At 59.7% G+C, this 42883-nt stretch carries 31 protein-coding genes and 4 pseudogenes; 20 read left to right on the top strand and 15 right to left on the bottom strand.

Features of this window, described 5'->3' with window-relative positions; genetic code table 11:
* Positions 1–104 precede the first annotated feature (104 nt).
* The 3 genes and pseudogenes from ILT44_RS21585 (at position 105) to ILT44_RS31510 (ending at position 2491) form a co-directional block, all read left to right on the top strand.
* Complete coding sequence (locus ILT44_RS21585) at positions 105–1340, top strand: NAD(P)/FAD-dependent oxidoreductase (RefSeq protein ID WP_204241684.1); 1236 nt, start codon at positions 105–107, stop codon at positions 1338–1340.
* 294 nt (positions 1341–1634) lie between these two features.
* Positions 1635–1972: pseudogene (locus ILT44_RS21580) on the top strand (DDE-type integrase/transposase/recombinase); the annotation flags it as partial.
* 393 nt (positions 1973–2365) lie between these two features.
* The gene (locus ILT44_RS31510) at positions 2366–2491 is read left to right on the top strand and encodes a hypothetical protein (RefSeq protein ID WP_255549799.1); all 126 of its coding nucleotides are present in this window, start codon (positions 2366–2368) and stop codon (positions 2489–2491) included.
* A gap of 421 nt (positions 2492–2912) precedes the next feature.
* Here ILT44_RS31510 and ILT44_RS21575 read toward each other — a convergent pair whose 3' ends face one another.
* The 8 genes from ILT44_RS21575 to ILT44_RS21540 form a co-directional block, all read right to left on the bottom strand.
* Positions 2913–3617 (bottom strand): FadR/GntR family transcriptional regulator, encoded by a 705-nt coding sequence (locus ILT44_RS21575; RefSeq protein WP_204241682.1) that lies wholly within the window; start codon positions 3615–3617, stop codon positions 2913–2915.
* A gap of 17 nt (positions 3618–3634) precedes the next feature.
* Positions 3635–5191: a xylulokinase gene (locus ILT44_RS21570; RefSeq protein ID WP_204241681.1), complete on the bottom strand. Its 1557-nt coding sequence runs from the start codon at positions 5189–5191 to the stop codon at positions 3635–3637.
* Positions 5184–6224, bottom strand: coding sequence for a zinc-dependent dehydrogenase (locus ILT44_RS21565; protein ID WP_204241680.1), 1041 nt, complete (start codon positions 6222–6224; stop codon positions 5184–5186). Before ILT44_RS21565 ends, ILT44_RS21570 begins: the two co-directional genes overlap by 8 nt.
* Entirely contained in the window at positions 6221–7045 is an 825-nt protein-coding gene (locus tag ILT44_RS21560; RefSeq protein ID WP_255549798.1) for a class I fructose-bisphosphate aldolase, read from the bottom strand. The genes ILT44_RS21565 and ILT44_RS21560 overlap by 4 nt, the downstream gene beginning before the upstream one ends.
* A 108-nt stretch (positions 7046–7153) precedes the next feature.
* The gene (locus tag ILT44_RS21555; RefSeq protein ID WP_204241678.1) at positions 7154–8134 is read right to left on the bottom strand and encodes a D-2-hydroxyacid dehydrogenase; all 981 of its coding nucleotides are present in this window, start codon (positions 8132–8134) and stop codon (positions 7154–7156) included.
* 148 nt (positions 8135–8282) lie between these two features.
* Positions 8283–9563, bottom strand: a complete 1281-nt coding sequence (locus ILT44_RS21550) for a TRAP transporter large permease (protein ID WP_204241677.1) — start codon at positions 9561–9563, stop codon at positions 8283–8285.
* On the bottom strand, positions 9560–10117 hold the full coding sequence (locus tag ILT44_RS21545; protein ID WP_204241676.1) for a TRAP transporter small permease: 558 nt from the start codon (positions 10115–10117) through the stop codon (positions 9560–9562). The genes ILT44_RS21550 and ILT44_RS21545 overlap by 4 nt, the downstream gene beginning before the upstream one ends.
* Positions 10118–10184: 67 nt before the next feature.
* Positions 10185–11183: a DctP family TRAP transporter solute-binding subunit gene (locus tag ILT44_RS21540; RefSeq protein ID WP_204241675.1), complete on the bottom strand. Its 999-nt coding sequence runs from the start codon at positions 11181–11183 to the stop codon at positions 10185–10187.
* 316 nt (positions 11184–11499) lie between these two features.
* On the opposite strand from ILT44_RS21540, the gene pgi reads away from it, so the two are divergent.
* The 3 genes and pseudogenes from pgi to ILT44_RS31055 all read left to right on the top strand — a co-directional run.
* The gene (gene pgi / locus ILT44_RS21535) at positions 11500–13164 is read left to right on the top strand and encodes a glucose-6-phosphate isomerase (RefSeq protein WP_204241674.1); all 1665 of its coding nucleotides are present in this window, start codon (positions 11500–11502) and stop codon (positions 13162–13164) included.
* A gap of 130 nt (positions 13165–13294) precedes the next feature.
* Complete coding sequence (locus ILT44_RS21530) at positions 13295–14545, top strand: glycerate kinase type-2 family protein (protein WP_204241673.1); 1251 nt, start codon at positions 13295–13297, stop codon at positions 14543–14545.
* Positions 14546–14776: 231 nt separating this feature from the next.
* A pseudogene (locus tag ILT44_RS31055) lies at positions 14777–15261 on the top strand (IS6 family transposase); the annotation flags it as partial.
* A gap of 54 nt (positions 15262–15315) precedes the next feature.
* Here the strand turns inward: ILT44_RS31055 and ILT44_RS21520 are convergent.
* Complete coding sequence (locus tag ILT44_RS21520; protein ID WP_204241671.1) at positions 15316–16032, bottom strand: IS6 family transposase; 717 nt, start codon at positions 16030–16032, stop codon at positions 15316–15318.
* Positions 16033–16308: 276 nt separating this feature from the next.
* On the opposite strand from ILT44_RS21520, the pseudogene ILT44_RS21515 reads away from it, so the two are divergent.
* Positions 16309–16500: pseudogene (locus tag ILT44_RS21515) on the top strand (IS110 family transposase); the annotation flags it as partial.
* A 344-nt stretch (positions 16501–16844) separates the two neighbouring features.
* Here ILT44_RS21515 and ILT44_RS21510 read toward each other — a convergent pair.
* On the bottom strand, positions 16845–17837 hold the full coding sequence (locus ILT44_RS21510; protein ID WP_255549797.1) for a LysR family transcriptional regulator: 993 nt from the start codon (positions 17835–17837) through the stop codon (positions 16845–16847).
* 68 nt (positions 17838–17905) lie between these two features.
* Here ILT44_RS21510 and ILT44_RS21505 point away from each other — a divergent pair, with 68 nt between their 5' ends.
* Both ILT44_RS21505 and ILT44_RS21500 read left to right on the top strand, forming a co-directional pair.
* Complete coding sequence (locus ILT44_RS21505; protein ID WP_204241669.1) at positions 17906–18223, top strand: nuclear transport factor 2 family protein; 318 nt, start codon at positions 17906–17908, stop codon at positions 18221–18223.
* On the top strand, positions 18220–19008 hold the full coding sequence (locus ILT44_RS21500; RefSeq protein ID WP_204241668.1) for an SDR family oxidoreductase: 789 nt from the start codon (positions 18220–18222) through the stop codon (positions 19006–19008). The genes ILT44_RS21505 and ILT44_RS21500 overlap by 4 nt, the downstream gene beginning before the upstream one ends.
* Before the next feature lie 434 nt (positions 19009–19442).
* Here ILT44_RS21500 and pbpC read toward each other — a convergent pair whose 3' ends face one another.
* Both pbpC and ILT44_RS21490 read right to left on the bottom strand, forming a co-directional pair.
* Positions 19443–21545: a penicillin-binding protein 1C gene (gene pbpC / locus ILT44_RS21495; protein ID WP_204241667.1), complete on the bottom strand. Its 2103-nt coding sequence runs from the start codon at positions 21543–21545 to the stop codon at positions 19443–19445.
* Positions 21542–26782 (bottom strand): alpha-2-macroglobulin, encoded by a 5241-nt coding sequence (locus ILT44_RS21490; protein WP_204241666.1) that lies wholly within the window; start codon positions 26780–26782, stop codon positions 21542–21544. Before ILT44_RS21490 ends, pbpC begins: the two co-directional genes overlap by 4 nt.
* Positions 26783–26903: 121 nt before the next feature.
* Here ILT44_RS21490 and ILT44_RS21485 point away from each other — a divergent pair, with 121 nt between their 5' ends.
* The 3 genes from ILT44_RS21485 (at position 26904) to ILT44_RS21475 (ending at position 30037) form a co-directional block, all read left to right on the top strand.
* Complete coding sequence (locus tag ILT44_RS21485; protein ID WP_204241665.1) at positions 26904–28304, top strand: peptidoglycan-binding protein; 1401 nt, start codon at positions 26904–26906, stop codon at positions 28302–28304.
* 246 nt (positions 28305–28550) lie between these two features.
* Complete coding sequence (locus ILT44_RS21480) at positions 28551–29327, top strand: IS5 family transposase (protein ID WP_204241664.1); 777 nt, start codon at positions 28551–28553, stop codon at positions 29325–29327.
* Positions 29324–30037 (top strand): IS6 family transposase, encoded by a 714-nt coding sequence (locus tag ILT44_RS21475; RefSeq protein WP_204241663.1) that lies wholly within the window; start codon positions 29324–29326, stop codon positions 30035–30037. Before ILT44_RS21480 ends, ILT44_RS21475 begins: the two co-directional genes overlap by 4 nt.
* A 57-nt stretch (positions 30038–30094) precedes the next feature.
* Here the strand turns inward: ILT44_RS21475 and ILT44_RS31050 are convergent.
* Positions 30095–30373, bottom strand: a pseudogene (locus tag ILT44_RS31050) (transposase); the annotation flags it as partial.
* Between the two features lie 772 nt (positions 30374–31145).
* Between ILT44_RS31050 and ILT44_RS21465 the strand changes: the two are divergent.
* The 4 genes from ILT44_RS21465 (at position 31146) to ILT44_RS21450 (ending at position 36351) form a co-directional block, all read left to right on the top strand.
* The gene (locus ILT44_RS21465) at positions 31146–31541 is read left to right on the top strand and encodes a hypothetical protein (RefSeq protein WP_204241661.1); all 396 of its coding nucleotides are present in this window, start codon (positions 31146–31148) and stop codon (positions 31539–31541) included.
* 214 nt (positions 31542–31755) lie between these two features.
* The gene (locus tag ILT44_RS21460; protein WP_204241660.1) at positions 31756–31941 is read left to right on the top strand and encodes a hypothetical protein; all 186 of its coding nucleotides are present in this window, start codon (positions 31756–31758) and stop codon (positions 31939–31941) included.
* 955 nt (positions 31942–32896) lie between these two features.
* Complete coding sequence (locus ILT44_RS21455; protein ID WP_204241659.1) at positions 32897–35905, top strand: glycosyl hydrolase family 28-related protein; 3009 nt, start codon at positions 32897–32899, stop codon at positions 35903–35905.
* Positions 35906–35997: 92 nt separating this feature from the next.
* Complete coding sequence (locus tag ILT44_RS21450; protein WP_204241658.1) at positions 35998–36351, top strand: hypothetical protein; 354 nt, start codon at positions 35998–36000, stop codon at positions 36349–36351.
* Between the two features lie 879 nt (positions 36352–37230).
* On the opposite strand, the gene ILT44_RS21445 is transcribed toward ILT44_RS21450, so the two are convergent.
* Positions 37231–37509 carry a DUF6894 family protein gene (locus tag ILT44_RS21445; protein ID WP_204241657.1) on the bottom strand — a complete coding sequence of 93 codons (279 nt, stop codon included), beginning with the start codon at positions 37507–37509 and terminating at the stop codon, positions 37231–37233.
* A 406-nt stretch (positions 37510–37915) separates the two neighbouring features.
* Between ILT44_RS21445 and ILT44_RS21440 the strand changes: the two genes are divergently transcribed.
* Positions 37916–38053, top strand: coding sequence for a hypothetical protein (locus ILT44_RS21440; protein WP_204241656.1), 138 nt, complete (start codon positions 37916–37918; stop codon positions 38051–38053).
* A gap of 53 nt (positions 38054–38106) precedes the next feature.
* Here ILT44_RS21440 and ILT44_RS21435 read toward each other — a convergent pair whose 3' ends face one another.
* Positions 38107–38577, bottom strand: a complete 471-nt coding sequence (locus tag ILT44_RS21435) for a cupin domain-containing protein (protein WP_204241655.1) — start codon at positions 38575–38577, stop codon at positions 38107–38109.
* Positions 38578–39123: 546 nt separating this feature from the next.
* Between ILT44_RS21435 and ILT44_RS21430 the strand changes: the two genes are divergently transcribed.
* From ILT44_RS21430 to ILT44_RS21420, 3 genes are all read left to right on the top strand, one after another.
* Positions 39124–39855, top strand: coding sequence for a Crp/Fnr family transcriptional regulator (locus ILT44_RS21430; protein WP_204241654.1), 732 nt, complete (start codon positions 39124–39126; stop codon positions 39853–39855).
* A gap of 478 nt (positions 39856–40333) precedes the next feature.
* Positions 40334–40612, top strand: a complete 279-nt coding sequence (locus tag ILT44_RS21425; protein WP_204241653.1) for a hypothetical protein — start codon at positions 40334–40336, stop codon at positions 40610–40612.
* Positions 40613–41230: 618 nt separating this feature from the next.
* Positions 41231–41965, top strand: a complete 735-nt coding sequence (locus ILT44_RS21420; protein ID WP_204241652.1) for an outer membrane protein — start codon at positions 41231–41233, stop codon at positions 41963–41965.
* Positions 41966–42883 lie beyond the last annotated feature (918 nt).

Below are 42883 nucleotides of genomic sequence, written 5' to 3'. Positions count from 1 at the left end.
TGACCGGTTTCAACACCATCTTCATCGACGACCGGGATCCTTTCGCCAATGGCTTCCAGGTCGTCGACCAGAGCCGCCGGGCCTAAGCCTGTTCGAGGACAAACATGCGGGTTGCGATCATCGGGGCAGGCATCGTAGGGCTTGCCACTGCTCATGCCATACTGGACCGGGGGCATGACGTCGTTCTGGTGGAACCGGGCGGCAAGCAGGGACGTCCGACGGACGGCAATGCCGGCTGGATCGCCCACACCGACATCATGCCGCTCGCTTCTCCGAAGGCTTGGCGCAACCTCCCGCGCTGGCTCATGGATCCGCTCGGGCCGCTGACCATCCGGCCGGGATACCTGCCGCATCTGACGCCATGGCTGGCGCGCTTTCTGCTCGCTTCGTCGCCGTCCCGCATCAAGGCGAGCATCGGCGCGATCCGGTCCATCAATGCGGAGGCTCTACCCGCCTGGAAGAGCCTTCTGTCATCGCTCAACCTGAATGATCATCTCAGGGAGCACGGCATCCTCTCCGTCTGGCGGCATGAAAGCGCCTTTCGGCAATCCCAGGATATCGTGGAGCATCAGCGCAACTTCGGAATCAGTGCGGAGGTCTTGAACCCTGCGGCACTTGCCAAACTCGAGCCGGCGTTGCGCAATGTCGAAGCCGCAGTTCTTTATCCTGAGGCGTGCCATGTCTCCGATCCTGCCGTGCTCGCCGCCGACCTCCTGCGGCTGGCGCTGGAACGAGGGGCCGTTCACGTGGCGGCGCAGGCTTTGAGGATCGAACCGAGGGACCATGCCATCCACATTCATACGGATGGTGAAACACCGGAAGTGGCCGCCGATCAGGTGGTAGTCTCCGCCGGCATCTGGTCGCGTTCCTTGGCAGCTCAATTGGGCGACCGGATCCCCCTCGATACGGAAAGAGGGTACAACGCAACCTATCCGAAGGGGACATTTGGGATCGGACGACCGATCATGTTCGAGGGCGAGGGTTTCGTGACCAGCCCTCTGGATACGGGCGACAGGGTCGGCGGCGCGGTCGAATTCGCAGGGCTTGATGCTCCACCCAATCACGGCCGGACAGACGCCATGGTTCAGCGACTGTCGCGTTTCCTGCCTCATCTCCAATCCGAGACGCCGGCAAAACGGTGGATGGGCTTCCGCCCCTCGATCCCTGATTCCCTGCCGGTCATCGGGCCAGCCGGAAAGGACCGGCGCGTGATCTATGCCTTCGGTCATGGGCATTTCGGCCTGACCCAAGCTGCGATCACATCACGGCTCGTCGCTGATTTGGTTGAACGGAAGTCCGTCGGCATAGACTTGAAGCCGTTCGCAACGCAGCGCTTCTGAGATCACTGGATGAGCGGTAAGGAACCTGTTGACAGGAAGTGGAAATGCGCACCCTGAAACCTGTTGAGGTTGGAGCAAGAACCGCTCTCAAACGATAGGGATGATGACTCCCGCTTCCGACGGTGCGATGTTGAGCACTGTGTGGATGGCTCCCGCAACTGATTGTCTCCCAGTCTTAAAGTTTGACACATGCCGGGAAATCGTGAGTCGAATCGGCAAAAAGCCTAACCCTCCGTTCGGCACACCTTCGGGTTGCATGAACGGTCCAGACTTCGACGGATACGTCGCAAATGGCGGCACGGCCGGCCTGAGCGGATCGTGATCGACGGCAGCCAAACGAACCGGGAGGCAATCTTGTCCTGTGACACGGCAGACCGGCTCCAGGACCGGTCGAGACGCACACTGAAGCCGATCCGCGTCCGGCAGAGCCGCTATTTGAACAATCGAATTGAGCAGGACCATCGCGCTATCAAAAGGCGTGTCCGACCCATGCTCGGCTTCAAGGCGATGGACAGTGCTCGTGCAGTATTGAGCGGAATCGAAATGGTCCACATGATGCGAAGGGACAGGCGAAATACGCCCGCAATCCACATCTCTCGCTCGCGGAGCAGTTCGAACAGCTCGCCGCATGACGCAGTGCGACGTTCGTTTCCTTCCCTCAACTTCAGCTAGGATTTGCGACAGAGCCGATCTGCTGCAGGTTTTGATACCACGCCTCAACAATGGCACGACCTTCGTTGCTATGGCCGCCGTACAGCACGATCTCGCACCAAGCGAGAAAACGCTGCCTGATGTTAAGCACATCTCCCGCGAGGGCTCGCTCTGGATGGTCACCATGCAGTCCAAAAGTCAATAAAGACATCATATAACACATGCGCCCAGGAAAGGAGCATTGGCGCAAATTTAGATTGATATGCCTACAGTGCATAGGTCACGTGTGCTGACCTATCTACCGCGCAGCAGCATAAGGATTATCTATTCATCACAGGAGGCTTATTGAACGCCTCTATAGAGGGATAAGAATTATGCTCGTAACAGCAATCCTCCGCCTCGTGATGCGCGTCGTTAATGCAACTGCCTATGCGAACCAGCTCAGGGCCGAACGTGTTCTGAATGCGCATCTCGCACGCGCTGGCAACAACCTCGACTGAGAACACCGGTAAGCCATAAAGGCAAGATTCTTCAGTCTCTGCGAAGCAATTCACAGCCCTGCCCGTGACGGCGGGTTGCGGCTATCAGCGACAACTAAGCTACATTCCTGTTACCGGGAAAACCGGACACGAAATCGTTCCAAGCGCGAAGAGCCGCCTCGTCCGCTTCTGCTGCCGTCCCGCACGGTTCTGACAAAGGGCCCTGTGGTGCGACTTCGCTCTCGCAACTGAGGCAGAGAAAATGCGCCTCGTACTGCCCATATAATTCAAGGCAGTTTATTCCTAATTCGGTGCCCCTGCACATTGGGCATGGCTTAGGCTCAGTCATTGTCGTTCCACTCTACCGTTGACTCGTAATTTGCAGACTACGAAAACACTAATCTGCGAGCATATGAGTGCCGCGCGTGCCCTTCCAGAGCTCTCACTCGCTGATGTTGAGGATCGAAATCTTCGATTCTTCCCGACGCCACAACCAGTAACACTCCTGAATAGCCTCACGAGCGAGCTCCGGCTCGCGATCCCTTAGGGCTTGCACGAGTGCGCGGTACGCTTCGACGTTTCGCTCGAACGCACCGCGGACCATGGAGATGATCCTGACCTTGTTCGCAATCACAGACCGGATGACAGAAGAGAGACCATCGATGACGATGACGATCACAGGGTTGCGGCACGCCCTGGCGAGGCTGGCGTGAAGCTCGAACTGGAGCTCAACCACATCCTCTAAGGAGTCTGATGCGGCAATCTGGTCGATGAGGTCATCAAGCGCCTCAAGATCGGCAGTGCTGGCCTGGATCGCGGCGGCACCTGCCATCTCTCGGCCAATCATCTCCATGGCGTTCTGGATCTGATCAATCGAGATGAACCCAAGCTTCAGAGCAACGCCGAAATAGAACTGCAGGAACCGCGAGTTCGGGAGCGCCAGATAGGTTCCGCTGCCTTGGACACGCTGGAGCAGGCCGAGCGTCTCCAGAACGGTCAGCCGATCCCGCAGAGTCGGGCGCTGGATGCCGAGTTGATCGGCCAGCTCACGCTCAGTGGGAAGCTTAATCCGTCCGCTGCTGTCGGGCCTCAGCTCCATTGCGATGTCGATGACGCGCGCAAGGATATCGTCTTCACCGTCGGTCATATAAAACCGTAGTTCCTTTACCCAGTGGCTCGCACCCCTAGCCGGGGCCGCGCCTCCTCATCTGCGTACGGGCCAGAACTACGATCTGCAAGCGCGTGCATCAAGTCGCGCAGTTGCGGGTAAGCGGCATCGAAGATCTTGAACATGCGGTCATAGGTCTCGATGGTTCGCTGGGACCCAGGCCGAATCGCGGTGGCGTTGGCTGAAATCAGTGGAAGTTCGCTGTCGTCGCTGCCCGTGAACAGCCCTGCCGCTATAGCACCGAGCAAGCCGGCTCCCAGCGCCGCAGCGTCGGGCATGTCGGACATGATATAGTCGAGCTTTAGGACGTCCGCCTTCATCTGCCCCCAGAACTTGTTCCGCGCTCCGCCGCCCACACTGAGCATGCGCTCCGGGCGCTTGCCCCACTTGGCGGAACCCCGCTCCAGAATCTGCCGAAGGCCGAAGGTCGTGCCCTCAAAGACGGCGCGGACCATATCCTGTCGGCTGTGTCGGAGGAGAAGCCCGAGCCAGCTGCCGCTCGCCTCTGCGTCCCAGACGGGGCTCCGCTCGCCGGCAAGGTAGGGCAGGAACAAGAGACCGTTGGCTCCTGGAACCGACTCCTGCGCCAGGCGCTCCAACTCGGCAAGAGTCTTGAGCTCCGGCCAGACCTTGTTGTTGAGCCAACCGAACGCACCGCCCAGCGTCGACATCGCCCCATGGGCGAGCCAGCGGCCGGGCACAATATGATGGCGATGCAGGAATGACGGCTCGAAGTCCGGACGGTCGAGGCAGAAGGTAATGACCCCGGACGTGCCGACGGATTCGAAAACCTCGCCGCTGTCCATCAGGCTAACTGCGAACGAGGCCGCTGCCGTGTCGGCAGCGCCGAGCGCCACAGGGGTGCCGGCGGGAATTTGCGTCAAGGAGGAAGCTTCATCCGTGACCCGACCGATCATATCGGTACAGCCGCTGATTTCCGGCAGGATCGCCGCATCGAGCCCCCATCTGGCTAAGAGGTCGCGGCTCCAGGATGGTTTGGGATCAACAATGCGCATCAGACCCGAATAAGAGGCTTGTGTCGGCTCAATGCCATCCCACCCGCTGAGGCGGCGAGCCAGAAACCCGTTGAGCATAGTGACCCGCCGCACTTTTGCCCAAGCGGCGGGCTCGTTCTCGCGGATCCACGCCAAATTGGCTGCCCAGCAGGTTGACGTGCTGGCCCGGTTGCCGGTCTGCTGCACATCTGCCTCAGCATCGGCCCCGACCACATCTTCGAGACGCGCCTGAGCCCGGCCATCGAGGTAAAGGATGCCCGGCCGTATTGCCTGACCCTCCTCGTCGAGAAGGATGGTCGTCGGGCAAGTTGTGGCAAGCCCAATCGAGACGATCGTGGGGACGCGGGCGGCAACCTCCCGAATAGCATCGGCGGTGGCCGCCCAATAGCGGTCGAGGTCGATTTCGGCCCAGAGCGGATAAGGTGTGACCACAGGAACCGTCCGGTGCGCCTTCGCAACCAAGCGGCCTTCACGCGTGAAAGCGCAAACCTTGATACCGCTCGTTCCAGCGTCGACCCCGAGGAAGGCTTCAGTCATTGCGAATCGCCACCTTCAGTGCCCGTCCGCTCTCCGCTTCCTTGAGCGCCTCGACAGCATCCGCCAGTCCGAAGCGATGGGTTACGAGCGAGTTGGCATCGATGAGCCCACCTGCGAGCAGGTTGAGAGCTGTCTCGTAGTCCTGGCGGCGCAGCGCGCTCGCCCCGGTCACGACGATCTCGTTGTAGTGCACGAGATTGACGTCGAATGTCGCCATGTCACCTGCCGAGAAGCCTGCAAACAGATTGACGCGGCCACCCTTGCGCACGAGCTTCAGCGCCTCGTTGGCAAGCGCCGGAACGCCGATGGCCAAGATTGCCACGTCCGCGCCGAGCCCGTCAGTCACGCCACGGATCACCCCCGCCAGATCTTCCTTGGTCGGATCACAGGCGATGTCGACGCCGCGCTCGAGGGCAGCCTCGCGGCGCATCTGGTTGGGCTCGCTCACGATGACCAGTCGTGCCCCGGCCCGGCGCGCGAGCGCCGCATGCATGAGACCGATCGGCCCTGCCCCGAGGATAACCACGACGTCACCGAGTTCAACGCCGACATTGCGCAGGCCGTTGATGCAGCACGCCAGCGGTTCCGCCAAAGCCGCCGCTTCGAACGGCATGCCCTGCGGAATACGGACGGCATTACCTGATTCCAACGCGAGCGCAGGCACCTTCAGGTACTCGGCATAAGCCCCATCGAACTCGTATCCGATGGCCTGACGATTCTGGCAGACATTCTCCCGGCCCGTTTTGCAATAAGCGCATTTGCGGCAGGGAATGACAGGATTAACCGATACCGGGTCACCGCAGGAGAACTCCGAGACGCCCGCCCCTACTTCAACCACCTCGCCCGCGAACTCGTGGCCGAGAACGGACGGGAAGCGGACGCCCTTGGTTTTGCGGCCACGCAGGATGCGGATATCTGTCCCGCACACAGTCGCGGCCCTCACCTTCAGGATCAGCTCACCGGGCCCGGCGGACGGAGTTGCGACATCCTGCAAGACGACGTCGTCGGGAGCGCGAAGAACTGCTGCCTTCATTTCTGGAGATCCTTCTCTTCTTCAAGGGCGCGCTCGTAAACTTTGAGAGCTCCTTCGACGCTGGCATCATCGTGCATCAAAGCGGACAAGGATTTGATAACGGCGGAGGTATGCGGGTGAGACCACACGAAGCGGCCATAGGTAACGCCGCGCATACCGACATCGAGCGCCTGGCGGGTCATGCGCAAATAGTCCTCCAGAGTCTCGCCCATCTCGCCACCAGCCAGAGCCACGATGGACGGGCAGGCATCCACCACCGAGCGGAAGCTCTCGGCTGAACCGGACCACATGGTCTTGATGATGTCGACTCCGAGTTCTGCACCAGCCCGGACCGCATAGGCCAGCACCTCAGCGTCGTGCTGGTCCTTGATCAGAGAGCCCTTCGGATAGATGTGGGCGACAAGCGGCATGCCGGCCGAAGCTGCTTCCTTGGAGATCTTGCCAAGGAATGTCAGCTGCTGGGCCTGGTCGGGGCCGCCGACGATGCAGCCTACCGAAATCGCGTCAGCGCCAAAGCGCACCGCTTCCTCCACGTCCGCAACGGGCGTGTCGTACGTCGGATGGTACTGCACAGAATAGGCACTAGCCTTCAAGATGATCGAGGCCTGGCCGGCATAAGGTGCGAACACCTTCTCGGCGATGCCCTTGTGCATGGTGATACCGTCAGGTTTGCCGGCTACAACCTTGCGCATAACAGAGCGAATATCCACAAGTCCGGGCATCATCCCGCGGGTGATCGGATGGTCAACCGTGATGGCGAGCATGCGGCCAGACTTGGGATTCACGATCCGATTCAGACGAACTTCTTTCCCGAGAAACATAGAGGCTCCTTGATGCAGGTCGGATGTTGCCGACGAAACTGGGATTTCATTTGGTTATACCAATTAAGGCTCATACGCAAGTATGAATATCAATTGGTTATACCAATTTTACCGTACAAGGTTCCTGGGTTTACCAGCCCGAAACAGCTCGATGTTCTCAAACAGCTGGTCCGTGAGCCCCTGGACAGCCTCGCTGCTCGCCCAAGCCACGTGCGGCGTAAGGATGAAGTCAGGCCGATCCAGCAGGCGCATGAATGGGTGATTTGAGGCGGGCGGCTCCGCCGTAACCACATCAAAGGCGGCGCCGGAGATTTGTCCGGCTGTGAGCGCATCCGCCAGTGCAGCCTCGTCCACCAGCCCTCCGCGGGCCGTGTTGATGAGCAGGGGCCGACGCTCCATGAGGAGGAACTCCGGAGCGGCGATCATGTTGCGGGTCGATGGCATCAGCGGAGAGTGCAGCGTAATGATGTCGCTCTGTCGCAGCACATCCTCGAAAGGGGTGTAGAGCGGACCCATGCCGGTTGAGTCCTTGTAGGCGGAGAACAGCACTCGCATGCCGAACCCGCGGGCGATGTCGGCGACGGCCTGTCCAAGCACGCCATCACCGATGATGCCGAGGGTCGAGCCGGCGAGATCGCGGATTGGATGGTCGAAGAAGCAGAACTGACCCGCCTCCTGCCATCGACCTCGGCGAACAGCATTCGCATAGGCTAGGATGCTGCGCCTTAGGGTGAGGATCAGCGCGAAAGTGTGTTCGGGCACAGTGTTCACCGCATAATTGCGGATGTTGCACACGGAGATGCCGCGCTCCTGGCAGGCTGCGACGTCGACGACGTCGTACCCGGTGGCTGCAACAGCGACGAGCTTGAGGTTGCGTGCCTGCGCGATAGCATCGCCTCTTACCGGTGCCTTGTTGGTGATGACGATATCGGCATCGGCAATGCGCGTGCCTACATCGCCCGGAGCGGTCTTGCCATAGGTGATAAGTTCATGGGGGAAGGACAGCGTCCGCAGCTGCGTTTCTGGAGAGAGCGTATCTCGATCAAGGAACACAATGCGGGCCGGCACACCAGATAAGGCTTCAGTCATGCGACATCACTTTCTGCGAGTCGTTTGTGGCGATCCATGCGCGGTATGTGAGGTCTGACTTGCCTCGATGAGCCTGGTCTTCACCATCGCCGGGAAGTGCAAAGGGCCGGATGCTGATGGTCCTCTGCCACTTCTTGATTTTTTGTTGTCAATAGAGCCCGAGAAGCCTGATCGGCCCCAGGGTCAGGATTGGGAACAGGACCAGCGCCAGGATGGCGCCAGTTAGGATCAGCACCGGCACCATGGATCCGCGGATGACGTCCTCGATCGACATCTTGGCAACCTGCGCCACCGCGTAGAGGCACACGCCGACGGGCGGCGTGACCAATCCTAAGGTGAGCGTTACCACCGTGACGATCAGGAAGTGCATCGGATCGATACCCATCTTCAAAGCCGGCGGCAGCAGAACCGGTATTAGGATGAACATAGCCGCAATTGCATCCATGAACATCCCGACCACGATGAGGAACAGGAAGATCAGGAACAGCGCCATGGTCGGCCCCGTGCTGATGCTGGCCAGGAATTCGGCAACCTGAACCGGCAGCCCGTCAAAGGCAAATACCCAAGCGGCGAGCTTTGCGGTTGCGGCAATAAACAGAATCGTGCCAGACGCGCGGGCCGTCTCCACCAGAATGCTGACGATCTCCGACGGTGGGATGCTGCGGTACACGATGACCGAGAGGAACATCGTGTAGACGACCGCGATTGCGGCGGCCTCTGTTGGCGTGAAGAATCCGTTGACGATACCGCCGAGCAAGATGACTGGCGTTAGCATCGGCAGGATTGCCCGGAGCCCTGTGGTCACTACTAGCCGGAAGTTGAATGGCGTCGGCGGATTGTAGCCGTGATGGACCGCGTAGAAGTGGTTGAACACCATGAACACAAAGGCAATGAAGAGACCGGGGATCAACCCAGCTACCAGCAAAGTGCCGATCGATACATTGGCGATGGATCCGGCGATCACCACCAGGATCGACGGCGGGATGATGGACGACAACGTCGAGGTGACGAGCGTCATGCCAACCGCATAGCCTTTAGGGAAGCCATGCCGCTCCATCGCCTTGATCTCAATGGCGCCCACAGATGCGATATCGGCGACGGACGATCCCGAGATGCCACCGAAGATCACTGACGAGACCACGTTCACGTGGCCTAATCCACCCGGCATCCAGCCAACCATCGCCTCGGCGAAATCGAAGATACGTTCGGCCACCCGCCCGCGCTCCATAAAGTGGCCAACAAGAATGAAAAGCGGCACAGCCACGAGCAGGAAGGAGTTCATCGCCGAGAACATGCTCTGCGAGAGGAGATCGATGGGCGTCGAGGTGAACATCATGATGGCCGCAACGCTGGCAAGACCAAGCGCAACTGCCAACGGCACGCCGAGAGCCGACAGCCCTAGAAAGAGAAGAAGAAGCGCAATGCTCATGGCGTATGACCTTTCGAAACGAAAATGTCAGGCTCGTCCAGGTCTACCTGAGGCAGGACCCCAACCTCCGGCAGCGCGATGAGATCGCGGCTCGTCTTCAGCGATTCAAAGATCGCGAGAACAGCCAGCAGGGCAGAGATCGGAATGATGAGACCAATCACCCACATGGGGATCGGGAGCGTCGCTGTCTCCTCATTCATCATGATCTGCTGGTTGACGAGGCTGAGCCCGGTCCATCCCATCAGAACGAAGAAGAGAACTGAAGAGCCGACATAGATTGGCACCGCCAGCCGCCGAAACAGGCTCGGCACCGCAGCAATGAAAACGACCACCCGCGCACTCTCAACGGTGCGGAAGCCCGCCGCCAGTCCAAGGAAAACCATCCAGACGAAGAGATAGCGGGTGGCTTCCTCGGACCAGGAAACAGGCATGCCGATCAGACGGGTCACAACCTGCATGAGCACCACGATAAGAATGCCGGCAGCAGCTGCCCCAGCCGCGAAATCAACTGTGAGCTTGACGAACCTGCCAAGAAGAGACGGTTTATGAGACATGAGGCGTCAACTCCCGAGTGAATGCTGGCCGCTCATGCGACCAGCGCTCTTAAGAGGATGTCGATCTTTACTGCTTGCTGACGGCCGCAATGGTGCGGTCGAAGAAGGCCTGATCCTTGACCAACTGCGCGAAGGTGGGGAACAGCTCCTTGGCGACGGCCGCGAAGGCCTTTTGCTGCTCTGGGGTCAGACGCTCGACCTTCATCCCCTTCTCGGTCAGTGCGGCGATCGACTTGCCCTCGTCTGCGGTGTCGTTTTCCACCTTCCAAGTCTCGGCCTCAACAGCTGCCTGCTTGATGGCGGCCTTCTGATCCTCGGGCAAAGCCTTGTACTTGGCGGGATTGATACCGAGCACCCAGCCGTCTGCCATGTGATTGGTGATAGTGGCGTGGGACTGCACTTCATAGAACTTAGCCGTGACAGGGATGTTGATTGGGTTTTCCTGGCCATCGATGACCTTCAGCTGCAGGGCATTGTAAACCTCTGCAAACGCCATCGGGGTCGGAGCAGCGCCCATCTTCTTGAAGAACTCGACCCAGAGCGGGTTGTTGGGCACGCGAAACTTCAGGCCGGCCAAGTCCTGCGGGCCCGTGATCGGCTTGCGGGAATTGGTCATCTGGCGGAACGGACGCGGCCACAGGCCGAGACCTTGAATACCGATCTTATTAAGGTCAGCGATCAGCTCCTGCCCCAGCGGTCCGGACAGGTATGTGCGGAGCTGGGCCGTATCGGTGAAGAGGTACGGAACTGAAATCGCCGTGAACTTCGGGTTGAAGTTGGCATAGAGCGACGTCGAGAGCAGCAGCATGTCGAGCGAGCCACCTGAAAGCTGCTTCACTGCAGCTGAGGGATCACCGCCATACAGCTGGCCATTTGGGAACACCTTGATTGTGACCTTGCCGCCTGTCTTCTGCGACACCAGCTCGGCAAACTTGTTGGCCGCCAGAGTGATCTCAGAATTATCCGGATCAGGCGTTGAGAGCGTAAAATTGGTCTGAGCACTCGCTGCAGTCGCAGCAATCATTACAGCGGCTGTGGCCAAACCACGAATCATCGACTTCAGCATTCTTGTCTCCTCCATGAAATCGTTACAATGTTCTTATTGGTTATACCAAAAAGTTAGCCGAATGCGCAGCGGATGGCAAGCGTTGTCTAGATTGGCATAACCAATTATTACTCACGACCGTGACCGGGGAAAATGTTCTGACCTCCTCTTGCTAAGCGTGGCAGGACCTGGCGGCGTCGGGGCAAGTCCAGCAGATCTGAGGTGGCGGCTAAGAGCTTAGCTTATAAGAAAGGGCGTAAAGTTGCGCTTGCCCGGTCCTATTTGGAGAGCGAAGCTGGATTACCCGAGCATTTTTCATGGACAGGGCTCCGACGCGATGAAGACAATCACGGACTTCCCAGCTTGGCACGCGCTTCAGGCGCATTCCGATGGCATTCGTAACCTTCATTTGCGCGATCTGTTTGCCCAGGACCCACAGCGTTTCAATCGCTTCTCGCTCCGCATTGAGGATCTCCTGCTCGACTACTCTAAGCACCGGATCACAACTGAGACCATGACGCTTCTGCTCGACTTGGCCAGGGTCGCGGATGTGGAGGGATGGCGCGACAGGATGTTCGCGGGGGAGAAGATCAACAGCACTGAGAATCGAGCCGTGCTGCACGTCGCGTTGCGCAACCGCGCAGAACGACCGATCCTTGTCGATGGCACTGACGTCATGCCGGAGATCGCGGCTGTGCTGGAAAAGATGCGGCTGTTCTCAGAGCTGGTCAGGAGCGGCGCCTGGCGCGGGGCGACGGGCGAGGCCATCACAGATGTGGTCAATATCGGCATCGGCGGCTCGGACCTTGGCCCTGTCATGGCTTGCGAGGCGCTGAAGCCGTACCAGCGATCGGACCTGAGGCCGCATTTCGTGTCCAATGTCGACGCAGCCCATCTCTCCCACACCCTCGCTCGTCTCGATCCTGCGCGCACGCTGTTCATCGTGGCATCGAAGACCTTCACGACGCAGGAAACAATGACGAACGCTGCCAGCGCGCGATCCTGGCTGACCAACGCCTTGGGTGAGGACGCGGTGGCGAAACACTTCGTCGCCGTCTCGACCAACGCTGCCGAGGTGGCGCGGTTTGGCATCGATACCGCGAATATGTTCGAATTTTGGGACTGGGTTGGCGGACGCTACAGCCTCTGGTCTGCTGTCGGTCTGCCAATCGTGCTGGCCGTCGGGTTTGAGCGCTTCACCGAAATGCTTGAAGGCGCCCATGAAATGGACGAGCATTTCCGTGGCGCTCCCCTTGAGCAGAACATGCCCGTGATCATGGGCCTACTTGGCGTCTGGTACCGCAATTTCTTGGGCGCATCGACCCTCGCCCTACTGCCTTACGACCAGCACCTCGTTCGATTCGCCGCTTATTTCCAGCAAGGCGACATGGAGAGCAATGGCAAGTCCGTGCGCCGAGACGGCACGCGGGTGGACTATGATACGGGCCCGATCATCTGGGGTGAGCCGGGCACAAATGGTCAACACGCATTCTTTCAGCTTCTCCACCAAGGCACGGAGCTGGTACCGGCCGACTTTCTCGCGGCCGCCGAGAGCCAGACGCCCTTGGCAGATCATCATGAAAAGCTGCTCGCGAACTTCCTGGCGCAGACTGAGGCCCTCGCGTTTGGCAAGACGGCAGATGAAGTCCGAGCCGAGCTTCAGAAACGAGGCCTGACGGGTGAGGCCTTGGATGCCCTCGTGCCGCATAGGATGTTCGATGGGAACCGGCCTACGACCTCAATCCTCTACCGCAAGCTGACGCCACGCCGTCTCGGCTCCCTGATTGCCCTCTACGAGCACAAGATCTTCGCTCAGGGCATCATCTGGGGCATCAACAGCTATGATCAGTGGGGCGTCGAACTCGGCAAGGAATTGGCATCAAGGATCCTGCCGGAGCTCCAAAGCCAGGAGACAGTGACAGGGCATGACACCTCGACGAGCGGCCTGATCAACCACATCCAGTATCTTCGCAGGCCTACGCAGCAGGTTCCAATCTGCTAGGCCCGAATGCCGTCAACGCACTACCAACCGTCCATGCTTTCACTAGCATCCCAATCTGCAGGCTCAGAGAAGGCAGATCAGTCAGCCCGCATTTACCTTCCCACAAACAAACTCTGGCACGAGGTCAGTAATGCCAAACGATGCTGAAATTCTGCGAGCCCTGTTCGATGCGGCGCTGAACGCAGCTCTCCCAGAGGGAAAGTTCGATGGTAGGCTGCCGCCGAAACCACAGGGACGAACTATCGTCCTAGGCGCAGGAAAGGCCTCTGCGCGCATGGCAACAGCTTTTGAGGAAGCTTGGACACGCGCGGGCGGAACCTGGGAAGGACTCGTGGTCACGCGCTATGGCCATGCGGCGCCGACTCGCTTTGTCGAGATCGTCGAAGCCTCCCATCCTGTTCCGGATGAGGCAGGGCTGAACGCGGCGCGCCGAATCCTGGCTCTCGCACAGCAGGCTGGCCCGGATGATCTCGTGGTCTGTCTGATGTCCGGCGGGGCCTCGGCACTCCTGTCGTTGCCGGCTGACGGGGTGACGCTGGCCGACAAACAAAATCTCAATCATGCCTTGCTGAAATCCGGCGCACCCATCGGAGAAATGAACCTGGTGCGCAAGTCGCTCTCCGCAATCAAGGGCGGGCGGCTCGCGGCAGCGGCCGGCAAGACGCAGCTCGTCACCTACTTGATTTCGGACGTTCCGGGCGACGATCCCGGCAGCATTGGCTCCGGTCCGACGATCCCTGAGCGTGTCGATCCAGACGTCGTTCTCAATATCCTGCGCAAGTACGGCATCGACGTGCCTGAACATGTCCACCAAGCCATCAAGACCAACACGATCGACGGAGCCCCTGCGGGCGGCGCGCTGCATATGCTCGCGACCCCGAAGATGGCGCTCGATACTGCTGCAGCAAGAGCGCGTGAATTCGGTCTTCTGCCCCTAATCCTCGGGGACGCCATCGAAGGTGAAGCGCGGGAGGTAGGGCGCGTCATGGCTGGAATCGCTCAGTCGGCTCGCAGACATGGATACCCAGTCAGAGCTCCCTGCGTACTGCTGTCGGGTGGCGAGACCACTGTCACCGTACAAGGACAAGGCCGGGGCGGGCGGAATGCGGAATTCCTACTGTCCCTCTCCCTGGCGCTAAAGGGCGAGGCTACCGTTTCCGCCATCGCCTGCGACACGGATGGAATCGACGGCTCGGAAGACAACGCGGGAGCGTGGTTCGATCCGATGCTGCATGAGCTCGCGCGGGGAAAGGGCATGGATCTTGCTGCTTATCTGGCGAGTAACGACGCCTATACTGCCTTTGCGGAACTGGACAGGCTTGTGGTCACAGGACCGACCCTGACGAACGTGAACGACTTCCGCGGTATACTCATCCGCTGATGGCGGAATGCACAGTGATCTGCCCTGGCGCTGGAGGGCTGTATCCATTAGACGTGAGGGTAAAGCATTTCCTGCAAAGGACTGCTCTCACGTCCACACCCAACTTTATGTGCGTGCCAATTACAGAGGCACAAACCGCCTCGTCAATCTGACGATGAGCAAGGGCTCTGTCGCATACCCTTTGTTTCAGAGTTTCAGCTACTACTCCCTGGGTCAGGGACGGAGGACACAGTGTTCAAGGGCAGGCATTTTGATCGATCCGTGATCCTACTCTGCCTCCGCTGGTATCGGCCTACAATCTCAGCATCCGGAACTTGGAGGAGATGATGGCCGAGCGTGGCATCTCCGTCGACCATGCGACGGTGCACAGATGGTTCATCCGCTACTCACCCGAGTTGCTTGAGCGCCTCAACCGGCGCAAGCGCCCTGTCAGTCGGAAATAGCACATAAATGAGACATATGTCAGAGTTCGCGGACGGTGGATGTATCTGTACCGAGCCATTGATAACAACGGCGACACCATTGAGTTCTGGTTCAGCGAACCGCGCAATCTAGCCGCTGCCAAGCGGATCCTGCGCAAGGCGTTGCAGCGGCATGGCCGACGCGAGCATATCGTCATCGATGGCAGCCAGACAAACCGCGAGGCGATCCTATCCTGCGACACGACAGACCGCCTACGGGACCGATCAAAGGGCAAGCTGAAACCGATCCGAATCGGTTCCGTTGCAAACCCTAACGTAGGTCAATCGAACACCGGACGAGGGCTCAGGTTAGGCGGCCGTTCTGAAGAGAGCCGCAATGAAATTACTCTGAGCCTTCATGTCGTTCGCTGGTGCGCCCACAACTTGTCCCTTGCGGATCATCGCCATGACCTCGTAGCCCGCAATCGTCCGTGAGGCTGTCATGAAGCTCTTGAAGCCCAGCCCAGGACGGACCAGCCGTTTGATGCGCCGGTGATCCTGCTCGACGATGTTATTCAGAAATTTCACTTGCCGGAGTTTGGCAAACCGCCAGAGCTCGCCGGCACGTTTCATAGCCTTCGTCGCAATCGGATAGGCAGCGTTCTTGTCGACCGTGATGGTCCGCGGATTGACCGTATGCGACTGCTTCAGCGCTTTCCGGAAGAAGCGCCGGGCCGCAGCCGCATCCCGCTTGGGTGAGAGCAGAAAATCAATGATCTGCCCGGTCGCATCAACGGCGCGGTAGAGATAAACCCATTCACCCTTCACTCGAATGTATGTTTCGTCTACGCGCCACGAGCCGTTCGTCATGCGGAGATGTGGACGCACGCGCTTGTCCAGTTCGGGAGCGTAAGCCTGGATCCACCGAAACAGGGTCGTGTGGTCCACTCGCACGCCTCGATCGGAGAGCATGCACGCGAGGTCCCGGTAGCTGATCGGGAACTGTAGGTACCAGCGGACCGCCCACAGGATGATCTCCGCCGTGAACTGCCGACCCTTGAACGGGTTCTTGTTACTCTGCTTCACCGCCAGTCCCTCTTACTACCCTCGCGTCGTAGCTCGGACAGAGCAAGCTTTAAAGCTGCAACAGAACCATCCGGACTGCGTAATGTCCGCTTTGCGTACGAACGCAGAACTTCGGGTAAGGTCCGCCTCGTGCCATGTGTGGACGGCTCCCTGTTGGCAAGGGATTTGTTGAACGTTTCTGCCAGGCTGGTCAGTGCTGTTGGTGTGGACGGCCCCCTTTCGGCATCGCTGTGCCAGAATGAGGTCGTTGCAGATCTCAGTCACAGGAGACCGTCCATGGACCAGATTATCCGCATCGGAATGGATACGTCAAAACACGTCTTCCAACTGCATGGGGTAAATGCCGCCGAAGAGCCGGTGCTGCGCAAGAAGCTGCGGCGCCAGGACCTGATCACCTTCTTTGACAAGCTTCCGCCCACCGTAGTTGCCCTCGAAGCCTGTGGGGGCTCGCACCACTGGGCGCGCCTTCGGCATCGTCAACTTAACGCTTTTACTTGGTGTTTTCGGTGTTTAGGCCCGGAACGGATCACGCATTTTCAATAGCTTAGACCTGCTGGGGAATAGCTGAAAACGCCGGAAAGCGGCCTTTACTCAGTTAAGTTGACGGTGCCTGGCGAGCGCTCGGTGACATCTGCGATTTGTTTGAGCCGCGAGAATGCTGGAACTTCCTCAGGGCTGCCGGCTATGCGTCCGTTTAACCGTCCGATGCTCTAGAGGCTCGGGCCCTCCTGTTGCCTCTTTGAGGGTGCGGGCTCCCGTCCACCTGAAAGGCAAATATCACGATTAGGGTCTGGACTCACTCAGCGTAACGGTTAGGACGGCATTCGACGGGACGGCCTCAGGGTACCGCTGGCTCCGCTTTGCCGCCGCGCGAAGTCGACGAAGGCCTTGAAAGCGGCGGTCGGGTTGCGTCGGCTCGAATAGTAGAGGCTCAAGGGCGAGAGGGTGGGCGTCCAATCCTCAAGCACGCGCACAAGGCGGCCTGCCTCGATGTCGTCTCGTACATCGGACTCCATGGCCAGGGCGAGGCCGAGAGAAGCGAGAACTGCGGTGCGCGCGAGGCTCGCCTCGTCGAGAGTCAAGGCGCCCTGGACGTCGATATGGACCGATTTTCCACCCTTCTCGAACGGCCAGCGGTGTATCGCACCATTCGGGAGCCGCACGCGGAGACAGGAATGCTCCGCGAGGTCCTGCGGGACCATGGGCGTCCCGCGCTCATTCAGATAGCTCGGTGTGGCCACCACAACATTGCGCCGCACATCCCCCAAGGGGAGTGCGATCATGTCAGCCGGCACGAGGTCGGCGCTACGAACGCCGAGGTCGAAGCCGCCCGCTACAATGTCCACCAGGCGACCTTCTGTGACGATGTCGACGTGAACCTGAGGATGCGCGCGTAGGAAGGGTAAGACCAGCGAAGAAAAGATCTCCCGCGCCGCAGTCGGAAAGGCGTTGATGCGCAGTGTCCCCGAGGGCGTCGCCGTTTGAGAGCGCGCGACTTCCATCGCCTCATGGATGTCCCGCACAGCGGGAGCGACTTGCGCGACGAATTGCTGGCCTGCCTCTGTGAGAGAGACGCTTCGCGTCGTCCGGTTGAAAAGCCGTACGCCGAGCGTGCGCTCCAGCTTCCCTACCGCATTGCTGAGCGCGGTGGTTGAGACGCCGAGCTCGAGCGCAGCGGTGCGGAACTTGCCTCGGCGAGCAACCATGAGAACGGCGTCCAATTCTGTCAGGCTGCTCTGCACGATTGTCCCCCTTTTCGTGATGCAACGTTCCAAATTGTCCTGATTATCGCGCCAGGTGTCCATCGCTATTTTAGCTGGCACCCGCACTTGCAGCCGCCCCGGCCGCAACCGGAGCAACCAGGAGAAAAACAATGACGATCGAACTTCCATACCCGATTGCCGCGTATGTGGCCGCTAACGCCCGTCTCGATGTAGACGGAATGTTGAGCGCCTTCACACGCGACGCAGTCCTTTTTGCTGATGGAGGCCGTCACGAGGGCCACGCCGGAATGCGGGCCTTGTTCGAAGAAGCGGTGATCCCGGTCAAGGCGATCTTCACGCCGGATGCCATTCGCCACGAGAACGGTCAGGTCGTGGTCGAAGGCCCTGCCCATGGCGACTTCAAGGGCAGCCCGATCCGCTTCACCCTCGACAACGACGCCATTAAGGCCTTGGAGATCACGGCATGACCATCAAGGCTGATCCGACCGAGTTCGCGGGAAAGCGCGTGCTCATCAGCGGCGGCTCCAAGGGTTTGGGCCGCGCCACCGTCGACCGATTCCTGGCCGGCGGCGCCCGGGTGATCACCGCCGCCCGCGGAAGCCTGGAGCCCATCGACGGCGTCGAGTTCGTCCAGGCGGACCTGACGACGGCCGAGGGCGGGGAAATGCTGGCCAAGGCCGCGCTCGAGCGTCTTGGCGGAGTCGACATCCTCGCCCACGTGATCGGCGGCTCGTCAACGCCCGGCGGCGGCTTCGTCGCCCTGACGGACGATCATTGGCTGTCCGAGCTCAACTTGAACCTCCTGGCCACGGTCCGCCTCGACCGGTTCCTGATTCCGCAGATGATCGAGCGGGGCAGCGGTGCGGTGGTGCACGTCACCTCCATCCAGTCGGTCCTGCCGCTTCCCGACGCAACCACCGCCTACGCCAGCGCCAAGGCCGCGCTCCGGACTTACAGCAAGTCCATCTCCAAGGAGCTGGGTCCCAAGGGCGTGAGGGTCAACGTCGTCTCTCCCGGCTGGATCATGACCGAGGGGACCGATGTATTTCTCAAGCGCATCCAAGCCGCCAACGGTGGCACTATCGAGGACGCGCGCCAACTCGTACTGGCCGGCCTTGGCGGCATTTCCATAGGTCGCGGCGCCGAACCCTTCGAGGTCGCCGACGTCATCGCCTACCTAGCCTCGGACCGCGCCACCGCGATCCACGGTGCAGAATTTGTCATCGACGGAGGCACCGTCCCGACCGTCTGATCACAGGGAGCCGTCCACGCTTGGCCAGCTCGGCCAAGCGTGGACAGACGCATGCTCATGCCCTGATGCTCCCAACATCTGCTGTCGGGCCAAAAGTGATCGTCGCTGCTCCCGTAGGCCCGACATTTGACCCAGTCACCTCGAACGTCTGCTTACCACCGATGGCACCGTCAACTTAACTGAGTAAAGGCCGCTTTCCGGCGTTTTCAGCTATTCCCCAGCAGGTCTAAGCTATTGAAAATGCGTGATCCGTTCCGGGCCTAAACACCGAAAACACCAAGTAAAAGCGTTAAGTTGACGATGCCGTGCTCCGCGTATCAGGCCGTACACTCTCGATTCTAGTGCTCTTCGAGAATGCAGAACGGGATAAGCCTGTCGAGCATACGATCCAGTTGCCCTAGGCCCGCCTCTGGAGGTGATAGGTCCTACATGGCCTACTCCAGCCGCACCACGATACTGTCCGTGGCGCCTCTCGCGTCGATCACGGAAAGGCGAACGAAGCCGGCCCCCTCCGGTTGCCAGAATGCCTCGCGTCGCAGGGTGCTGATCTCCACGGGAGCCCCGTCCACCATCCAGGTTAGAGGGGGAACCCCGCCTGACACCTTGAGGACTAGGCTGCCCCTCTCATCTGACGGATGCGAGAGGCCAAGATCGACCCGCGATCCGTCAAGTGGGAACGCAATTTTGAGAGGCGCCTGTACGGTCGAGGCGATCGACTTCGGCACATCTTGGCGGATATGGCGCAGGGGCGGCGGCAGGGTGGCGGTCGTGGCCTGCAAGGCGTAGGGAGGTACCGCCAAGGCTTCCGGCTCGACACCGAGACGGGCGTAGGCATCGAACAGGATTGGCGCCGCGATCAAGCGGCCGACGAGACCAGGTACAGCCGTGCCGTCTGGCCGGCCAACCCAAACTCCTATCGTGAACCGCCGGTCATATCCAACGGCCCAAGCATCGCGATAGCCGTACGACGTGCCAGTCTTGAAGGCAATCCGTCCGGCAAGCGCGTTGTCCGGTGGTGGAGCTCCTCGCAGGATGTCGAAGGCGTACCACGCTGAGACAGGGTCGACGATGCGTCGCCCCTGCGTCGATGCCGCTGGCTCACCGGTATAGCGCACGAGATGTGGCATTTCCCCGCCCCTCGCGAGGCCACTATAGAGTCGTGTCAGGTCAGTTAGCGTAATGCCGAGGCCGCCGAGGCCGACAGCAAGGCTGGGGGCCGCCTCTTTCGGTATCACAATAGCGGTCTCCGTATCCCGCAGACGCGCCAACAAACGGGCCGGCCCGAGTTCGTTTAGGAGTTCGACCGCAGGCAGGTTGAGGGACATCTGCAGAGCCTTGCGTGCTGTCACCGTGCCCTGGAAGGCAAGATCGAAGTTCTCTGGCTGGTAGATCCCATATCGGGAGGGCCTGTCATCGAGAAGTGTCTCTGGATGGGCCAGACCACCTTCGAAGGCGAGCGCATAAATGAAAGGCTTCAAAGCTGAGCCAGGCGAACGCATCGCGAGCGTCATATCGATGGCGCCCGCCCGTTCCTTGCTCATGTAATCGGGACTGCCGACTTGGGCACGCACTTCGCCCGTCGCATTGTCGAGCACCAAGATCGCGACGGACAGCTTGGAATCGAGCCTTTCGACCCGCTCTCGCGCCAGTTGCTCAAGGTTTGCCTGCAATCGGGCATCGATGGCGAGTAGATGCGTATTTGGATCTGGCCGTTCCGCGACAGCAGCCTCTGCCGCATGGGCTGCCAGCATCGGGAAAGGTCGACGGGCGTCAGGCATGGGCGCGGCCTTCGCGGCCTCAGCCTCCGCCGTGGAGATGACGCCACGCTCTCGAGCCCGGTCGAGAACCCGGTTACGGGCAATCAATGCTGCTTGGGCAAAGCGATCCGGACGGCGCGTCTCCGGCGATTGTGGCAGAGCGACGAGAAGGGCAGCCTCACTGAACGATAGGCGCTTCGGCTCGCGTCCAAAATAGGATAGGCTTGCAGCCCGCATGCCCTCGAGATTGCCGCCATACGGTGCCAGCGTGAGGTAAAGACGCAGGATCTCGTTCTTCGAGAGGCGGCTCTCCAGCTGGACCGCCCGGATTATCTGGCGAAGTTTTGCAGAAAGCGTACGCTCATCCCTGGGCTCCAGGAGGCGTGCCACCTGCATGGTCAACGTAGACCCACCGGACACAACCCTGCCGTTGGCGACAAATTGCCCTGCCGCTCTCAGGAGCGCCAGGGGATCGATGCCAGAATGGCGGTCGAACCGCCCATCCTCGTATGCTTTGAGCATGGCGAGATAGCGTGGATCGACATCATCTGTCTCGATCGGAAGGCGCCAGCGGCCCCCTTTCATCGCGAAGGGACGCAATAACTGTCCATGGCGATCAAGGACCACTGTTGAGCGGTTCTCTACAACGGTCAGATCAAGCGGCCCCAAGCTCTCAGTAAAGTGCCACAGGGCGAGAGCCGGAATGGAAACGACAAGCGCAAGAGTAGTGGCGAGGATAAGTCCCCACTTTGCTTGCTGGCGTTGTCGCTTATCCGTCACTGTTGGCGCACCTGCACGACCCCGACGGAACCCAAGCCCGTTCGCCCGTAGCGTTCGGGACGGTACATGTCCTCAACCTGTGCCGATGGGTGAACATAGGTTCCAGGCGACACGGCACGGACCATGTAGGCGACCGTGAAGAAAGCGGGCTGATCCGGCTTGCGGTCAAAGGCCACGACAAAGCGGTCGTCGCGGTATTCCGTATGCGCCGGCTCCACATCCCGCTTGAGCCAGGATAGGTTTGCCACCGTATCGCTGTCCACAAGCTTCGGATTATCGATCTCAAACCCTGCAGGCAAACGGTCGACCAACAGCAAGCGTGCCTCCTTGGCCTCTGCTTCAGTGACTTTCAGTACCACCACGAGGCGCTCGTTCTGCGGCACGGAAGTGAGCTGGACCTCGCTGCCGTCGAGCCTGTAATAGCTCCGTTCCACCGTATAACCGTGTGACAGAGCGGGCTCAGGCTCAACCGGATTGCCGGCCACGGTCACAACCGCTTGGACCGGGGTGCGTCCGGCATTGGCGAGGCTAATTGAGGCGCTATCGAGCACGGCATCCTTGTAGGTGCGGTAAAACGCTCTGCGATGCTCGGCGCCATCGACCGTAAGGACGACATTTTCCGCACCGCGATCCATCGCCTGCGCGGCCATGACCAGCCAGGCGTCCTCCTGCGTGCTGGTCCGCCGGGTGCCCCATTCCTCATCGATCACTCGTGCGACCGGCTGCATGATCGCCGGCAAGTTACTCGCCTCCGAGGCAAGGGCCAAGAGCCCTGCCCCATCCCGCAAGCGTGAGCCATAATCTGGACGGTAACTCCCGGTATCTTGAGCACTCTGCAAGAGATCAACAGCAGCCAAGAAAGCCTTCTGAGCTCTGGCACCATCGCCAAGCAAAGCGAGCGCCGCACCAATCTGACCACGTGAGAGGGGTGACGCAAACTCATCGATCTTCGTATCGGCGAGATAACGTAGATCTCCCATGACCGGGCGGCCGTTACGGGCCAGCACATAAGCCGCATAGGCGAGACTGGCCGCATTTTCCTCCACCTGGGTTGTGTTGGCGACGAAATTACGCAACCTGTCGAGGGCGAGGTTGAACGCCACTTGCGGCACCGTGAAGCCCCGCTCCCGCGCTCGGGTCAGGAAGTCGCTGGTGTAGGCATCCAGCCACAGATCGTCACCGCCAACAGACCAGAGGCCGAATGACCCGTTGGAGGCCTGCCGCGCCAGAACGCGTTCGATCGCCTGCCGAACCCTTTCATCGGCTGTAGCATCGAGAGAGAGGTTCTCCTCCTCGGCAAGTCGATTGACATAGAGCAACGGCAAGGCCCGGCTCACGACCTGCTCCGTGCAGCCGTAAGGATAGCGGTCGAGGGCTTTGAGAAGGCCCGGCACATCGAGGCTCGCAAGCGGCGAGACTGAGACCGAGACTGTTCCGGTGCCTGCGAGGATATCAGCGACGAGATCCTTCGAGATAGTGAGTCTCCCTCCCAGGGCCATCATCTGCACAGTTCGCCTTGCAAGGGCTCCGGTCCCGGGCTGGACAGCAATAGCAAAGCTCTGCCTCAGCTCCTGGATATCTGGGCCCTTGAGGACGACGTCGATTTCCGCCGTCCCCTGACCGCCTGCGGTGACTGGAATGATGAGGCTGCCCTTTGCCTTTGCTTCTAGCTTGATGGTGGAGCTCAGGGCATCCGCCGCTACGATGATCGGGCCGCGGATGTCGAGATCGACCGTGTAATCTCCAGTCGGCCCCTCCACGTTGTCGATCTGCATGAAGAAGCGAGAGCGGTCGCCGACGGACAGGAAACGGGGGAGCGTACCTGTCAGCACGACGGGGTCGCGGACGATCACGTCGGCGCTCGAACTGCCAACGCGGTCCGTCGTCCAGGCAACTGCCATGACCCGCACGGTACCGTTGAAGGCAGGGAGATCGAAATCGATGTTGGCAGAGCCATCTGGCTCCACCTTCACCACACCTGAGAAGCGTGCCAGCGGCTCCTGGGTCGGCGGGATGCCGTCGAGGGCCTTCGGCTCCATGTCGCCGCCCGAACGGATGGCCCCGCGAGTGCCCTGCATGCCGTCGATAAGATAGCCGTAGAGATCCCGGATCTCAGAGGAGAGTTGCTTCTGACCGAAGAAATAGGTTGTTGGGTTCGGCGCCTCATAACGCGTGAGGTTGAGGATTCCCACGTCGACCGCCGCGACGGTGATCCGCGCTTCCTCGCCTGGTGCCAGCCCGGCAACCTTGATCGGCATGGTCAAACGTCCCCGAGGTCGGGCACTACTCAGGGCGTTCAGGCTCACTTGGAGGTTTCGAGCGTCACGGTCGACTTCGAACCAGGCTGTCCCCAACGACCGTCCGGGCATCCGCTTCGCTGCCTGATCAAGGGGGCGATGTGCTATGGCAATGACGTAAGCCCCCGAACCCCAAGAGGGCTGTACAGGCAGGCTGACATTCGTGCCTTCCGCTGCCACATCGACCACGCGGATGTCGTGCACCCGGTCGCTGACGACAGCCAGCGTCGCTTTGCCCTTGAAACGCGGGTTGAGGCGCAGCTGCATGGGTTCGCCGGCGCGATAGCTCGCCTTGTCGAGGCTCATATCGAGAAGGTCTGGCGTGTCGGCCGTCTGGTCTCCGGACCAGCCCACCGTGAAGGACAGACTGGTGTGCCCGGTTTCGCCGAGGTCGGGGGCACTCACGTCGAGCCTGTAGGTGCCCCACTCTATGGGAACCGAAATACGCCCTGACGTATCGGTGGTTACATTGATACGCCCATCTGTCACGCGGCGTGTTGCTTTGACCGGCTCGTAACCCCAGCGCCCATCGGAATTGTACCACTGATAGCGTCGCTCGATCTTATACAGGCTCCAGGTGACGTTGCCGCTGGCAAGTCGCTTGCCCATCGGATCTGCAAGAACGACATCGAAGGTGGCGTTCGCCCCCTCCCCGAGCTGTCCGGCAAAATTCTTACGTACGGCCACCACCGGACCCTTCGGCAGGATCGGCAGCGTCAGGCTGCGCTCCACTGCCCGTCCGCCAGACTCAGCCACGCGTAAGGTGAACCTCGCCTCGGTCGGGCGCGGTGCCGCCATGTCCTGCACCGGGATCTGAAGATTGGCACGTCCCTGTGCATCCGTCGTGGCACTCTGCTCGATCTCTGCCGTGGAAGCATCGACCGTCTCGTCGTCCAGGCCGGTCGTGTAGCCCTCGAGCCCCTTGATGCCGCTCGCGGATGCCGCCGCGACCGTGACCTCGCCGCTAACCGAGAGTCCTGCCCCGGGAGCGCCGTAGAGATATCGCGCCGCCAAATCGATGGGAGCCGGCTGTCCCGGCCGCAGAGCATCCACCTTCGGCGTAAGGGTCAGTTCCAGCCGTTCGGGCACGTAATCTTCGACCAGGAAACTTGCGTCACCAACCGATGAACTCTTGGGATCGGTATAGGCGGCGATCCGCCAAGTGCCACGTAGGGATCCCGGCAGGATGGGGATTGATAAGGCGCGGCCGCCAAGGCCTTGGTCCTCGACCAAAGCTCGACGGTACTCGACGCCGTCGGGTCGCCGTACCACGATGGTCAGCGGCACTCCTGGGACTGCGGCGCCCTTCGCGTCCCGCAGGAGCGCTGACAACGCCACAGTCTCGCCGGTCCGGTAAACGCCGCGCTCCGTGTAGAGGTAGGCATCGACAGCGCCGGACGCAGCCCGTCCCTTCACACCCCGGTCGGTCAGATCGAACGCCGCGGTGCCGAGGTCGAGGAAACCATAATCGACCCCCTCCGTCGCTACCACGAGGCCCGGCGCAAGCCCGCCCTCGCCTCGGGCGAGACCCGGATCGAAGACGGCGACTCCCATAGCGTCGGTCTTCTTCGTCGACAAAACCTCGTTGTTGCGGGCGACCAGCCTCACCTCCACGTTGGCACGTGGTTCGGCGCCAGCGAGCGATCGCACGAAGACCTGCGCTCCACCCTTGCCGGTCAAGGCCGTCAGACCGAGGTCGGACACCACGAACCATTGCGTGGCGATATTCTCGTAGTCCTCGGCGCTTTCGTTATATGTCGCCGTGCCGTCATGAGGCTTCGCGGTCATCACGTAGACGCCAGGCTCGAGCTTGCCGACCGCCTCCATGACCGGGAAGGCCGTGACCACGTCCCGATTGAGAGCGGAGCCCGTCTCGAGCGTGCCGTTCCAGATCTTTATGCCCTTGTCGCGAGCAATTTCGGCGGCGGAGTAGCGGGTGAGCTGTCCAAGAAAATCGTAGGACCGCACGGTCGGCAGAAGGTTGCGGTCGCCAACCCGATAGACCTCGACACCGACTTTGGACGTGTTCACCGACACGACCGGGATGCCTTCCTGCCCCGTGCTCGGCAGCACGTAATTGCGACCGGTAAAACGGGCTTGGGGCGCACGGTCCCGAACATAGACCTCGTAATCCGCCGCCTTGATCAGGCTCTCTCCCACAGCCGACGGCAGTCCTTGCCGGAGGACGATGGCGTAGCGCTCACTGTGTTTCAGACCATCGACGCAGAGCTGTTGTCCCTCGGCTGATACTGCCGCATTGGCGCTGCCAGAGACAGCCACGAAGGGAGCGAAATCCACCTTGCCGGCCGTCAGCGGTTCGGAGAACTGGAAGCAAACACGGGGCGAAGCCGAGTCGGAGTCCACCTTGAAGTCAGTCACCCTGAAGCCGTGCTCCTCGCGGAGTTGCTCGTAGGTCGAGCGTACATCAGGATTATTTTGAAGTTTTAAGCTCGCCGCATAGGCGTTGAGAGATGGACGCCACGCCTGCTGGGCCGCATAGACCTCGCCAAGAAGCGCAAGAGACATAGCCTCGTCGTTAGGTGTCCTTGCGCGTTGGTAAGCGGCATATGCTGCCGTGGCCTGACGCTCCTGCAGCTTGTAGCGCTCATCCCAGTTATTGCCTGGATTGATCGCGAGCGCCGCTCTGGCATAGCTGTACCAGCCCGCTGCATTGTCAGGCTCCACAGCAATGGTGGCAGCGAAGAGATCCAATGCCTGACGTGCATTACCTCGAGCCAGACTTGCCTCTCCCTCCTGCTGCAGCTGCTGAGCTGGCTTGCCGCCTGTCAGGCGTCCACCTTCGATCCTAAGGGTCTGCTCCAGCCGTACGGCCTGACTTGCTAGGTCGCCATGTATGAAGCTTTTCTGCGCCTGTGCAGAATATCCGCCTGCCATCAAACCCACGGCGACCAAGACCGTGCGCAACAGAGATCGGGCCATGAGAAGTTCCTCATACTCAGCTATCAACAGGTCCGCCGACCTTAGCACCAGGGCACTTTCTCGGCACTAGCTTCCGACGCCAGAGTTTGGGAAAATGGTCAAGCTTTTGAGGATATAGACGATGGATTTCTCCAACCCGCGAGCATTCATGACATTTTATTTCGTGCTCGCCGCTCTCACGGCTTTATATCCTCAGTCTGTCCAAGCACAATCGCCGTCTCCCAATCCGAGAACTGCCGCCTCCGACACTGCTCTCGATGACGCCCGAGTTGCCTTCGAGGCTTTGTCCGAAACCGATCGGAGGTTGATTCAAGACGCTCTGATATGGACAGGTGACTACAACGGCGTGGCCGACGGAACGTTTGGGCGTCAGACCTATGCTGCTATTGCCGCTTATCAGATCAGATCGCGGCAACAACCGAATGGCATACTCATTCCCCAAGCTCGATCGGGCCTGCTTGCCGCTGCCCAGCAGGCCCGAGCGGCAGCCGGCTTTATGCTGGTTGACGATCCAAAGACCGGGATCCGCATTGGCATCCCTACAAAGATCCTTTCTAAACAGGCCACGAATCCCAGCGGCGGAAGCCGCTGGCAGAGCGCGGACGACAGGATAACACTCGATACCCGCTTGGCGCCGCCGGATGCGACCCTGCAATCACTCTATGACCGCAACCTCTCGATCCAGGCTCCTGGGCGAGCAGTGAGCTATAAAGTGCTTCGCCAGGACTTCTTTGTCATCGCCGGCGAAACATCAATTGGGAAATTCTATACCCGCTACAGCGGCGGCACAGGAGGCCTGCGCGGTTTTTCAATTGGCTATGACAAGACTTTGGCGCCTCAGTTCGACCGGTTTGTCGTCGCTATCGCCAACAGCTTCACACTGTTCCCTGAACAGCTGGCTCCGGCAGCCGTTGCTGTGGCTCCAGTCCCCAAACTGCAGCCTCAAACCGAGCCTCAGGCACCGAACCTCATCGGCACCGGCATCGTTATTGGCCGCCGGCAAGTCATTACGACGGCTCCCATCGCTTCCTGTAGAGATGTACGGGTACCCGGACTCAAGCCACGTCAGATCAACGGCCGAAGTCCCTTCGTGCTGGAATTTGCCAATGATTTGAACGCGCAACCGCTCAAAGCGGCTCATGGGGTTCTCGTGGAAGCCTCGCCCCTCCTGGTCATCGGCTTTGCCGAAGAAGGCGGGAAGACGAATCTCTCCGCTATGCCGGCAAAGGCCTTGAACGCCGGCATAATCTCCGCTCCTTTGCAGCCTGGAATGAGCGGAGCTCTTGTTATAGATATGCATGGCACTCTTGTTGGATTGGCCGGTATCCTTCCCTCAATGCCGCAAAGGATTGCTGGCATAGTCCCGACTGCAAACTACCCAGTCGTCCCAGTATCCGATCTTTTTGGGACCGCTCCAGTACTTGCTGATCAATGGAATGAAGCGGTGGCGCAGAGCCGCAGAGCTGCTGATATCGTAGGGTCTATGCGGCCGTCTTTAGTGCCGATCATATGCGGTCCTTGACTCGCGGGGTGAGACGGCAAACATCCCCTTGCTGAATGCGGAGCATGAAGCCGGAGTTCTCGTCGAACCACTTCTTGAAGTCCTCCCACTCCGCCTGCATCTCGGCCGAGTACTCCCTGATGCGTGCAGCGATGGGCCTAGGCCGCCGGATCGCGTTGTTGCATGGATGAGCAAGTTGGTAACCGGGGCTGGATAGCGTACTCGATAGCGTAGAGGCCTATTTGGCTTCCGAGCAAAGATCCCGTGATGCCCTTCAAGGCTCATGCCGCCCGCCGTCACCGCATTCCCAAGCAGCGGTACCGGGTGACGAACTGGGCGGAGTACGACGCCAGCCTGCGTCAGCGGGGAAGTCTGACGGTCTGGTACACCGAGGAAGCAATCGCCGCTTGGCGGGCCGAGCCGCGCACAACCCGGGGCGGGCAAGCTCACTATTCGGCTTTGGCGATCAGAACAGCGCTGACGTTGCGGGCGGTGTTCCGATTGGCGCTGCGTCAGACGGAAGGCCTGATTGGCTCGATCCTGAAGCTCCTGGGTCTGGATCTGGCGGTGCCGGATCACTCAACCCTGAGCCGACGGGCCGAAACCCTGGAGGTGCCAAGGCCCTGTTCGAGTTCGAGAGGACCTGTTCACCTGCTGGTCGACAGTACAGGCCTGCGGTTGTGCGGACCCGGCGAGTGTCTGGTCGAGAAGCACGGCACCCGAAGACGCCGGTCCTGGCGAAAGCTGCACATCGGCATGGACGCCGAGACTGGACAGATCCTCGCCTCAGAGCTGACCAGCAGGGATGTCGATGATGGCTCACAAGTTGGGCTCTTGCTCGATCAGATCCCAGGTCCACTCGCCTCCTTCATCGGCGATGGAGCTTACGATCAAGCTGGCATCTACAGCACGGTTGCCAAGCTTCATCCTGAGGCTGACGTAATCGTCCCACCACGCTCAACAGCGGTGCCAAGTGAGATGGCAGAGAGCGGCATCGTCACGTTAACGAGTTGTGATCGGGAGCTTGTGTATGAGGCGGTATGAAGAAGCCGCGCCCCTCGCTCTACGCTCGCCACCGTTTCCCTGCCGAGGTGATCAGCCTGACAGTCTGGCTGTACTTCCGCTTTCCCCTGAGCCTCCGGATGGTGGAGGAGATGCTGGCGGCCCGAGGCATCCTGGTCAGCCATGAGACGGTGCGACGCTGGGCCGAGAAGTTCGGTCGGGAGTTTGCCAATCGCATTCGCCGACGCACGCCTCGACCGGGTGATCGCTGGCATCTCGACGAGGTGGTAATTACCATCGCCGGCCAGAAGCACTGGCTCTGGCGGGCCGTGGACCAGGACGGCTTTGTCCTGGATGTCCTGGTCCAGAGTCGCCGCGACCGCAAGGCCGCCAAATGCCTGCTGCGCAAGCTGCTGAAGAAGAATGCCATGGCCCCGCGGGTGATGGTCACGGACAAACTTGGATCCTACGGCGCTGCTCGCCGGGAGATGGGCCTAAGCCTCGAACATCGGCAGCACAAAGGATTGAACAACCGAGCGGAGAATTCCCACCAACCAACTCGCCGACGCGAGCGCCAGATGAAGCGCTTCAAGTCAGCCCGGCAAGCGCAGCGCTTTCTCTCGATCCATGATCCTATCAGCAACCTGTTTCACCTACGGCGGCATCAACTCACGGCCGCAGACTATCGCAAGGCTCGCAGCGCAGCCTTTGAGGCATGGGCGGACATCACGTCTGTGGCGCTCGTCGCCTGAAAAAATAGGCTTGTCACAATCCGAATCCTGTCGAGTGTCCGTTAATGTGACGATGCCATCGATCATGATGCGCTCGGGCTTGGGACCTTCACCCGCCAGCGCGGCAAAGATCCGGTCGAACACGCCGAGCCGGCTCCAGCGCATGAACCTGTTGTAGAGCGTCTTGTATGGCCCGTACTCTTCGGGCGCATCCTTCCACTGTAGGCCGCTGCGGATCACGTACACGATCCCGCTGACCACGCGCCGATCATCCACCCGTGGAACTCCATGAGCCAGCGGAAAGGACGGCGCAATCCGCGCCATCTGACGCTCACTTAGCAGAAACAGACCACCCATTCAGAGCCTCCTCGACAGGAGCCTCTGAATCACACCTCAGCCCAAATTAATAGGTCCTGAGCCTAGAGACACCTGGACCATCGGCATATTTACGTGCCTCGGCTATGGCAGCGGCCCTGCAGTGGTTTCGGCGGCAATATCAGTGAGCAGACGCGTTGATCCGGTGAGCACTTATTCCTGTTCATACGTCGCAAGGTGGTTTCCCGTGGCGGCCGAGTCGTCGAGGCAGAGCCGGTGCTGGTCGTTAGAGGAGCTCTGCGCCTGTTAGAAGTTCCTGAGCCCAACAGCCCAATTCCGGCTGGGCTGCGAGGATGACACGAAGCCCTCCAACCTATGCGTCATGCACCAGAGACTGGTATCCAGAAGTATTGGATGCGCCCACTCTCAGCGTTTGTGGCTGCACGCATGCAGAGTGACCATATGTCTCCTGGAAATGGTCTTTCAGAACGCATAAGAAGGCAATATTGCGAATTATTTATTGCTTAGTTTCAGCCGATTTGCTTCCGGCTAAGTCAGATTGTGCACTCCCATGAATAAACCATCTTACCAGATGCAGATCCATTTCCCTCGACCGCGGATGGATATTGTTCCGCATTATGGTCGACAGAGCGGGCATGCCCGCTCCCGGCGATTGGGCCATGTGTCAGCCCGCTACGTCAGGGCGATCCTGCGCTTGCCTGTCTACGGTGTGCGGATCGTCATGCATCACCTTGCCGGACCTCGCCTTTGGCAACGGATCCGGCTTTTGCCCGTGCCAATCGGGACAGGTCCGATGCATATCCCCCGCGGACCTGAACGGGTTAAGGCGATCGTCTCCGACTTCCATGCCCTTGCTCCGGATCAACAGGCGAAGGTCGCCAAGAACCTTGCCCAGTTGTGGGACAATTTCTTGGGCGTATTCGGTGGATTGAGCGGGTTCTGGGCGTCGCCCTTGGAGGAGCAGAAAGCGTGCATGGACAAGCTTGAGGCGGCCGTCCAGCGCTTGGAGCCTCACAAGCGCTCCGAGACGGGTTTCCAGTATGTCACGATTGAGCTCATGCGGCTCTATCTTGCTTTCTTGTTCATCGGTCGCACCGACACATTGGCGGTTGAGCTTGGAGCCCTTGTGGTTCCACTGATCGACCGGGGACGGTGGGTGGCTGCAACGTCACAAGAAATCGCCCTCTGACCTACAACGACATTTCCGTAACCTGGTCGAATTGGCACTGTCACGGAAACAGCCGACGGAGCGGAGGAGAGTACGATTGATCCGTCCTCATGGGGTGGTCCGGTTGGAATGTTAGTGGAGTGACGGCTTGGACCTGCCCAAGCGCGGCGGCCGCGCGGCTATCAGGACCTCTGACTGCCAAGGTTTGGCCCCATTGGGCGAGTAGCCCAGGACCATGGCTGAACAGAACAGGCAATCTCTCGATGTGGCGGTCGAGGAGACGATTGAACTGGCCCATCAGGCCATCGAACAGACCCGGGCTGAGATCGCCCGCTCGCAGGCTCTGAGCCAGGCCGAAGCCGATCTCGCGCACGCCATTGAACAGATTGCCGAGGAACACGGCGCTTCCGCTGACGAGTGATCAGAAAATCATGAGTGGTGGCTGGTCCCCCATCAATGCCGCGCCGCGTGATGGCACGCCTATGATCCTCTGGATGATTGAAGAGGACGCCCCGCCTGAACTGCCCGAGACTGTGCGCTATTGGATCATCGGTCGCCGGGCAGGCATCTGCTACTGTCAGCTCATTTGCTATCTCCGCTTTTGCTCTGACAGGCAAGTCCGGCGATGGAGGCCGCCTCTCGGCAACCACTGAGCAAGTCGTCAATGCGCGTGGGGTTCTTTTGGCAGACGTAGGACGAACGCGTCTCTCAACTACACTGCACGTCACAATACGCTCGGTTTGTGTCAAACTTCTCGGCGAGAGACGACCGATAGTCATGGTTGCCGAGTATGACGGACGGTAGTCTCCGCAATTCAGCTGGAACACGTGTCGATACAGTTGCGCGTCAGGTCCCACGAAGTGGGGCACCTTCTCAAAGGTAATCTACGCGGGAATGCTTAAAGCGGCACATCCTCGCCACTTGATAGCGATGATTGAGAAGATTGAAGAGGCAGAGCATCTGGATTGCTGTTCAGCGAGCGATGACGCCCGACGAGGAACCCGGGAGGGCAGTGCATCCGTGCCCGTCCCGAGACATGCCTACAGCTGTAGTTGATAAGGCAGCCGAGGCAAGAGTGAGCGGCCTTTCCGGAGGACGCAAGCAGCACAAAGGGGCGCCAGCATGGCACTCTACTTTGCAATTCAGAGGCGGAGTGCTCCGGATCCGTAGCAGCAATCAAAGGCACCTTATCAGGCCAAAAGTGCTGCTGACTATACCTATCCAAATTGGCTGTTCACATATCCTTAGTGGTTATCCTTCTCCGGTTGAGCGATCACTCGTTCTGCACCTAGCCAGGAGGGATATAACCCCCTCGCTTTGTCGAATGGCCTGCCATCTATCGTTGCAGCGAATTCATTGCTTGAGGAAATGATTGAATGGCAATCACCATCAATGCTGCCGATTACGGTGCCACTGCAAACGATGCTACCGACGATACCGCGGCTATTAATGCCGCTCTGAAGGCAGCGAACGCCGCGTACCTTACGGATCCCACCGCCGGCCAAGTTACGGTTATTCTGCCAACCGGCACCTTCATCGTCTCAGGCTCAGGTGACAAAAGCGAGGGGGCTATTCAACTGCTCACCGGCACGACTCTTCAAGGTGCCGGCATGGGTCAGACCACCCTTAAAGTGGCTGACAATTGGGTCGGGGACATCACAGGCGTCGTTCGTACGCCCTTTGACGAAGTCACCACAAAAGCCAGTCTGCTGAACCTCACTATTGATGGGAACCGCGCCCAAACAGCAGGCAAGATCGACGGCTTCTACACAGGCGTGCGTCCCGGCAGCACGCAACAGGATGCTGATATCCGAGTTTCCGGCGTGGAGGTGATGAACTGCTCTGGCTACGGCTTTGATCCACATGAACAGACCATTCGTCTAGTCATCGAGAACAGCTCAGCGCACGGTAACGGTCTCGATGGTTTTGTGGCCGACTACATCGTGGATGGCGTCTACCGCAACAACATCGCCTACGACAATGATCGCCACGGCTTCAACATCACTACGTCCACTACAGACCTTCTCCTCGAAGGCAATAAGGCGTATGACAACGGCTCGGCGGGCATTGTTGTTCAACGCGGCTCAGAGAATATCCCATGGCCGGATGGGGTTCAGATCGTTGGCGGCGAGTATTACAATAATGCCCGTGAAGGCATCCTGCTCAACATGGCTGAAAACGTCACGATCAGTGGTGCGGACATTCATGGGAATATGCTTCAGGGGGTCAGGATCGAGGGGGCGACCAATACTATCGTTCAAAACAGCCATATCTATAACAACGCACAGGCCGCGGATAACACCTACGATGAGGTCAGCATCCGGCTCCGCGCGGATACAGTCACTGGCGTGACATACTATTCAATCGGCACGCAGATCCTGAATAACACCATTGAGTCCACCGGTGCGGTCAATGCCCGCTGGGGCGTGCGTGAAGAGCCGACCAACGATGACGGTGGTGCAACCAACACCATCGTCTCCGGCAATACCATCACGGGAACGGATGCGGGAGCGGTTTCCGTCCCGGGGGCTGCGAACCCGGTAACGGGAGGCACCGGCAACGATACGCTGACAGGCACCGGTGGTGGTGACGAGATGCGGGGCGGCGCCGGTAATGACACTTATGTAGTCGACCACTCTGGTGATGTAGTGATAGAGAATGCCAACGAGGGCAACGACACGGTTCTCGCCTATATCAGTCACACGCTAGCCGCCAATGTGGAAAATCTAAGCCTCCAGGGCAGCAATCCGATTAACGGAACGGGCAATGGCCTGAACAATGTCATTATCGGTAATCTGGCGACAAACACCCTGAAGGGAGGCTTGGGGTCCGATACGCTGGATGGCGGAGCCGGTGCAGATAGTCTCGATGGCGGCGATGGCAATGACACCTACTATGTCGACTCCTCAGCGGACGTTATCGTGGAGAAAGATCATCTGGGTGCTGGCGGCGTCGACACTGTCTTCAGCACAGCAAGCTATATCCTGTCTGCAGAGGTGGAAAATCTCATACTGACCGGAGCATCTCACATCAACGCTACCGGTAATTCAGCGGCCAATCTTCTGACTGGCAATTCCGGCAACAACGTTCTCGACGGCCAAGGCGGCGCTGACCTGATGACCGGCGGGGCCGGCAACGATGCCTATGTTGTCAATCATACTGGTGATGTCGTTGCTGAAGCGGCTGGAGGCGGCACAGATACAGTCTACAGCTCTATCGCCTACACGCTGGGCCAATTCGTCGAGAACCTTGTTCTGCAAGGTATTGCGATCACCGGCTCAGGCAATGATCTGAACAACACCATTATCGGCAACGACGCCGCCAACAAGCTGTATGGCCTTGGCGGTGACGACGTCCTGAGTGGTGGAGCGGGCAACGATACGTTGGACGGCGGAGTTGGGAAGGACACAGCTCAGTTCTCCGGCAATCGTGCGAACTACACGATCGCTGGCCCTCTTGCGAACCGGACCGTCGCCGGTGGAGCTGAGGGCACGGACACCCTGCTGAACATTGATGTTCTGCAGTTTAAAGACGGTATGCTCATTGGCGACACGTGGGTTCCGACCCCGGTTCCTGCTGCTCCTCCGGTCAGCACGAGCAATCCGGTCGTCAGCCGCACCGGCAACGCCCGATCCGAGACGCTCAACGGCCGGGACAACATCGACGACATCATCAAGGGCCAGGGCGGCAACGATACGATCAAGGGCCGCGGGGGCAATGATCGGCTCAATGGCGGCACCGGCAACGACAAGGTCTATGGTGACAGCGGCGACGACCGTGTCAACGGCGACAGCGGCAACGACTATGTCCATGGCGGGTCCGGCAACGACTGGGCCAGCGGCGGCACAGGCAATGACAGGGTCTATGGCAGCTCCGGGAACGACCGGGTGTATGGCAGCTCCGGGCACGACACCGTCGACGGCGGGTCCAGCAACGACTGGGTCTATGGCGACAGCGGCAACGACAGGGTCTATGGCGGTCTTGGCGATGACGTGGTCAATGGCGGAGCCGGCAACGATCGCCTTTATGGCAACGCGGGCAGCGATGCTTTCGTGTTCAACGCAAGGCTCGGGACTGCCTCGACCGACCGCAAGGTGAGCTTCGACACGATCGTCGACTTCAAGGTCAGGGACGACAGCTTCCTGCTCGACAACGCCGTGTTCAAGAAGCTCGGCAGCGGGACGGTGGCCAATCCGACCCAGCTGGACGCCGAGTTCTTCGTCACCGGCACCAAGGCGAAGGAGCGGGACGACTACCTGATCTACAACAAGAAGACGGGCGTGCTCTCCTATGACGCAGATGGCTCCGGCAAGGGTCAGGCGGTGGAGTTCGCCCAGCTGTCGAAGAACCTCGCCCTCACCTACAAGGATTTCTTCGTCATCTGACACCACCCCGCCCAAAGAGCCCCGGCCGAAAGGCTCGGGGCTCTGTCCCGCTTTCCGCCTCCTAGGTCCAGTATTGGCTTGAAGTGGACTCAATGCAGCTAGATGATCCTTTCCCTTTGGATCTGGTTCCCTTGAGAGCCCGCAAAGCGATCTTGCAGGTGTTTGAGGGGCGCTGTCCCAGCAAGGGCGAGATCGCCAAAGTTTCCGATTGCCTCTGGCTGAAAAGTCCTGGCATTGGGCCGGCAGCTCTGAAGTGGATCCACAGCGTCATCTCCGCTCCGGCAGCTTCGAACGAAACACCTTTGGCCGCTCATTTGGCTGATATTGAGTTGCTGCAACGGCTACGTGTTCTTCACGGAGAACTCCAATTTATACTCGGCGCACTTGAGCAAAGGGTATCAAGTTCGCAAGTGCTCCGCCCCGCACAAGAGATCGCTATCGATTAACGAGTTGCCACTTCACTGTAGTTAGTAATGATTGAACCGTAAGCGGTGTTTTCGCCGCACCTTACCTTCATATGTCTGAGCTGCGAGACTGACGATCTTGGATTGGGGATCGTTTTGTGTCGATGGTTAACCATATGCTTGAGCCGCCGCTGGCCGAGCGTCATGCGGCGCAGGTCTCCAAGACCGTAGAGGTTCACGTGAGCCTCACTCAATCCGGCTGCGCCATTACTGCACAGAAGCGAGAAGCTGTAAAAGCTGACACTAGGCATGCGGATCACGGGACAGTTCTGATACAGCAAGATCAGGACAGCGCTAATCTCGGATTGGTGGAGCTTACAGGGCAGTCGTGCGCCTCCGGTGTTATCTGTGCCCACGGTCGATCAGACCGGACACACATGTGGCCAGAGCCCTGACCGCCTGATAGGATCGACCAGCCTGAAAGCACACACATACAGGCGCATCCGAGCGTCAAGGTGACGAACGTCAGGAGAGCGGTCGCCTGCCACTCGCATTGAGCGAGCTCAGCCTCGCTGGCCTTGATCCGGGTAGGAAGGTCAGCGTTGACGTCGCGCATCCATTTACCCACAGGCTCACCCCCAGGTGACACACTAACGCCGTACTTGGCCTGTGAGGTCCCGCCCGCCATGGCGGAGAAACATGACGAAAGGGGCTGGTCTCCCATCAGCACCGCGCCACGGGACGGCACACCGGTGATCCTCTGGATGGCTGAGGATGAGGTCCCGCCCACTCTCCCGCTCACCGTGGGGTTCTGGACCATCAACCCGGCCGCAGGCACCGGCTATTGGCGGATCTTTGGCGATCCACCGCGCTTTGGCTCTGAGAGGCAGATCCGTGGCTGGAAGCCCTACTTCGCAGCCGCTAGTGCAGGGTGGCTTCCAAGGGAATGGACATGAGAACCGAGCCCGACAGGTCGGCTACATCCAAGCGCCAGCCTTGCCAGTCACAGTTTGCCGCCTCCACCCGAAGCTCCTCAAGAGCGCAAAGCGCCTGACGATGTGCGGTCGGAAGGTCCGACACCTCCACACCAACATTATCGAGGATTGAAGCGTGACAGTTGACGAGATGGAAATAGCAGCGCATCGGCAGTTCCGGGAAGATGTCCGCAGCAGGCGGCTCTTTGATGACCTTGGAACGCAACGTTCTTCATAAGCCTACGTTCCAAATGAACAAGCCAAGTCTTATAGGTTGCTCGGATGAGTCTGGCACGTCCCGAAATTGATCTAAGATGATCCTCTGCAGCCTTGGGTAATCCTTCGGGGAGTTGGATGGACGATGCTTCTCTGCGGCTGAAGGGCTCCGGATGGAGGGCCATCGCGGCGAACGGATTATTTACCTTGGCCGTTGCAGGATGCCTGCACCAAACGCGTGGTGTATCAGCCCGACCCATCTCCATAGCCCCCGGGCGTGGAGAGCGCCCTGGCTGAGGGTTCTGGCCCCCTCTTCGGCTAGGGCGTTCTTGCGTAAACTGTCCGGGCGGACCCCACAGGTACACCCAGACGTTATATCTCAGTATCTCACCTGTAATTTTACCTTTGGGGCGACGATGAATGGCACCAACTCTGAACTTCACACAAACATCAAGCAAGCTGAGGCAGAACTTGACCGTTTTGAAAGACGCGTGGTCACGGCAATTATTGTGCCCGTGCCGCTTGTGATTGCAGCCTACTCAGTCCTGCTTTGAGCGCTTCCCCACGCATTTTCGCATAAGCCCCAATATGGAGATAGGAGCGCGCTTCAGGCGGGCGGTGGCCCGACGAACTCGAGATTGTAGCGGGCGGCGATTTCCACGATCTGAGGCATATTTCGCGATGGGTGGAGCCCCTGCCTCTCGACCTCGAGGAAGAACCCTTCGGCACCACCAGGAGTCATCGTGATCAGAAGTTGGCCGTCATCGCTGCCGACGTTCTTGAAAGTGTGAGGAGACCCCTTGGGGATCAGGATTGTGTCCCCATCACTCAGGTCCTGAGCCTCGCCTGCGCACCAGAAGCGGAACTGACCTGACAGAATCCGGAACATCTCCTGTTCCTGATGATGGATATGCATCGGCGGACCGGCTCCAACCGGAACATTCTCGATCCAGTGCGACAAGCTGCCTCCGACCTCACCGGACTGCACTAGAAACGTGCGGGGCAGATCAAAGGCACGATTGTTATCGCCGTCACCAACTCGCCGGATGAGCGCTCCTGCTTCCGAGCCCTTGTTCATCAATCAGCTTCCTTCTGGTTCGATGGCCTTCGAAAGCCCATCTGCTCGAGCATAACAGGGCAGCCTGCCGACTTGAGGCGGAAATTCCGAGTAGTTGGAATGCTTGATCACCTTACGCCGCGGCATAAGGGGCGCCGCTCCTTCCTCTGAAGGATTCTATGACATGCGCATCAGGCTTCTGGCCGCACTTGTTGTTTGCATCGCCGCCTCAACGCCAGTCATGGCTGGTGAAACCAGGGGCACTGGCGGGTACATCACGCGACGCGGAGAGGTAAGGCGATCTACAGCTCTCGGGCTTGAACGATGAGTTTTGCGACCAGGGTGGGAACAATATGATCCCACAGCCTCGCGTGTGCGGTCCTTTGGCCTGATCGCTCGGGGCCTTAGAGGTCTCCTCGGCGGCGTCTGGCCGGCTGAAGCCTAAAAACAGGGTCATCGTTGTGTCGTCTGGCAGACTGACATGACTGATAAATCCAGCCTCAATAGGCCGTAGCCCGTTGCCTTGCATATGGGTCAACTCTGAGCCGAGAGGCTGGAAAACCTGCCATGGTGTCCTCAGCATCGAAGGCCAATCATCGGGAGAACCGGCTCCTGGCCGCCCTGGCGCCGGAGGATCTGGCCTGCCTGGAGCCGCATCTGGAGATCGTGAGGCTATCGAAGGGCGCGATCCTCTACGAAGCCGGTGACACCATCCACTCCACCTACTTCCCGCATAACACCTTCGTGACCCTGCTCAACATCATGGAGGAGGGCCAGTTCGTCGAGGTGGCGTCCTTCGGGCGGGAGGGGCTGTTCGGCCTGATCAGTGCCATTGTCTCCCGCGAGGCCTTCGGGCGCTATAAGGTGCAGATCGCGGGTACCGCCTCCCGGATCCCACTCGACAGGATGCAGGAGGCGATGCAGGCCCGACCCACGATACGGCGACTGATCCTCGGCTATAGCGAAGCGCTGCTGGCCCAGACCTTCCAGGCGGTTTCCTGCAATGCCTTCCATACGGTGGAGGCCCGCTGCTGCAACTGGATCATGAGCACACGAGACCGCATCGATACGGACCTCCTGCCCCTGACCCATGCCGATCTGGCCGAGTTGATGGGGGTGCAGCGCTCAACGATCAGCACTTTGCTGCGCACGTTTCAGGTGCAGGGCCTGATCACCCAGCAGCGCGGGGGCATCATCATCGCGGACCGCCCTGGCCTCGAAGAGATGTCATGCGAGTGCTACGGCAAGATCCGTCGGACCTACGAACGATTGCTGCCCATGACGTCCTCGCAGGATTGATCCTTAGGATGGCTGCGCCAGTCCTGCTCTGAGCCTCGATCATCTTGGCGACAGCGGCTGCCGCGTAGGGCTTTCCGGTGTCCGTCACGAAACCAGCCTTGGCGAGTTTGTCTGCGATCTCCCGCAGGGTGCGCTTGCGGCATTGGACCTTGTACTGCCGCAGCTTCTTGGCCAGAGCGACCATGTCCGGATTGATCTCGACGTAGTTCTCTGCCATCCACGGCCCCATGAATGAACAGGGCAACGTGCTTGCCACTTTCCCCGCTTCGGAACGCATTTCCCGATGAACTCGCTGAGGGAATGGAAACTGCCGTAGGTCTGCGACATCGGTTGCTAGCTCTTGGTACAACAAAGCGATCTGTTTGGAACCATGCGCAATTGGGGCAGGATCGGCACAAACGGCGAGGGTATCGGGATCTATAACTCAAGAGGATAGGATGTACGATCTCTGCCGCCGTACGATACCGTAGTGGTTGGCATGAAACGCGACACCGCCAGCCACAGTACATGGGACCTTGAGAGCCTTGCTTACATAGGGGCTCTGCTTGGTTTGCTGCCGGTCGGCACGCATCAGATCTATTCCATCTCCATCAGAGACTTTCATGGCGGCGACCCCTTCATCCACATGATGGTGGAGCTGATTGGGGGAGCGCTGGGCGGAGCTGTCTTGATCTGCACTATCGGCTGGATCCGAAACAAGCAGGTGATCGAGAAGGGACGTAGGGAGGAGAAAGCCACCTCTAAGCTGGAGCTATGAGGCTGGGGAGCCAAATTTGTGAGGAGCGCCGACCAGGCGTGGCGGGGCTGGCCGCCCTAGAGCGCCGGCGCGGGTACAAGGACCTGTGACAGATCATTAACCTCGGTCGGAGCAGGATGCCTGCGCTGGGCGCAATGTGTATCAGCCCGAAAGAGGCGGGGTTGTTTCGTTCTCCGCACCGCCCCGGCGGAGGTTCATGAACTCCCTCGGCCAGGGCCACAGACGCCCTAAGCCGGAGGTCTAAGACCCCTCGGTTAGGGCGCCTTTGCTGACGCCAAGCAACTTCGCAGAAGGCTGTTCGTGGCACTTCCTTACAGCGTCGGAGCAACACTCCATCGTCGGCTGCAACCGTCATAAAAAACCCTGCCCAGGGTAGGGCAGGGTTGAGTTCATCTTCTCGCCTTCGGGTCTCACTCCGAAAACATGACCAGTACCGCACGCGCCCGCCACCCTGTCAAATGGTACGGAAGTATGAGCGGGCAGCACGATACGTACAGGCCGATGAGTTTGGCCCCAAAGTGGTCAAATCCCAGCAGTGTTGCGGCTGTGCCATAGTCAGAATTTATTCTTGAACCATACTCTTCCCTTGCGACTCCTCGCACAAGGGATGAATTGCTCATGAAAACCCGTCTTCTCGGCCTGCTCGCTGCCACGGCCCTCGCCACCGCCGGCATCTCCGCCGCTTCTGCTGCTGACCTCCCATCACGCGCCGCTCCGGCTCCCATTTACGCTCCCGTCCCGGTCTTCACCTGGACCGGCTTCTACGTCGGTGCCCAGATCGGGTACGGCTGGAATGCCAACGACAACGACATCGTTCTCCCGAGCGGCTTCGTGGTGCAGAGCGGCGATTTCGGTGACAGCGGCGACGGCTTCCTGGCCGGTGTCCATGCTGGTTACAACTACCAGCTCGGCTCGTTCGTGATCGGCGTTGAAGGCGATGTCGAAGGCGTGTTCGGCGACGACGACGATGACCTGGTCATCGTTGGCCCCGACGGCGTCGTGTTCACGAACTACGGCTTCGCTGGCAACGCTCTCGACTGGCAGGGCTCGATCCGCGCTCGCGCCGGTTTTGCGTTTGACCGTGCTTTGATCTACGCGACCGGTGGTTTCGCCTTCGCAGGCGTGTCGGGCAGCTTCGGTCTACTCGACAGCGGCGACGACACGCTGACCGGTTGGACGCTGGGTGCTGGTATCGAATATGCCTTCACCAACAACCTGACCACCCGTCTGGAATACCGTTACACCAGCTATGAGGGTGGTGATAACTTCTTCGACAATGTCTCGCTCGGCAGCAACGACATTGAATTCCACACGGTTCGTGCTGGCCTCAGCTACAAGTTCAGCACCTACTAAGACCCGTCTCAACAAGACACAGAAAAGGCCCGGGCAAACACCCGGGCCTTTTGCGTTTCAAGTGGTGGGAAATAAGAAAGGATGTAGGTCAGGCCCGGGCTGCACTGATATCGGGATCTGTGACGGATTATTTACGTCGGCCGTTGCAGGATGCGGGCACCGGGCGCGTGGCGTATCAGCCCGCACCATCTCCATGGCCCCCACCATGGAAGGCGCCCTGGCTGAGTGTCCTGAACCGTCCTCGGCTGGGGCGTTTTGGCTCCTGCCGTAACGGGCGGACCCCACAGGTGCGCTCAGACGTTATATCTCATCTGAAGCTTTATCTTTAGGGGCAAACAGTTGAGTAGCACCAACTCTGAACTTCACATAAGCATCAAGCAAGCTGAGGCAGAACTTGACCGTTTTGAAAGGCGCGTGGTCACGGCAATTATTGTGACCGTGCCGCTTGCGATTGCAGGCTACTCAGTTCTGCTTTGAGTGCTTCCCAGCGCGTAATCCCGACATAAGCCGCTTATGATAGGAGGCTGGCGAAGCGCTGGCGGCCCTATCAGAATGGCAGGATGCCGTACCTCGCATCTCTTGATCTCCTAATGAAGCCAAGCCCAACGAAGTCTGAATGTCCGGGAACGAGATAGCCCTAACCACGATTATTGTGATTGCGGTCCTCTCCTTGCTATTTGCATTTGTTCTGAGCCGCCGGGCCAAGCCTCGGCAGGAGAGGCTCTAATTCGCATATTCCGTTGTATGGAACGGCTCGGCGAACCCATGATCAACCATTAAGGGGCGAGTTTTAGAGAAGCACTTCCAACATGATCGAGTAGCTGGCGAGGGCGAGCATTACGGCACCGTTGCATTAACCTTGGCCGTTTAGCGAGGGATGGCTAATCGAGGAGCCATCCTGGTGTCGATCTTCAAGCG

The organism is Microvirga arvi (assembly GCF_016892765.1).
GTDB lineage: Bacteria > Pseudomonadota > Alphaproteobacteria > Rhizobiales > Beijerinckiaceae > Microvirga > Microvirga arvi.
Note: the sequence above shows the minus strand (reverse complement) of the source record. Positions and strands in the feature narration are given on the sequence as shown.

Bases quoted from the DNA above. Each gene is read 5' to 3' on its own strand.
- ILT44_RS21455 (WP_204241659.1), top strand. From the start codon at position 32,897: ATGGCAATCACCATCAATGCTGCCGATTACGGTGCCACTGCAAACGAT.
- ILT44_RS21510 (WP_255549797.1), bottom strand. From the start codon at position 17,837: ATGGACACCTGGCGCGATAATCAGGACAATTTGGAACGTTGCATCACG.
- ILT44_RS21540 (WP_204241675.1), bottom strand. From the start codon at position 11,183: ATGCTGAAGTCGATGATTCGTGGTTTGGCCACAGCCGCTGTAATGATT.
- ILT44_RS21485 (WP_204241665.1), top strand. From the start codon at position 26,904: ATGGATTTCTCCAACCCGCGAGCATTCATGACATTTTATTTCGTGCTC.
- ILT44_RS21570 (WP_204241681.1), bottom strand. From the start codon at position 5,191: ATGACTGAAGCCTTCCTCGGGGTCGACGCTGGAACGAGCGGTATCAAG.
- ILT44_RS21575 (WP_204241682.1), bottom strand. From the start codon at position 3,617: ATGACCGACGGTGAAGACGATATCCTTGCGCGCGTCATCGACATCGCA.
- ILT44_RS21565 (WP_204241680.1), bottom strand. From the start codon at position 6,224: ATGAAGGCAGCAGTTCTTCGCGCTCCCGACGACGTCGTCTTGCAGGAT.
- ILT44_RS21545 (WP_204241676.1), bottom strand. From the start codon at position 10,117: ATGTCTCATAAACCGTCTCTTCTTGGCAGGTTCGTCAAGCTCACAGTT.
- ILT44_RS21560 (WP_255549798.1), bottom strand. From the start codon at position 7,045: ATGTTTCTCGGGAAAGAAGTTCGTCTGAATCGGATCGTGAATCCCAAG.
- ILT44_RS21530 (WP_204241673.1), top strand. From the start codon at position 13,295: ATGCCAAACGATGCTGAAATTCTGCGAGCCCTGTTCGATGCGGCGCTG.
- ILT44_RS21475 (WP_204241663.1), top strand. From the start codon at position 29,324: ATGAAGAAGCCGCGCCCCTCGCTCTACGCTCGCCACCGTTTCCCTGCC.
- ILT44_RS21555 (WP_204241678.1), bottom strand. From the start codon at position 8,134: ATGACTGAAGCCTTATCTGGTGTGCCGGCCCGCATTGTGTTCCTTGAT.
- ILT44_RS21440 (WP_204241656.1), top strand. From the start codon at position 37,916: ATGAATGGCACCAACTCTGAACTTCACACAAACATCAAGCAAGCTGAG.
- ILT44_RS21450 (WP_204241658.1), top strand. From the start codon at position 35,998: ATGCAGCTAGATGATCCTTTCCCTTTGGATCTGGTTCCCTTGAGAGCC.
- ILT44_RS21505 (WP_204241669.1), top strand. From the start codon at position 17,906: ATGACGATCGAACTTCCATACCCGATTGCCGCGTATGTGGCCGCTAAC.
- ILT44_RS21460 (WP_204241660.1), top strand. From the start codon at position 31,756: ATGGCTGAACAGAACAGGCAATCTCTCGATGTGGCGGTCGAGGAGACG.
- ILT44_RS21490 (WP_204241666.1), bottom strand. From the start codon at position 26,782: ATGGCCCGATCTCTGTTGCGCACGGTCTTGGTCGCCGTGGGTTTGATG.
- ILT44_RS21465 (WP_204241661.1), top strand. From the start codon at position 31,146: ATGCATATCCCCCGCGGACCTGAACGGGTTAAGGCGATCGTCTCCGAC.
- ILT44_RS21480 (WP_204241664.1), top strand. From the start codon at position 28,551: ATGCCCTTCAAGGCTCATGCCGCCCGCCGTCACCGCATTCCCAAGCAG.
- ILT44_RS21500 (WP_204241668.1), top strand. From the start codon at position 18,220: ATGACCATCAAGGCTGATCCGACCGAGTTCGCGGGAAAGCGCGTGCTC.
- ILT44_RS31510 (WP_255549799.1), top strand. From the start codon at position 2,366: ATGCTCGTAACAGCAATCCTCCGCCTCGTGATGCGCGTCGTTAATGCA.
- ILT44_RS21430 (WP_204241654.1), top strand. From the start codon at position 39,124: ATGGTGTCCTCAGCATCGAAGGCCAATCATCGGGAGAACCGGCTCCTG.
- ILT44_RS21435 (WP_204241655.1), bottom strand. From the start codon at position 38,577: ATGAACAAGGGCTCGGAAGCAGGAGCGCTCATCCGGCGAGTTGGTGAC.
- pgi (WP_204241674.1), top strand. From the start codon at position 11,500: ATGAAGACAATCACGGACTTCCCAGCTTGGCACGCGCTTCAGGCGCAT.
- ILT44_RS21425 (WP_204241653.1), top strand. From the start codon at position 40,334: ATGAAACGCGACACCGCCAGCCACAGTACATGGGACCTTGAGAGCCTT.
- ILT44_RS21420 (WP_204241652.1), top strand. From the start codon at position 41,231: ATGAAAACCCGTCTTCTCGGCCTGCTCGCTGCCACGGCCCTCGCCACC.
- ILT44_RS21550 (WP_204241677.1), bottom strand. From the start codon at position 9,563: ATGAGCATTGCGCTTCTTCTTCTCTTTCTAGGGCTGTCGGCTCTCGGC.
- ILT44_RS21585 (WP_204241684.1), top strand. From the start codon at position 105: ATGCGGGTTGCGATCATCGGGGCAGGCATCGTAGGGCTTGCCACTGCT.